Raw genomic sequence first — 55,817 nt, 5'->3', positions numbered from 1 at the left:
CATGCCGCCCATCGCTCGCTCCGGAACAATTGCTACCGCTTCATGCGTGGCGTCATCGACGATGGTCAGGCTCTTGATGACTCGCCCTTCCGCCGTCCGGTCGAACACGAAATCCATCGACCAGACCTGATTGGCGGCCAGCGGGCGTTCCAGAGGATGACGGTCAGCCATCGGAATCTTTTTGCGCTTTCGCCTTCTGACTTGCAGACCGGCCTCGGCGTAGAGTCGATCCACACGCTTGTGATTCACCACCATGCCGGCCTGCCGCAGCTTTAGGTAGATCATCCCGGCCCCGTAGCGCCGATGACGTTGAGCGAGTCCGATGATCTTCTCTTTCAAGACAGCATTGCGATCCGTCGCCGGCCGGTAACGGAATGAACTCGGACTCATGCCGATTAAACGCAGTGACCTCCGCTCGCTGAGCCCCTTGTCGATCAGGTAGCGCACCAGATCACGCCGTGACGGTGCGCTCACCACTTTTTTCTCAGGGCCTCTTTCGCGATCTCATTCTCCAAGAGCGACTCGGCTAACAGTTTCTTCAGCGTAAGCGTCCTTTCATGGCCGTCTGGCGAATAGTTTGAAACAGAGAGAAAGTGGTGCCCGCCAAACAAAGTAGCGGGGATCATTTTGGAGACAGCAGAGGTTGTTAGCGGCGGACGGCGTGGCCGGCCGAATTATCCGCTTGAATTCAAGCGCCGATTGGCCGTGGAAGCTTGCGAGCCCGGGGTGTCGGTGGCGAAGCTAGCGCTGCGGTACGGGCTGAACACGAACATGGTGTTCAAGTGGCGGCGGCAATATCGGGCGGGGCAGTTCGAGATACAGGGCGACTCCAAGGCCGTTGGGATACAGCCTCAGCCCCTGTTCCTGCCCGTAATTGCAGAACCGGCGGGCGACACAAAGGCCACCAAGGCGACGATCACCGCGGCGGCGGGATATATCGAGATCGTCCGGGGCCAGACCAGCGTTCGTGTGTGTGGCGATGTCACGGCCTCGGCACTGCATCTGGTACTGGATTGCCTGGCGTCCAGGGAATGATCGGACTGCCGGTAGGAACGCAGATCTGGCTGGCGGCCGGCGTGACTGATATGCGCCGTGGCTTTGATGGACTGGCTGCCATTGCCCAGGAGCAATTGGCGGCAGACCCATTCAGCGGTCACGTCTTCGTGTTTCGTGGCCGGCGCGGCGACCTCGTCAAACTGCTCTGGTGGGATGGCGATGGTCTGTGCCTGTTTGCCAAGCGGCTCGAACGCGGGCGCTTCATCTGGCCGAATGCCACCGATGGGCGAGTTCATCTGAGCAAAGCCCAACTTGCCATGCTCCTGGAAGGGATCGACTGGCGGCGTCCTGCGCGTACCTGGCAGCCCGAGCGGGCGGCGTAAAGCCGGCCTGCGGGGGCTGTTCACTGCCCCTGAATTCCCGTAGACTTCGGTCATGCCCAAGCCAGACCAATCCTCTACCAGCCAGGCTTCCTGCGAAGTCGATAAGCTGCGCCAGCAGGTTGAAAGGCTGCTTGAGGAGAACGCCCGTCTGAAGCTGCTCGTCGCCAAGTATCGTCGCCTGCACTTTGGCCAGAAATCGGAAACGCTGGCGCAATTGGGGCAACTCGATCTTGGGCTGGCGTTCGAGCCACTGCCGCTCACGCCGGCTTCGCCGATATCGTCCGCGCCGGATAAACCGGCCGACACGCCGCGAATCAGGAACCGCAAGCCCTTCCCGGAAACAGCGCCCCGCGAAACGGTGACGCATATGCCGACGGCAGAGTGCTGTCCGGATTGTGGCGGGCAATTTACGCACCTCGGTGAGGACGTTTCGGAAATGCTCGAGTACGTGCCAGCCAGTTTCAAAGTGATTCGCCATGTGCGGCCGAAACTGGCCTGCACCCGGTGTGATCACATTGCCCAAGCGGCGGCCCCCGCCCGTCCGATTCCCCGCGGCTTTGCCGGTCCTGCCCTGTTGGCTCACGTGCTGGTCGGTAAGTTCTGCGATCACTTGCCGCTGTATCGGCAAAGCGCCATTTATGCACGCAGCGGTCTGGACCTGGACAGGGCACTCCTGGCCGAATGGGTTGGACATTGCCATGACTTGCTCTCGCCGCTGGTGGATGCGATCCGGCGTTATGTCCTGGGCGGCAGCAAGGTACATGCCGATGACACACCGTTACCAGTGCTCGCGCCGGGCAAGGGGCGAACCAAGACCGCAAGGCTGTGGACGTATGTGCGGGATGATCGCCCAGCGGGAAGTGGCGATCCGCCAGCAGTCTGGTTTGCCTACTCGGAAGATCGCAAGGGACAACATCCCCGTGATCATCTGAAATCCTTCCGCGGCATCCTGCAAGCCGATGCTTATAGCGGGTTCGATGCCTTGTACGAGATTGGCAAGATTCAGGAAGCCGCCTGCTGGGCGCACGTCCGGCGCAAATTCGTCGATGTCTATCGGGCCCAGGCTTCGCCCATCGCGGCCGAGGCCATTGCCCAGATTGCCGAGCTGTATGCCGTCGAAAGTCAAATCCGTGGCCGATCGCCCGGTGAGCGGCAGGTCATTCGTCAAGTGCAAGCCTATCCCTTGCTCAAGATCATGCATGCCTGGCTCGACGCTCAGCGCCAGCGGATATCACGCAAATCCGGCCTTGCCGATGCAATCAGCTATGCGCTCAATCACTGGTCTGCGTTGATCCGCTATGCCGCAGATGGCCGAATCGAGATCGATAACAATGCGGCAGAGCGTGCATTACGCGGAGTCGCTTTGGGGCGAAAGAACTACCTGTTCGGCGGCTCGGATGTCGGCGGCGAGCGCGCAGCCAGCATGTATTGCCTGATCGGTAGCGCGAAACTCAATGGGATTGATCCCGAGGCTTACTTGCGGACAGTCCTGACCCGGATTGCCGAGCATCCGATCAATCGGATTCATGAGCTACTCCCGTGGAATCTTTACCCCGATCACGCCACCGTTGAACAGAAAGCTGCCTGAAATGAGTAACGTCATTGCGCTGAAGAAGCCCAGAGCCAAGAAGATTCCCGATCTGCTGCAACTGAAGATTGAGCTGGCCTGGATCAAGCCGACCATCTGGCGGCGCATCCTGGTGCCGGAGTCGATCACGCTGGGCAATCTACATCAGGTCCTGCAAGTCACCTTCGGCTGGTGCGATTACCACTTGCACGAGTTCGACTTTGGTGGCAAGCGCTTCGGCATTCCCGACCCCGAATTCGATTGGGAGCCAGTTCGCCCGGAGACACGAGTCCAGCTCAAAACCGCCTTGGGCGGCATGAGTTCGTTCAAGTACATCTACGACTTCGGCGATCACTGGGAACACCGGGTCAAGGTCGAGAAGAAATTGCCAGGCGATCCCGAATTGAGCCACCGTGCCATGCTCCTGAAAGCCGCGAATGCCACACCTCCGGAAGATGTCGGTGGCGCGCCCGGTTACGCAGACTTCGTGGCAGCCATGACCGACCCCAACCATCCCGAGCACCAGTCGATGTCCGAATGGCACGGCGATGCCTTCGATCCCGCATTCGTGGACGTCGTCGCCATTAGCCTCGCTTTACACGACCTGAAAATCTGATTTCAAGACGGCTTCGGGACGACGCTTACTCTTCAGCCGGGTGTTCTCTGCTTCCAGCTCCTTTAGGCGCTTCGCGTCCGAGACGCTCATCCCGCCAAACTTGCTGCGCCAGAGGTAGTAGCTGGCTTCCGAGAAAGCGTGCTTACGGCACAACTCGGCAACCGGCATCCCCGATTCAGCTTCCCGCAGGAAGCCAATGATCTGTTCTTCAGTGAATCGCTTCTTCATGTCCAATCTCCTTGTCGTGGTGGATTGGACTCTAAAGTCAGGCGCTACTCAATTCCGGGGGGACGTCGCTGGCAATAGAGGAGACTCTATTTGCTGATACAACCATTCCAATCGAATAGACAATTCCTTCGTAAACGTAGCTCTTTGGAATTAGCCCCTCGGTGCCTCTTTCGGTTAAGTGTTTTCGACTTTACCTACCCACTTTTGATGTTAGCTAACCGGCTCATGCGCGGTGCACTGAAACTTTTTCAGGGATTTAGCACTCTTAGTCAGCGAGTGCTAAAATAAGTGTGAACCTTGAAGGAGGACTTAACGCTATGACCCATGCCTTGGCTCTTCCCATCCCATCGACTGTCGGGAATATCGACGCCTACATCCAGGCAGCGAATCGTTACCCGATGCTGTCCGAAGCAGAGGAAGTCCGACTGGCCGAGCGTTTCCACAACGAAGGCGATGTGGAGGCGGCGCGTCAGCTTGTGCTTTCTCACTTGCGCCTCGTCATCTCCATTGCACGCGGCTACCTTGGCTATGGCCTGCCGCACGCCGATCTGATCCAGGAAGGCAATATCGGCCTGATGAAGGCAGTCAAGCGCTACGACCCGACACGTGGCGTGCGCTTGGTGTCCTTCGCCATGCACTGGATCAAGGCCGAGATTCACGAATACATCTTGAAGAACTGGCGCCTAGTCAAGGTCGCCACGACCAAGGCGCAGCGCAAGCTGTTCTTCAACCTGCGCAGCCTGAAGAACGAGTACGAAGGCGTCGATACGCTGTCAGGTTCGCAAGCTGCCGAAGTGGCCACCCGCCTGGGCGTCAAGCGCGAAGAGGTCGTCGAGATGGAAACCCGTCTATCCGGACGCGACCTGGCGTTGGAGGGCAACCCGGACGACAGCGAGGAAGCCTTCGCGCCGATCGACTACCTCGCTGACTCGCGCTACGAGCCGACGCGGGTACTGGAAAACAAGGCGCAGGCCTATCAACAGAACGAAGGCCTCCACGCAGCGCTGGAAGGACTTGATCCTCGCAGCCGCCGCATCGTCGAGGCACGCTGGCTGAACGAAGGCGAGGCGGCGACCTTGCATGAACTGGCCGCCGAATTCGACGTATCGGCCGAGCGCATTCGCCAGATCGAGGCCAAGGCCCTGCAGAAGATGCGCGGCTTGCTGACGGCCGACTGAAGCGGGGGCATAGCCCGATAGCAAAAAGGGAGCCGAGGCTCCCTTTTTTAACGTCCGTCGCTTCAGTTCTTTTTCTTGGCCGCCTTGCCTTTGCTCTCGGCCAGATTGCCCTTGAAGTCGTTGTCGACCAGCGGCGGTGCGTCAACCTGCGGCACGTGGCACTGGACGCAGTTATGACGGGCAGCCGAGGCTTCCGGCAAGACCCTGCCTTCACGGTCGCGGAAGTGGCTGTCACCGACTTTCGGCGCCTTCTTCTTCTGGTAATTCGCCGCGCTATGGCAGGTCATGCACTGGTTTTCCTCCAGCGTGATCTCGTCGAAGTTCTCGACAGCATGCGGGATGACCGGCGGCTGCTCCTTGAAGGTCCGCGCCACCTTTTCCTGTCCGCCCGGTTTGCCCCCCAGGTATTTTTTGGCCTCAGGTGCCTGATCGACGGAAGCGACATCGCTGCCACGCATCGGTTTCGGCGCTTCCTGGGCAAAAGTCGGTGATACGAACGCCCAGCAGGCGACGGACGCCAGAACGGCGCAGGACAGCTTCAGGGTGTGTTTCATGATGGGCGCTCCTCCTCTAAGACTCGATCATCACTTGGCTCCGGACTGCACCCTGATGGAAGCAGTTGAAGCCGGGTTATTGCCGCGTAATCCGAAGTTGAATACATCCTTCGAACAGACATCGATACAACGTCCACAATTGGTGCAATTGGCAGCCAGAATCACCGGGCCGACACCCTTGCCCTCGCCCTTAAGGGCGGGACGGATGACTTGCGGTTCCGGGCAGACTTCGAAACAGTCCATGCAATCATTGCAAGCACTGCGCTTGCTGGCCGAAACCCGTACCGGGCTCCACTTGCCGAGCAGGCCGTAAAAGGCGCCCACCGGGCAAAGCCGTCCGCACCAGCCGCGATTCATCACAAACAGGTCGAACAGGAAAATGGCCAGAACGACCATCCAGGCCGTTCCGATCCCGAATATCAAGCCGCGATGCAGCATGGAAACCGGGTTGATCAGCTCCCACAGCACGATACCGGTCAGAGCCGAACCCAGCAGGGTCATGCCCAGTATCCAGTAGCGCGTCTTGGCCGACAGGCTGCTCGCTCCCTTGATGCCGAGCCGGTCGCGCAGCCAACCGGCGGCATCGGTCACCATGTTGATCGGACATACCCAGCTGCAATAGACGCGGCCACCAACCAGTAAATAGAAGGTGATGGCAATCGCGACGCCGATCACCCCCAGCTTTTCCGGCACGTTGCCGGCCGCCAGCGATTGCAGCGCGACATAGGGATCGGTCAGCGGCAGCACGTTCAGGGTATAACTGTAGTTCAGGTTGCCCTTGACGATCCAGAGTCCAGCCAAGGGCCCGAGCAGGAACAGCGCGAGAATGGAAAGTTGTGACACACGGCGCAGGAGCAGCCATTTGTGGGCACCCAGCCAGCCCTTCTCCTCGATCGCTTCGGCACCGATACGTTTCTTGTGGGCGGCCCGGCTCATGGCTTGCCCCCCAGGCCAGGCGGCAGGCTGGGAATGGTCACCACCTCCTGGCCCGACATACCGCGCATGGCCTCGGTCTGCCCCGATGCCGGATCGTAGTGGCCGGGGAGCCGCGCCCCTTCCGGCAAACGGTCCGGCAGATCGACCATCTTCGATTCGTCGATCAGCGAATGTCCGGCCTTCTTCTGCTCTTCCCAGCCCAGTCGGTAGTGCTTGCCAAGTTCGCCCTTGGCCAGCTTGGGCGGCAGGATGCGGATGGCGGCCTCTTCCAGCACACAGGATTTCTCGCACTTGCCGCAGCCGGTGCAGTGTTCAGAATGCACGGTCGGCAGGAACATGGCATGGCGCCCGGTGCGCGTATTGGGCTGCATGTCGAGCGTGATCGCCTTGTCGATGACCGGGCAGACGCGGTAACAGACATCGCAACGCAGGCCGAGGAAGTTGAGACAGGTTTCGTGGTCGATGAGTACCGCCACGCCCATTTTCGCCTTGTTGATGTCGGTCAGGTCATGATCCAGCGCCTTGGTCGGGCAGGCCTTGACGCAAGGGATGTCCTCGCACATTTCACAAGGAATATTGCGAGCGGTGAAATACGGTGTGCCGGTCGCTACCGGCGCCTCCGGCTTGGCGAGTTCCAGCGTGTTGTAGGGGCAGTCGCGCACGCACAGGCCACAGCGTATGCAGGCACCGAGAAAATCCGCCTCGGCCAAGGCGCCGGGCGGGCGCAGAGCCAGGGCGGGCAGTGCCTTCGACTGTTTGGCATAAAGGCCAAGCCCCAGTCCCAACATGCCGACGCCGCATGCCATCTTGGCGGAATCGAACAGGAACTGGCGGCGGGCCGCGCTATTTTTTGGGGGTATTGCCGTCATCTCTCATCTACTCTGCAGTTCAGCCAGCGCCGGACGGGCCCCTTTTCCCGTCCGGTACCGGCGCTCCCTGATTGCCTTGTTGTTCCCTTACGCCTTCACCACCTTGCAGGCGCACTTCTTGTAGTCCGTCTCTTTCGAGATCGGACAGGTCGCATCCAGCGTCAGTTTGTTGATCAGGCGATGTTCGTCGAAGAAGGGCGCGAAGACCAAGCCGAGCGGCGGCTTGTTGCGCCCCTTGGTTTCGACGCGCAACTGGACCTCGCCGCGCCGGGTAGCCAGCTTGACCACATCGTTGCGGGCCAGCCCTCGCTTCTTGGCGTCTTCGGGATGCATGTAGAGCACCGCATCCGGCATCGCCTTGTACAGCTCCGGCACGCGGCGCGTCATCGATCCGGTATGCCAGTGCTCCAGCACGCGGCCAGTACACAGCCAGAGGTCGAATTCCGCGTCCGGCATTTCGGCCGCCGGCTGGTAGGGCAGCGCGAAGGCGATGGCCTTGCCGTCCGGATAGCCATAGAAACGCACGCCCTCGCCCTTCGGAACATAGGTATCGTAACCCTCGCGGAAGCGCCACAGCGTTTCCTTGCCGTCAACCACCGGCCAGCGTAGGCCGCGCGCCTTGTGATAGACGTCAAACGGGGCCAGATCGTGGGCCTTGCCACGACCAAAGGCGGCGTATTCCTCGAACAGGCCTTTCTGAACGTAGAAGCCGAAGGACTGGGACTCGTCGTTCATGTAGTCCTTGATGCCGTGGGCGTTAACCTTCTTCACCTCGTCGAGACCGAACTTGTTGACCTGACCGTTGGCAAAAAGGACATCGAACATCGTCTTGCCCTTGTATTCCGGATTCTTGTCGAGCAGTTCGGCCGGCCAGACCTCCTCGATCTTGAAGCGCTTCGAGAACTCCATGTACTGCCACAGATCGGACTTGCCCTCACCCGGCGCCTTGACCTGCTGGCGCCACATCTGGCCACGCCGCTCGGCGTTGCCGTACATGCCTTCCTTTTCCATCCACATGGCGCAAGGCAGGATCAGGTCGGACGACATCGCCGAAACCGTCGGGTAGACGTCGGACACCACCACGAACGCCTTGGGATTGCGCCAGCCCGGATAGATTTCATCATTGACGTTCGGGCCGGCCTGCATGTTGTTGGTCGTCGACGTCCAGTAGAAGCCGAGCTTGCCGTCCTTCAGCGCGCGGCTCTGGGCCACGGCGTGCAGGCCGATCCAGTCGGGAATCGTTCCGGCCGGCAACTTCCACAGCTTTTCCGACAACTCGCGGTGCTTGGGATTCATCACCACCATGTCGGCCGGCAGACGGTGGGCAAAGGTGCCTACCTCGCGTGCCGTGCCGCAGGCGGACGGCTGGCCGGTCAGCGAGAACGGCCCGTTGCCCGGCTCGGAAATCTTGCCGACCAGCAGGTGCACGTTGTACATCATGTTGTTCACCCAGGTACCACGGGTGTGCTGGTTGAAGCCCATCGTCCAATAGGAAACGATCTTGACCTTCGGGTCGGCGTAGGCCTTGGCCAGCGCTTCGAGGTTTTCCTTTGGCACGCCGGAAATCTCGTGCGCCTTGTCGAGCGTGTATTCGGACACGAAGGCGGCGAACTCGTCGAAGGTCATCGGCGTCGAGTTGTTCGGATTGCCCTTCGGTTTGCCGTCCTCGCCCGGGTAGCCGTTGTTCATCGCCACCTTTTCCAGCGGGTGATTCGGGCGCAGACCGTAGCCGATATCGGTGACGCCCTTGGCGAACTTCACGTGCTTGGCGACAAAATCCTTGTTCACCGCACCAGTCGTGATGATGTGGTTGGCAATGTAGTTGAGGATGGCCAGGTCGGACTGCGGCTTGAAGATCAGCGTGTTGTCGGCCAGCTCGCAGGAGCGGTGGCTAAAGGTCGACAGCACGTGAATCTTGACGTGCTTGGCGCTCAGCCGACGGTCGGTGATGCGCGCCCAGAGTATCGGGTGCATCTCGGCCATGTTCGAACCCCACAGCGCAAAAACGTCGGCATGCTCGGCGTCGTCGTAACAGCCCATCGGCTCGTCGATGCCGAAAGTACGCATGAAGCCGGCCACGGCCGAGGCCATGCAGTGGCGGGCGTTCGGGTCGATGTTATTGGAGCGGAAACCGGCCTTGAACAGCTTGGCGGCGGCGTAGCCCTCCCACACCGTCCACTGGCCCGAGCCGAACATCGCGATGTTGCGCGGCCCGCCTTCCTTGAGCGCGGCCTTGCACTTCTCTTCCATGATGTCGAAGGCCTGCTTCCAGGAAATTGGCTTGAAGTCGCCGTTCTTGTCGTACTTGCCATCCTTCATCCGCAACATCGGCGTCTGCAGGCGGTCCTTGCCATACATGATCTTGGAAAGGAAATAGCCCTTGATGCAATTCAGGCCGCGATTCACCGGCGCCTCCGGATCGCCCTGGGTCGCAACGACACGGCCGTCCTTGACCCCGACCAGCACGCCGCAACCGGTACCGCAGTAGCGACAAACCCCCTTGTCCCAGCGTACCCCGTCCCCCGCTTTCTGCTGGGCCACAGCCAAGCCGGGAACGGTAATGCCGGCAGTTACGGCAGCCGCCGCCACCGCGTTGCTCTTGATGAAATCACGCCGGGTCAGTTTTACTTGCATCATCTCAGGCCTCCTCGTCTGGATCGGATTCGTACTGGTGGTACACCAACGAAGCCGAGAGCACGCCCGGCATCCGGTGTATCGCTTCAAATGTGGTGACCGTGGCGCCTTCAGATGCGCTTTCGATGGACACGATGATGCGCCCATCTTCATTGACGACATGAACCTCCACGCCTTCGAGTAGCCGGAGTTGTTCGGCCACCTGTGTTGCGTCATCCGGCAAGGCACCGATGATGACGCTGGAAATATTGATGCCTTGGGAGGCTTTCATGTCCATGCTACGCCCAGTCAGTTTGATGTCAGCTCGGGCAGGCTACGCTCCTCAGGGCATGCTTCTTTAGCGCAGATCAAATCCGGCAAAATACCCCTGCAACTTCTAATGAAATGTTGACGGGGATCAAATACGGGGCAATACGCGTCGCGCGTTGGCTGTCGTTGCAGCAACGACAGCGGGGCGGGTGATGCCGCGCAAATCGGCCAGCACATCGGCGATCGTGGGCAATTCGGACGGGGCATTGCGGCCGCCGTTCAGCCAGGCGGGGGGAATATCCGGGGCATCGGTTTCAAGGACGATGGATTCCAGCGGCAACTCGGCAGCCAGTGCCCGGATGCGGGTCGAACCGCTATACGTCATCGCGCCGCCAAAACCGAGGACGAAGCCGAGCTGGATGAAGGCTTCGGCTTGCTGACGGCTGCCGTTGAAAGCGTGGGCGATGCCGCTGCGCACCCGGAAACGGCGCAATTGCTTCAGGACCGGATCGACCGCCCGCCGCACATGCAGGACGACCGGCAAATCGAATTCGCGGGCCAGTTTCAGCTGTTCGACAAAGAAGAACTCCTGGCGCAGGGGATCGCTGTCGGTAACGTAATGATCGAGACCGATCTCGCCGACCGCGACGGGGTTTTCGTCCGCCAGCCAACGGCGCAGCGTCGCCAGATCGCCCTCCGCCGCCTGCATCACGTAAAGGGGATGAATGCCGTAGGCCGCCGCGCAACCGGCGTATTGCGCCACGGTCTGCCGTGTCTTGCCGAAGCCGGCGACCGTCACCGCCGGCACGACCAGCTTCGTCACGCCGGCCGCCAGGGCCGCTGCATGCACCTCGCGCCGGTCGCCGTCGAATTCGGCTGCGTCGAGATGGCAGTGGGTATCGATCATCCGCGCAGGAAGGGAAAATCGGGGTCGGGCAGCGTGCCGCTCATCATCTCGGCCAGCGCCGCCGCCGAGCCGCAAGCCATCGTCCAGCCCAGCGTACCGTGACCGGTATTGAGCCACAGGTTGGCGAAACGCGTCCGCCCGATCAGCGGGACGTTGGAAGGGGTCGCCGGGCGCAGGCCGCACCAGAAAGCCGGCTCGCCCACGGTCCGCAGGTGTGGAAACAGTTGTCTTGTCCGGTCGATCAAAGCCTGGCAACGCACCGGGTTGAGGTCGAGGTTGTAACCGTTGAACTCGGCTGTCCCGGCGACCCGCAAGCGATTCCCCAGCCGCGAGAAGACCAGCTTGCGCTCGTCATCGGTCAGGCTGACCGACGGCGCATGGCTGTCATCGTCCAACGTCAGCGTCGCCGAATAACCCTTGGCCGGATAAACCGGCACGGAAACGCCGATGGGCCGCAGCAGAAGCGGCGAATAGCTGCCCAATGCGACGACGTAGGCATCGGCCGTCAGCAATTCGGGTGCATTGCCGTTGTGCACGACCATGCCAGCCACTTTGCCGGCACGCGTGGCAATCCGCTCGATCGTCGTTTCCATGCGGAATTCAACGCCCGCCGCTTGCGCATGCCCGGCCAGGTCCTGCGTGAAGCGATGGGCATCGCCCGACTCGTCCGAGCGCGTGTAGTCGCCACCGACGAGCAAATGGCGGGCATCGACGAGGGCCGGCTCCAACTGGAGACAACGCTCGACATCGACCGTATCGCGATCGAGTCCCAGCTGACGCATCAACCGGGCGGCTTCGGCCGCCAGGGCAAAATCCCGGCGGTCGGTGTAGATGTGCAGGATGCCGCGCTCGAGGTGGTCGTACTGCAAGTCGAGCTCGGCGCGCAAGGTCTGCAGACAGCGCCGGCTGTACAGTGCGAGACTGACGATGGCGGCGATGTTCTGCTGCGTCCGGCCGGGCAGGCATTCGACGAGAAAACGCAGCCCCCATGCCAGTTGTGCCGGGTCGGCACGCCAGCGCCAGAGCAAGGGGGCGTCCTCGCGCCCCAGCCATTTCAGGACACGCGGCAGGACGTGCGGATTGGCCCACGGCTCGGCATGGGAAACGGAAATCTGGCCGCCGTTGGCAAAGCTGGTTTCATTGCCGGCCACCGGCTGACGATCGACAACTGTCACCTGATGCCCGGCCCGGGCGAGATACCACGCACTCGTTGTGCCGACGACGCCGGCGCCCAGCACGAGTATCCTCAAGCCTCCCCTCCCCGTTCGCGGGCGATACGAATGACCTCGGGAATATGACGGATGCCGCGCATCACGGCGGCGAGGTGATTGCGGTGAGCAACCTGGACGGTGAAGCGCAGGGTGTTGTACAGGCGCTCCGGATCGGTATCCATCGCGACATGTTCAATATTCGACCCGGCCTCGGCAATGGCGGAGGCGACCTGGGCGAGAACGCCGCGTGCGTTCTTGACCTCGACATTGATGCGGATATCGAACAGCTTGCCCTCTTCCGGCTCCCATTCGACGTCGATCCATTTTTGCGGCTCCGCCGAGCGCGACTTACGAATGGTCGGGCAATCGTGCGTATGGATGATCAAGCCGCTCCCCTTGCGGATCGACCCGATGATCGGGTCGCCAGGAATGGGCTGGCAGCAACGCGCCAACTGGATGGCCATGCCTTCGGTGCCGTGGATGGCCAGGGTCATGTTGCTCGGCGAATCGGCCGACAGGTCTTCCCGCGCCAGCAAGCGACGGGCAACAACCGACGGCAGGCGCTTGCCAAGGCCGATTTCGGTATAGACATCCTCCATCGACTTCTGCCCGCCCGCCTTGACCAGCGAATCCCAGGCTTCTGCCGGGATCGAGATGGGCACTACACCGAGCGACAGCAGTTCCTGGCGCAACAGGCGCTCGCCAAGACGTGCCGACTCCTCGTTCTGCATAGTGCGCAGGAAATGACGGATTTTGCTGCGTGCGCGGCCGGTTTTCACATAGGTCAGCCATACAGGGTTGGGGCTGGCCTGCGGCGATGTGATGATTTCGACGAGATCGCCATTGCGCAATTCGCTGCGCAGCGGCGCCAGTTCGTGATTGACCCGCGCCGCCGAACAGTGATGACCGACATCGGTGTGCACGGCATAGGCAAAATCGACCACCGTCGCACCGCGCGGCATGGCCAGTATCTTGCCCTTGGGCGTGAACACATAGACCTCATCCGGGAAAAGGTCGATCTTGACGTTCTCGAAGAACTCCGACGAATCGCTGGTCTGCATCTCAAGCAGCGACTGCAACCACTTGTGCGTCTTGATCTGCAGATCGGCGCTCGACTCGTCCATGTCCTTGTACAACCAGTGCGCCGCCACACCTTCCTGCGCGACGTTGTGCATCTCGCGGGTGCGGATTTGCACCTCGACCGGCGTGCCGTAGGGGCCAATCAACGTCGTGTGCAGCGACTGGTAGCCGTTGGCCTTGGGAATGGCGATGTAATCCTTGAACTTGCCGGGTACCGGTTTGAACAGGCTGTGCAGGGCGCCGAGCGCCAGGTAGCAGGTCGGCACGTTGTCGACGACGACACGGAAACCGTAGATGTCGAGCACCTGCGAGAAGGACAGGTGCTTGTCCTTCATCTTGCGGAAGATCGAATACAGGCTCTTTTCGCGCCCGAAGACCTCGGCCCTCAGGCCGGCATGCATCAGCTTGTCGCGAATCCCGTCGAGGATGCGGGTGAGCAGTTCCTTGCGATTACCCCGCGCGGCGTTGAGCGCCTTGGACAAGACCTGGGCGCGATGCGGGTGAATCAGCGAGAACGACAGATCCTGCAGTTCGCGGTACAGCTTGTTCAGGCCCAGGCGCAAGGCGATCGGAGCGTAGATTTCCAGCGTTTCGCGGGCGATGCGGGCACGCTTGTCGGCACGCATCGCCGACATCGTCTGTAGGTTGTGCTGGCGGTCGGCCAGCTTGATGAGCACGACGCGCAAATCGCGCGCCATGGCCATCAGCATCTTGCGGAAATTCTCGGCCTGCGCCTCCTGATAGGAAGCGAACTCCATCTTATCGAGCTTGGAGAGGCCATCGACCAGCTCGGCGACTTCCTTGCCGAATTTCTCGGCCAGTTCGTGCTTGGTAGTGCCGGTATCCTCCAGCACATCGTGCATCAGCGCCGCGCAGATCGCGTCGGCGTCCATGCGCCACTCCACCACGGCGCCGGCAACGGCCAGCGGATGGGTGATGTAGGGCTCGCCCGACATGCGCTTCTGATGCGCGTGGGCCTTGGCCGCGAAAGCGTACGCGGCCTGGATTCTCGTTACATCGGCGGTAGGGAGATAGTCGAGACTATCGAGGAAAACCCGGTAGGCGGGTTCCACACAGGATGGCGGCGCAGGATCCATAGGTCTTCACCGCCCCATGACTCAGGCCTGACCGCGGTTCAGCACTTCCAGACCAACCTTGCCAGAACCCATTTCCTTCAGCGCGACAACCGTCGGCTTGTGCTTTTCCGGGTCCACCAGCGGCGTGGCGCCATTGGCCAATTGACGGGCGCGGTGTGCGGCGGCAAGGGTCATCTGGAAACGGTTCGGAATTCTCTTCAGGCAGTCATCAACGGTAACGCGGGCCATGCTAAACCTCTAATTTCAAATCAATCTTTCGAACAGGGCGGCGTGACGGACACGCTGAACCCCGACGCTCAGGCGGGAGGCGCGCACGACGGCACGCAAATCTTCCAGCGCCTGCGCTAACTGGTCGTTAATAATAACATAGTCGAATTCGCCGACATGGCGCATCTCGGCCTGCGCCGCAGCCAGACGGCGGGCGATGACGTCGGCGCTGTCGGTGCCTCGGCCGGTCAGGCGGCTGGTCAACTCTTCCATCGACGGCGGCAGGATGAAAATCCCGATCGCCTCGGGGAACTGCTTGCGTACCTGTTGCGCCCCCTGCCAGTCGATTTCCAGCAATACATCGTGGCCTGCCGCCAACTGGTCGGCGATCCATTTTTTCGACGTGCCGTAAAAATTTCCGTGCACCTCGGCCCACTCCAGAAACTCCTGGCGAGCGATCATGGCCTGGAACTCGACCGTGTCTACGAAATGATACGCGCGCCCGTTCTCCTCACCTGGACGCGGGCCACGCGTCGTGAAGGAGATCGACAGATGCACGCTGCTTTCCTGTTCCAGCAGCATGCGCACCAAGGTGGTCTTGCCCGCCCCCGACGGAGCGGCAACGACAAAGAGATTTCCGGCCATGCGTTTGTTTCCCGTGCGGACTGGCGCCGTGCGCCAAAGCCGTCATTGTAGCGGCGGCTTCGGCAACCAGCGTTGCAGGATCTGATTCAAGCGTTCCGGATCGACCGGTTTGGCGATATGGTCGTTCATCCCGGCAGCCAGGCAGCGCTGACGATCCTCGGCAAAGGCATTGGCCGTCATGGCAATGATCGGGGTCGTTACGTAATCCGCCATCCCCCTGATACGGCGCGTCACCTCGAGACCATCAATGCCCGGCATCTGCAGGTCCATCAGGATCAGGTCATAACGAACAGTCCGCACCATGGCAATAGCCTGCTCGCCATCCTCGGCCATATCCAGCGGCAGCCCGGAAATTTCGCGAATCAGTTCGCTCGCCACTTCGCGATTCAAGGGCTCGTCCTCGACGAGCAGCAGGCGTGCGGCCGGATTGTGCTGGATCGATGCCTCCTGCTCGGGTACCGGCGCTTCCACAGTGCAGGGTGCCGCCTTCCCGAAACGGGCCGTCATCCAGAAAGTACTCCCCTCTCCCGGCACGCTGTCGACCCCGGTCTGGCCGCCCATTAGCTCGGCCAGACGCTGGGTAATGACCAGCCCCAGGCCGGTTCCGCCATACTTCCGGGTTGTCGAGTTGTCGGCTTGCTCGAAGGGACGGAACAGGCGCTGCCGGACGTCCTCAGGAATGCCGATTCCGCTATCCTGAACCTCAAAACGTACCCACAGACTGCCTTCGTCCTCGCCCACCACCGCCCCGCGCAGAATGATGCTGCCGGCGTCAGTAAACTTGATCGCATTGCCAACATAGTTCAGCAAGGCTTGACTGGTCCGCGTGTAGTCGCCAACCATGCAGGTTGGCAGCCCATCCATTGCGACCTGGAAAGACACCCCCTTGGCCGCGGCCTTGTCGATATTCAACCCGACAACCCGCTGAACGACATCGGCAACTCGGAAGGTAGCCTGTTCGAGCACCAGCTTCCCAGATTCGATCTTGGAAATATCGAGCACGTCATTGATGATCGACAACAGGTGATCTGCCGACGCCATCAGTTTGTCGAGCCGGTCAGCCTGCCGCGGCGCCAGCTCGTCACGCTTGAGCAGATGCGCCAGACCAACGATGGCATTCATCGGCGTCCGGATTTCATGGCTCATGTTGGCCAGGAACGCGCTCTTGGCCAGGTTCGCCGACTCGGCGACATCCTTGGCCTGCTCGAGCTCCGCCGTCCGTTCCCGCACCAGCACCTCGAGATGCTGGCGATAAATCTCCAGCTCCTGCGCATTGCGTTTCGGTTCGTCGATATCCGTGACAAGCCCGACCAGGCCGACCAAATCGCCTTGCTCGTCAACCAGGCGCCGCCCGCACAGGAAACCCCAGAACATCGACCCGTCGCGCCGCACATATTCCCGCTCCAGCCTGACGAAGGGAATTTCGGATGCCATCAGCTTGCGCATTTTTTCGCGCCCCACCTCCCTCTCGTTGGGATGGACCAGCGAAACATACTCATCGCCGATCAGCTCGGCCATGGGAATCCCCCACATGGCCGACATCCGTTCGTTGGCCATCACGATGCGCCCATCCGGATCGACCAGAAAAATCGCGCCATCGGAGGTATCGAAGAGTGTCCGCAATATCTGCTCGCGCTCGCCGAGACGGCTGGCATAGCGATGCATCATGAAGAGCGCGCCACCGCTCAGGGCGATGAACAAGATCAGCATGGCCAGGATGACCCGACGCTGCCCCTGCCAGGGCTGCAGGTAGTGCGCCTCGGGAATGCCGACATCAATGTAGAAGCGGTAGTCCGGATTGAAGCGATAAGCATGCAGCCGACTGACGCCATTGGCGTTGGCACCGGCTACGTAAGTGCCTTCACGCGGATTGCTCGACAACGCTGCGTCAAATTCGTCGGATACCGTCGAGGAGCCGCGTTCATCAGCTGCATCGCTGGCCGGAACCTGAACCAGCAAGACCATCTCCTGGTCGCGCCAGGAAATCGAACCGGCATCGCCGATACGCAGCCCGGAAAATCCTTGCTGAAAATAGTCCAGATCAATGCCGGCGTAGGCGATCCCGGAAAATTTGCCATCCTCGTCGGGTAAGCGCCGCGCGATGACGACCAGCGATTTGCCGGTGAGCCGACCCACCAGCGGCTTGGACATGACCCATTCGAGCCTCGGGTCATCCCGCAAGCGCCGGAAGTAATCCCGGTCGTCGACCTTCAGGCCGCCCCTGGCTCCGCCGCCAAATCCGACAAGGGATACGCCTTCGGCATCGGCAATACGCAGCACCCCCAGTTGCGGCAAACGCTCTCTCTGGCGACGGAGGAAGCCTTCCATGGCCTCGGGGGAACCATGAGCGTTAACGACACGCTCCACGTAGAGATCGATAGCATCCTGCAGCAACAGGTCGACCATTTCCAGCGACGCAGCCACATCGCGCTCGACCAGCATGGCGAGGTTTTCGGTCGTCTGCTGTGTCTGGCTGCGATGCTGGCGGAGGCTCGTCGTCAGCAGGTAGGCGCCCAAGGCTATGGCCAACAGGATCACCACCAGCCAGCCCAGGATGAAGCGTTGCGTCAGCGCCGTCGGAGACAGTGGAGGAGCGGCGCCGACGGTCTGCATGGTGGCTGGCTTTTATTCCAGATTCTGAATTTGCTCGCGCATCTGCTCGATGAGCAGTTTGAGATCCATCGAGGCCTGGGACACCTCGGTAATCGCCGACTTGGAGCCTAGCGTATTGGCCTCACGATTCAACTCCTGCATCAGGAAATCCAGCCGCTTACCACAGGCGCCACCCTGCTTGAGCACGCGTTCGACTTCGTCGAGATGCGTCGTCAGGCGGCTCAGTTCCTCCGCCACGTCAATGCGCGTGGCGAACACCGCAACCTCCTGAAGGATGCGATCGTCGCTGGCATTGCCCAAGGCCTCGGTCAGGCGCTGACGCAACTTTTCCGTAAACAGGGCCTGCGCCTCGGGAATGCGGGGGGCGACACGACGCACAATATCGCGCATGCCGTTGACCCGTTCGACAATCATGGCCGCCAGTTTGGCGCCTTCGCGCCCCCGGCTGGCCGTGAAGTCGTCGAGCGCCTCGCGGGCGAGCGCCATGACCTCGGGCCCAAGCGCTGCAAAATCTACGCTCTGGTCGCCGAACATGCCGGGCCAACGCAGGGTTTCATTCACGCTCAGGGGCGCCGCCTCGGGCAACTGCGCACGCACCTGGGCGCTCAGCGCCTGCAGGTTGGCGAGCAACTCAACGTTGAGCTGAAGCTGCTCGGCGCGGGCCGCCGCCGCATTGAAGGACAGGCGGCATTCGACCTTGCCGCGCGACAGGCGGGCCGAAAGCAGTTCGCGCAGCGGCATTTCCAGCGCCCGCAAATCCTCGGTAACCCGGAAGTGGAAATCGAGATAGCGGGAATTGACGCTTTTCAGCTCTATTTGCAGTGAACCGCGATCTACATCACGGGTTTTCACTGCATAACCAGTCATACTACAAATCATTGTCGGGGGCTCTCCAGCTTTACAGGCCGGACGACACGCCCGAAAATGCCTGAAATTGCATCATAACCGCGAGCTCCATGGCGCAACAAGCCAATCAACCGTTACCCAACGGTCACCAACTTGAGGAATACACGATAGACCGCCAGCTTTCGCTCGGCGGTTTTTCCATCGTGTATCTCGCGACCGACCCCGAGGGGCGACAGGTTGCCATCAAGGAGTATCTGCCCAACAGTCTGGCGTTGCGCAGCCGCGGCGAGATCAACCCGGTCATCACGGCGGAACACCTGGGCGCCTTCCGCTACGGCATGAAGTGCTTCTTCGAGGAAGGCCGCGCACTGGCCCGCCTGTCACACCCGAACGTGATCCGCGTGTTGAACTTCTTTCGCGCCAACGACACGGTGTACATGGTCATGGAGTACGAGCATGGCCGGACGCTGCAGGAATTCATCCAGAAACACCAGGGACACATTTCGGAGCGCTTCATCCGCGGCGTCTTCACCCGCATGCTGAACGGCCTGCGCGAGGTGCACTCCAACAAGCTGCTGCACCTCGACCTGAAGCCATCGAACATCTATCTGCGTGGCGACAACACGCCGGTGCTGATCGACTTCGGCGCTGCCCGCCAAACGCTGATCACCGACCAGCCCGTCCTCAAGCCGATGTACACCCCGGGTTTTGCGTCGCCCGAGCACTACGGCACACGCAAGGATCTCGGCCCGTGGAGCGACATTTACAGCGTCGGCGCCTCAATGTACGCCTGCCTGGCCGGCGTCGCCCCGCAAGCGGCCGACAGCCGCATGAAAAAGGACTCGCTGGCCCCGGCCATGGTGCGCTGGGATGGCCAGTACTCCGACCGCCTGCTCGAGATTATCGACTGGTGTCTGAACCTCAATCATCTGTACCGGCCGCAAAGCGTTTTCGCCTTGCAGAAGGCGCTTGTCGAAGCCATCACACCGCCCCGCCCGAAGCCCAACCCGACCTGGCTTGGTCGCTTCGTGGATAAATTCAGGAATCCGACGCGATGAGATTCACCATCTACCAGGAAAGCCGCGTTGGCGGCCGCGCCAACAACGAAGACCGGACAACCTACTGCTACTCTCGCGATGCCCTGCTGATGGTCGTCGCCGATGGCATGGGTGGCCACCATTACGGTGAGATCGCGGCACAAATCGCCGTCCAGACGCTGGCCGACGCCTTCCAGCGCGAGGCCCGCCCGCTACTGGCCGACCCCTTCCGCTTCCTGCTCAAGGGCATGACCAACGCCCATCACGCCATCCTTGACTACACCGCGCGCCACAAACTGAGCGACACCCCGCGCACCACCTGCGTTGCCTGCGTGGTACAGGACAATGTCGCCTACTGGGCGCACGCCGGCGATTCGCGCCTCTTCCTGATGCGCGACGGCCGGGTCATCGCCCAGACCAAGGACCACTCGCGCATTCGCCTGCTCGTCGAGGAAGGCATGATCACCGAAGCGCAGGCCGTCTTTCACCCGGACCGCAACAAGATCTACAGTTGCCTGGGCAGCCCGACGCCGCCGGAAATCGAGTTTTCGCGCAAGACGCCACTCGACCACGGCGACATCCTGTTGCTGTGCACCGATGGCCTGTGGGGCGAAATTTCCGGCGAAATGATGGCCGTCGCCCTAAAGGGCACCAATCTACTGCAGACGATCCCGATGGTGCTCAATCAGGCAGATGCCAAGGGAGGCCCGCATCGCGACAACCTGTCGGTGGTTGCCGTGCGCTGGGAGGATGCCTATGTCGAAGAAGCAAGCAGTTCCATCTCGACACAGACCATGACCCAGGACGAAGTCACCACCCGGCTCGAGGAATTCGGCCGTAATCCGGCCTACAAGAGCGAGCTGAGCGAGGTCGAGATCGAGGATGCGATCGAGGAAATCCGCGCCGCCATCGAAAAATACAACCCGAAGAAATAAGGAAAGCCATGCGCCCCAGCCAACGCCAGCCGGACCAGCTCCGTAGCGTCCGCATCACCCGTAATTTCACCCGCCACGCCGAAGGCTCGGTGCTCATCGAAATGGGCGATACCCGCGTGCTATGCACCGCCTCGGTCGAGGAAAACGTGCCGCCCTTCCTGCGCGGTAAAGGCCAGGGCTGGGTGACCGCCGAATACGGCATGCTGCCCCGCTCGACGCACACCCGCAGCGCCCGCGAGGCAGCGAAGGGAAAACAGACTGGCCGCACCCAGGAAATCCAGCGCCTGATCGGCCGCAGCCTGCGCGCCGTCACCGACCTCAAGGCGCTTGGCGAACGCCAGATCACGCTCGATTGCGATGTATTGCAAGCCGATGGCGGCACCCGCTGCGCCTCGATCACCGGCGCCTGGATCGCGCTTTATGAAGCCTGCGACAAGCTGGTCCAGGCCGGCAAACTGCCGGCCACCCCGGTGCGCGACCATGTCGCCGCCATTTCGGTCGGCATCTTTGAAGGCAGCCCCGTGCTCGACCTCGACTACCCGGAAGACTCGAACTGCGACACCGACATGAACGTCATCATGACCGGCCAGGGCGGCATCGTCGAGGTTCAGGGGACAGCCGAAGGCGAACCCTTCACCCGCCAGCAGATGAATGTGCTGATGGACCTCGCCGAGATGGGCATCCGGCAGCTCGTCGCCGCCCAGGAAAGCGCCCTCGCCTCATGAAAAAACTCGTCCTCGCGTCGAACAACGCCAAGAAGATGAAGGAACTGAATGCGCTGCTGGCGCCGCTCGGCTTCGAAGTCATCCCGCAGGGCCAGCTTGGCATCCCGGAGGCCGAAGAGCCGCACGGTACCTTTGTCGAGAACGCGCTGGCCAAGGCCCGCCACGCCGCCCGACTCTCCGGCCTGCCGGCGCTGGCCGACGACTCCGGGCTATGCGTCAAGTCACTGGGCGGCGCCCCCGGCGTCATCTCCGCGCGCTACGCCGGTGAGCCGAAATCGGATGCCCGCAACAACGAGAAGCTCCTCGCCGACCTGTCCACGCAATCCGACCGGCGGGCCCACTTCGTCAGTTGCCTGGTGCTCTGCCGCAGCGCCGACGATCCCCAACCGATCATCGCCGAAGGCGAATGGCACGGCGAGATCGTCGACCAGTATCGCGGTGATGGCGGCTTCGGCTACGACCCGCTGTTCTTCGTCCCGGAATTCGGCAAGACCGCCGCCGAGCTCGATGCCGATACCAAGAACGCCGTCTCGCACCGCGGGCGTGCCATGCAGAAATTGATCGAACGCCTGCCGTCGCTGTAGGTCGAATTCGGCGCCCCGCCCGAGCGCTTCGCCGCCGGGCTTGGGCGCTCCACCCTACAGCCGGAAACACCCATGGCCCGCACCATTCCAATCTTCGCCGCCGGCAAGGCACCCTCCGCCAAGGCTCCCCTCGAATTCCGCGTCTCGCCGCCGCTCGCCCTCTACGTCCATGTGCCGTGGTGCGTGCAGAAATGCCCGTACTGCGACTTCAATTCGCACGAGGCCGGGGAGACCATTCCCGAACGCGAATACGTCGACGCGCTCATTGCCGATCTGCAATCGGCGCTCCCGCTCATCTGGGGCCGGCCGGTGGTCAGCGTCTTCTTCGGCGGCGGCACGCCCAGCCTCCTCTCGCCAACCGCCATCGACGAATTGCTCGCCGCCTTCCGCGCCCTGGCCATGCTGGCGCCGGATGCCGAAATCACGCTGGAAGCCAACCCGGGCACGGTCGAAGCCGAGAAATTCGCCGGTTTCCGCGCGGCCGGCGTGAATCGCCTGTCGCTCGGCATCCAGAGTTTCAACGACGACCACCTGAAGGCCCTCGGGCGCATCCATGGCGCAGCCGAAGCCAAGCGTGCGGCGCAGCTCGCCGGCCAGCATTTCGAGACCTTCAACCTCGACCTGATGTACGGCCTGCCCGGCCAGACGCACGAGCAAGCACTCACGGATGTCGAAACGGCACTGAGTTTCTCGCCGACCCACCTCTCCTGCTACCAACTGACCCTGGAGCCGAACACCCGCTTTGCGGCCTTTCCGCCAGAACTGCCAGAGGGCGACGTTTGTGCCGACATGCAGGAAGCCATCGAGGCACGACTGGCAACGGCCGGCTTCACCAACTACGAAACCTCGGCCTTTGCCCTGCCCGGCCGCCAGTGCAAGCACAACCTGAATTACTGGTACTTTGGCGACTACCTTGGCATCGGTGCCGGCGCCCATTCGAAACTGACCCTGCACGACCGGGTGCTGCGCCAGATGCGCCAAAAACACCCCAAGGCCTATCTGGACAACATCCGCAGTGGCAACGCGGTTCAGGAACACAACGAAGTCGAGGCAACCAGCCTACCCTTCGAGTTCATGATGAATGCCCTGCGCCTGGCTGACGGCTTTCATCCGTCGCTGTTCGAGGCGCGCACGGCCCGCTCGCTCAACGGCATCCTGCCGCAACTGAAGGCTGCCGAAGCCGAGGGGCTGCTCGAAGTCGGTCCCGAAAAAATTGCGCCGACCGCGAAGGGCCGGCGCTTCCTGAACGTCCTGCTCGAACGTTTTCTATAAAAATCAGTGCGTCGCTTCGGCAACGAAGATTTCGACGCGCCGATTCTTTGCCCGGCCGGCCGCCGTGGCATTGTCGGCGATCGGCTCCTGCTCGCCACGACCGTCGATGCTGATCCGCTTGCTCGCCACGCCGCGCGACACCAGGTAATCCCGGGTCGCGGCCGCCCGATTGACCGACAGCGGATTGTTTGTCGCGTCACTGCCAACGTTGTCGGTATGCCCGACGATGCGCAGGGTCGTCACCGGGTTCTGGTTCAACGTTGTGGCAAAACGGTCGAGCACGGCATGCAGCCCCGGCTTGATGTGGTATTGCCCCGAATCGAAGGACAGATCGCTGGGGATATCGAGCTTGAGCTGGTTGTCGGCCGTCTGGCTGACTGCGATGCCGGTCCCCTGCGTCGCCTGCTCCATCGCCGCCTTCTGTTCCTGCATATGCCGCGACCACAAATAACCGCCGCCGGCGCCCAGCGCAGCGCCAATCGCGGCACCTGTCGCTGCGCTCTTGGTCTTGTTGCCACCGGCAGTCACACCGCCCAACACGGCGCCGGCAACGGCGCCGATGGTCGCTCCGGTCGCTGTCGTGCGCTGGGTTTCATCCAGATTGGCACATCCACCCAGGGCGGTCGACAAGACGGCAAGGGCAAGAAAACCGTTCACGCTGTTTTTCATGGTTCGCACTCCTCGATCAAGCGAAAAAAGCCGGGCGCGCATCAACCGAAAAGCCCGCCCTTCCTGAGCATGTCCAACCCTTGCGACAGCAGGTCGCCCCCTTGCGGCAACTGGCCGTTCGGCGTCAGCTGGTCGACTACCTTCGGCAGCAGGTCAGCCAGGTTGCCGGAAGCCTGTTCCGGCGACACGCCAAGCTGGGCGGCAATTTGCTGCAGTTGACCGGAACCGAGGACGGATTGCAGCTGCTCCGCTGAAATCGGCAGGTTCTGCCCGGTCGACACCCAGGAATTGACGATCTCGCCCAACCCACCCTGTTGAAAGGACTGGACGAGCCCGGCCAACCCACCCGGTTGGTTGTTGAGCAACTGCATGACGATGCCGAGCAGCGGATTGTCGCCGCCGGACTGCCCGCCGGCCAAGGCACCGACGACGGAATCGAGAAGACCCATGATGACTGCTCCGATGAAGTTGGGCCTTTCATCCTACGCCATCGCCATGGCGCTTATGTGAAGATTTGCGAACCCTTCGGTGGCCGGCGCTCAGGCCAGCATCTCCCCGTCGACGTAGTACCACCGGCCATCTTCGCGGACGAAACGGCTCAATTCGTGGAGCCGATGTCCGCGGCCGGCAATGCGATAGCGGGCAACGAACTCGACCGTGGAGTGGTGTTCGTCCAGTTGCTGGTGAGACCTGACGGTGAGGCCGAGCCACTTGCTCGAATCGGCATCAAGATCGAGTTCGCTCGGCCGGGTCGAGGCATGCCAGGTCGCCAGCAGATAGTCGCCCAGCTTCAGCACATAAGCGCTATAGCGCGAACGCATCAGCGCCTCTGCGCTGGCGGCTGGGTTTTCACCGGCATGCAGGGGATGGCAGCAGGCGGCGTAGCGCCGGCCGCTGCCACACGGACAGACATCCGGCTGTTTCATGCCTCCCAGGGCGGCACCGCGGCACCGCCCGATTGCGCCGGACTGGCAGGCACCTCGGCCGCCTCGACTTTCTCGCCACCCAATGCCTCGATCAGCTGCGGCAGGAAGCGGGTCAGCTCCCCCGTCATCAGGGCGAAATCGGCATCGAATTGCTCGTCGGCATGCTCGGCGCTCTTTTCCGCCTCTTCCTTGAGCAAGTCGAGGAAGGCGAGGCGCTTGACCTCCATTTTCTCGCCCAGCACGAAGGAAATCCGGTCGTCCCACGTCAAGGCCAGCTTGGTCGGCAGCTTGCCGGCCGCCAGATGCGCCTTGATTTCCCCGCTCACCTCGTCGCCCAGCGGATGGCGCACATAGCGGACCGCCGATTTTTCTTCGCCGACCGCCTTCAGCTCGCAATCGCGGTCGATGGTGAACCCGTGTGGCGCATCGCCGCCGGCCAGCCAGTCGGCCATCGCCGACTGCGGCGACAACTGGGTATGCACCGGGGTCAGCGGGAATTCGTCGAGACAATGCCGCAGGTGCTCGATTGCCTCCTCGGCCTTGCCGGGGCTGCCGGCGTCAACAACGAACCAGCCGTTCTGCGGGTCGATCCAGATGAAAGTCGAGCGCTTCTTGGTGAAGGCGCGCGGCATCAACTCCTCGGTAACGCGCTCCTTCAACTCGCGCAAGGCCTTGCGGCCCGGCGCATAGCCCTGTTCCTCGGTGAGTTTCTCGGCGCGCTCGCGGACTTCGTCATTGACGACCGACGACGGCAGCAGACGCTGCTCGACGGCCAGGGCGATCAGCCACTGGCGATTGTTCGCATAAATCAGGCCGCCATCCTTGCGCGGCGGCACCCAGCCGCGCGACATCGGCTCATGGCTGGCGCAGCGGGCGAAGGTGCCGCGAGCGAGTTGCTCCTCGAGTTTGACGAGATCGATATTCCACGGCGTTTCCAGCCGATAGATTTGCAGATTCTTGAACCACATGTTTCTGTTTTCCTGAAAACGGTGCGGAGCACAATCGGGGCTCCGGTCGAGGAGCGGATTTTATCAGCCCACTCGTCGTAGGCTGACGCAAGTTCTGCCGCGTCATAACAAAGGGCAACAAAAAACCCCGCCGATCAAGGCGGGGTCTGCTTGGCGATGCCTAGCCGTCCCAGGGGCCGGCGACACGTACTATTTGCTGGGAGCGGAACCGGCCCGGCTCAGCATGTATTCGACGGCTGCCTTCATTTCGGCATGGCTCAGATTCGCCAGGCCACCACGGGCCGGCATGGCGTTGTGGCCGCTGATCGCCGACTTGACCAGCGGATCGACACCGTTCTTGAGGCGGGGCTTCCAGTCGGCCATTTCGCCGAGCTTGGGCGCGCCATTCTTGCCGGTAGCGTGGCATTCCTGGCAGCGCTCCTGAACCACCTGATCGCCGCTGCGCGTCTTCGGGGAGCTGTAGGCCTTGTTGGTATCGGCAGCATGACCCGAACTCACCATATAGCCGACGGCACGGCTCATTTCAAGATCGGAGAGCGCCGCCTGGCCACCGTGGGCCGGCATGTTGCGCACGCCGGTAATGGCGTTCTGGGTCAGCTTGTCCAGACCTTTCGAGGCGCGCTGCGCCCAGGCTGCCTTGTCATCGAATTTTGGTGCGCCGTCCTTGCCGGAGGCATGGCAGCCGGCACATACCGCCTCGACGACTTCCTTGCCGGAGCGTTCGGCCGCCAGGGCCGACCCGGATGACACAACGAGCACGCTCAGCGGAAACAGTACAGCGCCGCAAAATGTTTTAACATTTTTCATGACAACCCCTATTTTTATGATTAATTACAAATCACATTTTACGCAGGAGTCGTCCGCGTGCCAGCTATTTTTTCTCGAAGATGATGTCCCAAACGCCGTGCCCAAGGCGCAAACCACGATTTTCGAACTTGGTCAGCGGTCGATAATCGGGACGCGGCGCAAAGCCGGCAAGGCCGGCACTGCTGTCTGCCTCAAGCGCCGCAGCCAGCGCGGCATCGGTCGGGCCAGCAACACTATTACGCAAGCTGGGTTCCCGACCCAACACATCCAGCATCTGCAAGGCGTAATTTTCCCAGTCGGTGGCGCAATGGAAGTAGCCCCCCGGCTTGAGGCGCGAGGCCAGCAGTTCGACAAAAGGCGACTGGATCAGACGGCGCTTCTTGTGTCGTGTCTTGTGCCAGGGATCCGGGAAAAAAACATGGATGCCAGCCAGCGAACTTTCCGGCAGCATGTCGCGCACCACCTCCACGGCATCGTGGTTGCCGATGCGCAGGTTGGCGAGGCCTTTCTCGGCAATCAGCTTGCACAGCGCGCCGACGCCCGGCATATGCACCTCCAGGCCGAAGTAGTCATTGTCCGGATTGGCTTCGGCGATGCGCGCCGTTGTCTCGCCCATGCCGCAGCCGATTTCGAGGATCTTCGGATTATTGCGGCCGAACACGGCATTCAGGTCGATGTTTGCCGGCTGATAGGCGATGCCGATCTTCGGCATCATCTCATCGAAATAGCGGTGCTGGGCATCGGACATGCGGCCGGCACGACGCACGAAGCTCTTGATGTGGCCGTGCCCGTCGTGGCCTTCGCGGCCCTCCGTATAAACGCCGTCATCGTGCGCGGCGCCGGATTGGATCAACGGTGCGCCGCTCATGATCCGATCAGCCCCGTAGTCGGCGACGACGGATCGGCCGAATAGTATTTGCGGGCCATACGGCCGGCCAGGAAGGCCTCGCGCCCGGCCTCGATGCCCTTCTTCATGGCGCTGGCCATGAGCACCGGGTCTTTCGCATGGGCAATGGCGGTGTTCATCAATACACCGTCGCAACCGAGTTCCATGGCGACGGTCGCATCCGACGCGGTGCCGACGCCGGCATCGACAATGATCGGCACCTTGGCGTTGTCGATGATCAGGCGCAGGTTCCACGGGTTGACAATGCCCATGCCTGAGCCGATCAGCGAGGCGAGCGGCATGACCGCGATGCAGCCGATCTCTTCAAGCATCTTGCACTGGATGGGGTCGTCGGCGCAGTAGACCATGACCTGGAAGCCTTCCTTGACCAAGGTTTCAGCGGCCTTCAGCGTTTCCGGCATGTTTGGAAAGAGGTTGGTCGGATCGCCCAGCACTTCCAGCTTGCACAGCGGATGGCCATCAAGCAGTTCCCGCGCCAGGCGCAGGGTACGCACGGCATCGTCGGCGGTGTAACAGCCGGCGGTATTGGGTAGGATAGTGAATTGTGACGGCGGAATGGCGTCGAGCAGGCTGGGCTGGGTAGCATCCTGGCCGATATTGACGCGGCGCACGGCGACAGTAACGATCTCGGCCCCCGAGGCGTCGATGGCCGCACGTGTCTCGGCGAAGTCCTTGTACTTGCCGGTGCCGACCAGCAAGCGGGAACGGTAGGCCTTGCCGGCGAGAGTCAGTTGATGCATGGTTTTTGGGTCGCTAGTCATTGGTCGTTAGTCTATTAGCCATGGAGCACCGGTTGTTTTTTTGCTTATGACGAACAACCAGCAACGAACAGGCACCTTTAGCCGCCGCCGACAGCGACGACGATTTCAAGCTGATCACCGGCAACCAATGGCGTACTGGCATGCTGGCTTTTCGGGACGATCTCGCCGTTTTTCTCGACGGCGATGCGCTTGCCCGTGTAGCCAAGCTGATCGATCAGGCCGGCAACGGTCAACGCTTCAGGAAACTGGCGATTTTCGCCATTGATCTTGAGGGTAAGCATCGCGCTATTTTAGCCGAAGCCGACGCCCGAAATTCCTCATCGATGACGTAGCGCGTACTCTGCAAAGTCGTCCGGCAACAAGGGCCTGCTGAAATAGTAGCCCTGAATCTCATTGCAACCAGCCTCCTGCAGGAAAGCCAGCTGATCCGCCGTCTCGACGCCTTCGGCGATGGCCCGCATGTTGAGCGAACGGGCAATGCCGATCACAGCCCGAGACAGGGCCGCTCCCTCCTCGTTGCTGGCCGCATCGGCAATGAAGCTGCGGTCGATTTTCAGCTTGTCGACCCGGAAGCGCTTCAGGTAGGCCAGACTGGAATAACCTGTCCCGAAATCGTCGATGGCCACACTGGCGCCGATCGCCTTCAGGCCGCCGATCACATCCTGGATCAGGGCACTGTCGTCGATCAGCGTAGACTCGGTCAGTTCGACCTGAATCAGCGCCGGCGAAATACCGGCCTGGCAGGCGGCATGCTGCAAGATGGCGACCACGTCCGAACGGTAGATCTGTACACCGGAGACGTTGACCGCGACCCGGCAGTCGAGACCGGCATCCTGCCAGCGGCGCGCCTGTTCACAGGCCTGCTGCATGACCCATTCGCCAAGCGGGAGAATGAGGCCGATTTCCTCGGCCACCGGGATGAATTCGCTCGGCGAAATCGCCGCTTCATCCTTCGGCTGCCAGCGCAGGAGCGCCTCGGCGCCGAATACCCGGCCACTGTCGGCATAAACCTGCGGCTGATAGACGAGGTGAAATTCGTTGCGCGGCAAGGCCTGGCGGAGGCTATTAGCGAGATCGAGACGACGTCGCGCCTGCTCGTCCATACTCGGATGGAAAAAGCGCCAAGTGCCGCGGGCCTTTTCCTTCGAGGCATACATGGCGGTATCGGCTTTCTGCATCAGCGTGTCGAAATCGCTGCCATCCTCCGGTGCAACGACGATCCCGATCGATACTGAAGTCGTCAACTGGTGTGCGCCGATCTGGAACGGATCGACCAGCGCGGTGATGATCTTGTCAGCGATATGTGCCGCCGCGTCGCGCCCGCCAACATCGTCGAGCAACAGGATGAATTCGTCGCCCCCTTGGCGACTGAGCGTATCCGACTCGCGCAGACAAGCCCGCAGGCGGCGCACCACGGCAATGAGCAGGCGATCGCCGACACGATGCCCCAACGAATCGTTGATGCGCTTGAAGTGATCGAGATCGAGGAACATCAGCGCGACGCAACGCTGCTTGCGACGGCTCTGCTCCATGACATGACTGAAGCGGTCGCGCAGCAACAGGCGGTTGGGCAGGCTGGTCAGCGGATCGTGGTGGGCAAGATACTGGATTTTTTCCTGCGCCGCCTTGCGCTCCGTGATGTCGTCGAAGGAGCTGATGTAATTGACGATCCCGCCGTCGGTATCCCGCACAGTCGTGATCGACAGCCATTTCGGATACACCGAACCGTCCTTGCGGCGATCCCAGACTTCGCCTTCCCAGCGCCCTTGTTTAATGACCTTGCGCCACATCTCGACATAGAAGACTTCGTCGTGGCGACCGGACTTCAGGATACGGGGCGTCTGCCCCACGACCTCCTCCCGCACGTATCCGGTGATATCGGTAAAGGCCTGATTGACATTGACGATGATGCCATCGCTGTCGGTCACCATCAGGGCCTCAGAGGTATGGGCGAAGACACGCTCAGCGAGGCGCAACTCCGCCTCCTGGCGATAGCGAGTGGTCACATCGGTATAGACCCAGATGGAACCTTGATCAACCTGGTTTTGATCGAGTGGCCGGCCGGTCAGCATGACGCGAATGCTCGAACCGTCGAGACGCTTCATGCTGTACTCCGACTGAGACGATCCCTGCTGCGCCAGCTCGGCATACATACGAGTGCCAATATCATCCCACTGCGCGTCGGACTGGTACAAAGCCCGGGTCGGCAACCCGACCAGATCGGCCGGATCCTTGAACAGGAATATTTCGGCCAGACGCTGGTTGCAGCGGATGATCGTCCGCTGCCTGACCCAGGCGATGCCGACATGGGCATTATCGAAGATCAGCTGCTGCTCCGCGAGCAGCCGCAGGATTTCCGCCTCGGCTCGTTTGCGGTCGGTGATATCGGTATAGGAGGTCACGAACCCTCCGTCCGGCAGCGGCGAGCCTTTGACCTCCAGAACGCTACCGTCGGGCCGCATACGCTCGAAGCAATGCGCCTCGCCAAGCCGCGCCCGGGCCATGCCGTCCCGCACGGTCGCCTCGACGTCCACCACCCCGTACTCGCCACGTTCGGCGTTAAAGCGGATAAATTTCTGCAGCGGATTCGGCGGCACCACCAGCGAATCGGGAAAATCCAGCATGCTCTTGAAACGCCGGTTGAACTTGATTATCTCCAGGCTCGCATCCATCACCGTAATGCCGCTCGGAAAATGCTCGATCATGGTATTCATGATCTGGTGCTCGCGTCGCAATGCCTCGTCGGCCCGCCTTTGTCCGGAAATATCCTGCAGTGTTTCGATGGCGCCGATCAATTCCCCAGCCTGGTTGTACAAGGGGGCAGCCGTGAAATAAAGCCAGGTTCCCAACGGCCCCATCTGCGGGAAAAAATCCTCAGCCTCGAACGAACCGGGCAACAGTTCCGAGCGCCGGAATTTGTTGGCGTAGTAGGTTTCGACGCCGGCATTGAGGTCGCCCGAGACCACCAAATCGGCCATGACCGGCCGCGCGCTCGGATAGAAGGGCTTCCACTGATCCCGGGTACCGACGATCTGCGCGGCCGAATACCCCATGACCACCTCGCACGCACGGTTCCAATGGCTGACGCGATGATCGCAGTCGATCACAAAAATGGGGACGGGCGTGCTGGCTAGAATCTTATCCAGGTGCTCCGGATCATCGGGCAGAACCACTTCGGCGGTACCCTTAGTCAAGTTCATGATGTCTCCGCCGAAGATCGGCGATACCACACGCCCCCACCACACACCCCTAACTTTGGTTATAGGCGGATTCTACCTCTGGAGCAACAGGGCGTGTTATTTCAACAGCCCGCGCGGCTTACGCGGAGCATGGGCGAAAAGGCGGTCGTACAGCCAGTTGGGCAGCAGGCGCAGACATTTGGCGACCAGCCCCATGGGCCAAGGGATAACGGTATAGCTGACGCCCCGTTCAATCGCCGCGGCAAAGCGGGAAGCTGCCTGGTCAACCGGGATCAGGAAAGGCATCCGGTACGGATTGACTGCCGTCATCGGTGTTTCGATGTAGCCCGGGGCAATCGTCACCACTTTGATGTTGGCGGGCCGCATCTCGAGACGCAAGCTTTCCAGATAGGCGATGGCCGCTGCCTTCGAGGCCGAGTAGGCCTCCGCCCCCGGCAAGCCGCGAATGCCCGCCACCGAGGCGATGCCAACCAGTCGCCTCTCGCCGCCGCCGGCGGCCTTCATGGCAGGAATGAAAGGCGCAAAGGTCGCTGCCATACCGAAGACGTTGATATCCATCACCCGCCGGAAGACCAGCAGATCCTCCTCGTATTCGGTGAGCGTCCCGGCCGATACACCGGCATTGGCGATGACGATGTCCGGGGCGCCGAAGCGCCGCATGAAATCCCCGGCCGCGTTATGCAGGGCGGGCGCATCGGTGACGTCGAGCGGGTAGCAGGCATGGTGGCCGCCCAAACGTTCGTTCAGGCCGCGCAGGAAGTCGGCCCGCCGGGCGACCAGGCCCAGCGTCGCCCCCTGTGCGGCGTAGTAAACGGCAAGCGCCTCGCCGATACCCGACGAGGCGCCCGTGATGAAGACCTTCAAGGACAACTACTTTTTGGCCGGTCCCTTACCCGATTTCTCGCCGCGCACCTTGGCGATCAGGCTGTCGGTGATAGCCAGCGTATCGTTGAAATCCTTGCCGCCAACCAGGTATTTGCCATCCACCGCCAGGGCCGGTACCCCCTGAATCTTGTAGGCTTGCGCCATCTGGTCGCCACGCTTGACTTTGCTCATGACACCGAAGGAATTGAAGGTTTCGGTGAATTTTTTGGCATCGACACCTTTTTTGACCGCCCACTCGGTGAGCGCCTTTTCCTCGAACAAGTTCTGCCGCTCGACGTGGATGGCCTTGAAGACGTCGCTTTCGAGGCGATGCAGGTCACCCGTGATTTCCAGCGTGTAGTACAGCTTGGCAATATTGGCCCAGGCTGCGCGTCCAAAGGTGATCGGCACCTTCTTGACCACGACGTCGCCCTGTTGTTTGGCGACCCAAGAAGTCAGCAAGGGATTGAAATCGGCACAATGCGGGCAGCCGTAGCTGAAGAACTCAACGACCTCGACCTTGGCGGCATCCTCGGTCGGCTGGACCGGAACAATCGCAGTGTACGGTGCATTCTGCGCAAAGGATGGCAGGGAAACCGCTGCCCCGAAGGCAACGGCGGCAGCGACAAAAGCACGGCGGGAAAATTTCATTCGTGACTCCTATTTGGCAAGTTGGGCTTCGATGCCGGATTTGGCAAGCTCGGCACGCACTTTGTTCAATTCATCGATCTTCATGTAAGGGCCCACGCGCACACGGTAGAAGGTCTTGTCCTGAACCATGACCTGCTGGACGACGGCCTCCATCCCCATGAATGCAAGCTTGGCCTTTTGGTTGTCAGCATCCTGAGCTGTACTGAAGGAACCGGCCTGCAGGAAGAGCGGCGTCTTCGATTCCTTGGCCTCTTCCTTCTTGTCCTCTTTTTTCTCTTCCTTTTTCTCGTCCTTCTTCGTCTCGACCGGCTTGGCATCCGGTTTCGGTGCCTTGTCCGGAACGGCATCGGCCTTGCCCGGCAGGATGTCGTAGAACTGGAAGCGCTTCTCGGGGAGCGGATCGCCCGGCTTGCCCGGCAAGGCGAGCGGCTGCGACGGCTGGCCGTTCCTGGCAGCGGGCTCGGTACGGACCGGCGGCTGGGCGCGTTCGACGAAGGGCAGTGGCGACTTGTTCAGATACCAGACCACCCCGGCAGCGATGCCGACACCGAGGACCAGCCCGATAAACATGCCGACCAAGGTGCCGCCGCCGGACTTCTTTTTTGCCAGCTGGCTCTTGCGGGGCTTCATATCGCGACTCATGAGGATTCCTTACATCGATTCCGGACAGCCGACACCGAGAATGGCCATGCCATTGCGGATGGTCTGGCGCACAGCGGCCGCCAATGCGACGCGGGCGTCGCGCAGCTTCTCGTCGTCCACCAGCATGCGTTCGGCGTTGTACCAGCCGTGGAATTCGCCGGCCAGGTCCTTGAGATAGAAGGCGACCATGTGTGGCGCCAAGTCGCGCGCTGCTGTTTCGATCACTTCGCGGAACTGGGCCAGCTGGTTGGCGATGGCCAATTCACGCGGATTGCTCAGCAACGTCAGGTCTGCTTCGGCCAGGTCGGCCAGATCGCCCGACCACTGGTTGATCACCGAGCAGACACGGGCATAGGCGTACTGGATGTAATACACCGGGTTTTCGTTGGTCTGGCTCTTGGCCAGATCAAGATCGAAATCGAGATGCTGGTCCGATTTGCGCAGGGCGTAGAAGAAGCGGCAGGCATCGTTGCCGACCTCCTTACGCAACTCACGCAGCGTGACGAACTCGCCGGAACGGGTCGACATCGAGGCTTTCTGTCCGTTGCGGTAGAGTACGGCGAACTGGACCAGCGCGACGTGCAGCTTGTCGCTGTTCAGGTCGAGCGCCTTGATGGCGCCGGTGACGCGCGGGATGTAGCCGTGGTGGTCGGCGCCCCAGATGTTGATGACCTTGTCGAAACCACGTTCGAACTTGTTCAGGTGGTAGGCGATGTCGGACGCAAAGTACGTATACAGGCCGTTTTCGCGCTGGACGACGCGGTCCTTCTCATCGCCAAAGGCCGTGGATTTGAACCACTTGGCGCCATTCTGCACATAGATATGCCCCTTCTCTTCGAGCAGTGCGACGCAGCGGGCAACCAGGCCAGTGTCGTAGAGCGACTTCTCGGAATACCAGACCTCGAATTCGACGCCGAATTCCTTGAGGTCGTCGCGGCAGTCCTCGAGTTGCTCGTTCAGCGCATGCTGGTGCACGTAATGCCAATCGCCACCGAGCAGTTCCTTGGCCTTGGCAATCAGGGCATCGAGATGCAGTTCGCGCTGCTGCTTGGCTTCGTCGTCGGCGCGACCGGCATCCGGCAGGCCCGGCGTGCCGGCGACGACATCGGCCGCGAAGCGGACGAACTTGTCGGCGTGGGCAACCGTCATCTGCCTGGCCATTTCGCGCACGTAGTCGCCCTGGTAGGCGTTGGGCGGGAACTGAACTGCCTGACCATGCTGATCGAGATAACGCAACCAGGTCGACAGGCCGAGGATATCCATCTGGCGGCCGGCGTCATTGACGTAGTACTCGCGGGTCACATCCCAGCCGGCGAAGGACAGCAGGCTGGACAGCGAGGCGCCATAGGCGGCGCCGCGACCGTGGCCGACATGCAAGGGGCCGGTCGGGTTGGCCGAAACGAACTCGACCTGCACCTTTTGCCGCCCGCCCGCCATGGAGCGACCAAAATCGGCACCTTCGGTCAGTACCGCGCGGACCACGTTGATCTTGGCACGTGCATCGAGCGTAAAGTTGATGAAACCGGCGCCGGCCACCTCGGCCTTGGCAACCAGAATCGACGGCGGCAGTTCGTTCAGCAGTTGGTTGGCGATTTCGCGCGGATTCTTCTTCAGCGCCTTGGCCAACTGCATGGCCAGATTGGTCGACCAATCGCCATGCGTCGGATCACGCGGACGTTCGAGCTGGATCGTGCTATCGGTTGCGCTGGGGGCAACGCTGGCCAGCGCCTGTTGCAACAGGGCGGTCAGCTGGGATTTGACATCGTGGGCCATTGATTCGCGGCTAAAAAGCAAAAGATCGATTATACGCTGTCGCTAGTGCTCTGCTTGGCAATTGGCACAAGCCGACGCGGTACAAGATTGCATGCCGGAACAGGTGTCGGCCAGGCCCATGACGACGGTACCGCTCGTAATTCAGCCGGCAACAATCGACGACCACGCGGCAAGTTTCTCGCTATAGCCTTTCGCTGCATGGGCCGGACTGGTCGACGGCAGGCGGACGAGCCTGATATTCAGCCCTGACAGCTTTGGCAGAACATGACGACGGAAGTGGGTTTCCGCTGCAGCCCCATTGAAGTAGACCCGCCGAACCCCCGGATATGCCGCGAAAAACCAGGCGAAATCGTTGACATGCACCGAAGCGCCGACAATATCGGCATCCAGGCTGCCATTGCGCTCGCAATCGGCGATGACATCCCACAAGGCGATTCCGGCAGCGGAAATCCGATCAAGGCGTTCCCGATACGACAGGGACGGCCCCGCCCCCAGCAGATCGCCCATGATGCGCCAGAAGGCATTGCGTTCATGGGCATAGTACTGCCCTGCGCGCAACGAAGCCTCGCCCGGCATACTGCCGAGAATGAGCACGCTCGCACCCTCCGAAACCACGGGGGCAAAACTCCGAACCGCCGCCATCACACTTCAGCCGCCAAATACCCGGTTCTTGCCCGCCCGCTTGGCCAGGTACATCGCCTGATCCGCCCGTCGGATGGCATCGCCGCCGGCCTCGTCGGGACCAACCTGCGCCACGCCGGCGCTGAAGGTGATCAACACCCGCTGACTGCCCGACATGTAGATGGCCTTGGTCAACTCGCGCTGCAGGCGGGTAATCACCTCGACCCCCTCATCCAGCGCCGTATCCGGCATCAGGATGACGAACTCCTCGCCACCGTAGCGTGCCAGGGTATCGCTGGGCCGGATGTTGCCGCGCGTCACGTTGGCCAGATGAATCAACGCACCGTCACCCGCATCGTGGCCCAGGCTGTCGTTGAGCTTCTTGAAATTGTCGATATCGAGCAAGCTGACCGACAGCGGCGTCTCCTTGCGCCGCATGCTGGCCATCTCGCGCAACAACGCCTCATCCAGTCCCTTGCGGTTCAAGGCATCGGTCAGCGGATCGTGACGAGCCAGGGCGCTGGCGTTATCGAGTTCGTGATGCAACTGGAGGAGTTCGGCTTCGGTCACTTCGACCTTTTCCTGCAAGTTCCTGAGTTGCTCGCGAGAATGCGCCGACTCCTCCGCCATGGCATGCGTCGCCGAAATCACGCCGGCCAGCAAAGGCTTTAGCTCATCCGGTGTAGTGACCTTCTCCACCTGGCGCGCCGTCTCCTCGATGCGCACCTCGAATTCGCTGCTCGAGCGATTCATCTGGGCGAGACTCTTGATGAACTCCGAGAGCATCTCGCGCATTTCCTGCTGTGCCGCCACGGAACGAATTCGGGCACGCCCCTGCTTCTCCAGAACGTCGCGCATGCGGCGCTCCATCTCGTCGAGATGGCGCAAGGTCAGCGGCGGCGCGATACTGGCCAGCAGGCCATCGATCTGGCCCTTCAGCCAACGGTCATCGACACCCAGTTCGCCGATGTTCCGTATGATGAGCTGGAGCAGCTTGAGCAGCGAATCCCGAATCTCCAACTGCTCCTCAACACCGGAGCGCACATGGCAGGCCATCACGTCCAATGCATTCCGTACAGCCCCCATCTCGACTTTCGGCTGTTTGAGCAGGCGTACCAGTTCATCGGCGGCAGCCACCGAACGCGGGCTGTCGCCCCCGAAGAACGGCGAAAAACTCTCGACGACACGGGCCAAGCTAATCGCCAGATCAGCCGGCAGCAAATCCGGCAGCATGCCAACTGGAACCGCCGGTTGGCGGGCCAAACCAGCCTGAGAGAAGCCGGTAACGGCATCGATCACCCCCTGCCAGCTTCGCTTCACAATCGCCTGTCCCAGAGCATCGAGATGCGCCTCCTGCTGCGAATCATGCGGAACCAGAGCGGCGGCCAACTGGCGCAAGGGCCTTTCGGGAAAGGGCGAAATATCCGGCAAGCCGGCGATCTCGTTGTAACAAACCTGAAAGTTGGCCGGAGTCGGCTCCAAATGTTTTGCCGCCAGACGCTTGAGGGCTTCCCGAGCGATATCGGTCGGATTTTTCAACTCGTTCATGGACGCGTTTTTCGGTCGTGGAATATGGGCGGCGGGCGACAACAATACTGAAACAATGAAATAGCAGTTTATCGCATCCACCCTTCGGATAAGCAACGATGCACCTCAAATAGCGGGCGGCCCAGTCCGAATTTGTAGGACAGCAACCCGCGTAGGCGTGTTAGCATGCTCGTTTGACTTCGCCGGTCGTTCACCGCCCCATGCGCCTTTTTCGCCTGCTCAAGATCGCCTCCGTCGCCAGCCGTTTCGGCCTCGACGAAATGGTGCTCGAACACGAGCCGAGCGGCCGCTTGGTACGCATCGCCAACGCCCTGCAGTTCTGGCGTGACCTGAGCACGCCACGCGCCGTCCGCCTGCGCCTCGCCCTCGAAGCGCTTGGCCCCATCTTCGTCAAGTTCGGCCAGGTGCTGTCCACCCGCCGCGACCTGATGCCGCCGGACATCGCGGACGAATTGGCCCGCCTGCAGGATCGCGTCCCACCTTTCGACTCCGGCCTCGCCCTGGCCGAAATCAAAAAAGCCTACGGTCGCCCCGCCCACGAGGTTTTCGCCGAATTCGACCCGACGCCGATCGCCTCGGCCTCGATCGCACAGGTGCACTTCGCGCGTCTGCGCGAGGAAGATGGCGGCCATGACGTCGCCGTGAAGGTCCTGCGCCCCAACATGCTGTCGGTCATCGAGCACGACCTGGCGCTGATGGACAACCTGGCCATGTTGCTCGAAAAGCTGTGGTCGGACGGCAAGCGCCTGAAGCCGCGCGAGGTGGTCGCCGAATTCGCCAAATACCTGCGCGACGAACTCGACCTGATGCGCGAAGCGGCCAATGCCTCGCAACTGCGCCGCAATTTCACCGACTCGAAACTGCTGATCGTCCCGGAAGTGCATTGGGATTTCTGCACCTCGACGGTCATGGTCATGGAACGCATGAAGGGGGTTCCGATTTCGCAGATCGACTGCCTGCGCAGTGAGGGCATCGACCTCAAGAAGCTCTCCGCCGCCGGTGTTGAAATCTTCTTCACGCAGGTCTTCCGCGACGGCTTCTTCCATGCCGACATGCACCCCGGCAACATCTTCGTCGCCCCGGACGGCCGCTACATCGCGCTCGACTTCGGCATCGTCGGCACGCTGACCGATACCGACAAAAACTATCTGGCGCAGAATTTCCTGGCCTTCTTCCGCCGCGATTACAAGCGTGTCGCCGAAGCCCACATCGAATCGGGCTGGGCACCGAAAGATACGCGCGTCGACGAGTTCGAAGCCGCTATCCGCGCGGTCTGCGAGCCGATCTTCGACCGCCCGCTGAAGGACATCTCCTTCGGCAAGGTCCTGCTGCGCCTGTTCCAGACCTCACGCCGCTTCAATGTCGAGATCCAGCCCCAACTCGTGATGCTGCAGAAGACCCTGCTCAACATCGAGGGCCTCGGCCGTCAGCTCGATCCCGAACTCGACTTGTGGAAGACCGCCAAGCCTTTCCTCGAGCGCTGGATGAGCGAACAGATCGGCTGGCGCGGTCTGCTCAAGACCTTCAAACAGGAAGCCCCCTATCTGGCACGCAGCATCCCTCAGCTGCCGCGTCTCGTCCATCAGGCGCTCGCGCAACCGGCCAAGGCCGATTTGCAGCCGCAGATCGAGCAGCTGATTGCCGCCCAGCGCCAGCAGAACCGCTGGCTGGCCGTCATCGCCCTGCTGCTCGCCCTGCTCGTCGGCGCCCTCTTCGCCTGACCGTCGATGGCCGTCATCACGCTATCCACGTTTACCGAAGAGCATGTCGCCGAATGGTTCGCCACGCGCGACATCAACAAGGCCAAACCTTACGTCGACCTGGTCCGCGACCTGAACATCGACGGCAACATGTTGAGCGCGCTGGTCCCCGGCTCGGCGCCGCAGCCCTACAAGGTTCAGGCCTACCTGAGCCAGGACCAGAGCGGCGAAATGGGCGTCGTCAGTCGTTGCACCTGCCAAGTCGGCCGCCACTGCAAGCACGTTGCCGCCACGCTGCTCAGGGCCATCGAGGCGCGCACCCCGGCCGCACAGCCGAGCGGCAGTGCCCTGTCGTGGATTGAAGACCTGCGCCGCACTTCCATTGCCGTTGCCAAGAAAAAGGCCCGGCCGAGCAGCGCGCGCCAGCAACTCTTCTACATCCTGAAATGGACGACCGACAAACGCCAGTTCGGCATCGAGATTCGCAAGGGGAAGTATCCGGAAAGCGCCGAAGAGTGGTGGAAGGTAGACCGCGCCCTGGTCACGCCACCGCAATTCGTCAGTGAGGAAGATGTCGGCATCCTGCGCCTGATCTGGGCCGACCGCGGCCACGAAAACGGCCTGCGCGCCTTTGGGCTCGGTCCGGAGCGGGGCGGCGAAATCCTGCAGCGCATGGCCGCCAGCCATCGCCTCTACCCCGAGGATGATCTCGGCCTGCCGCTCAATGCCGGCGCCCCCCGCCCCGCCACCATCGGCTGGAACATCGATGGCATGGGGTTTCAGCGCCCCTACCTGAAGCCCCAACCGTCGGCCGAAATGATCATCGCCGTCGATCCGCCCTGGTATGTCGACCTTGCCGAAGGGGAAATCGGTCCGCTGGAGGTTTCCGGCAATCCGGACGTGGTCAGTCGCCTCTTTTCGCTGCCCCCACTATCGGCCGAAGAAGCCGCCCTGGTCGCCGAAGCGCTCTCCGAGCAGGCACCCGACCTGCCGCTTCCGGGCAACGATGCCGGCGCCCGCCTGCGCCTCGTCGACGCGCCGCTGATTCCCATCCTGCAGCTGGAGACGCTGCATACGCATGGTCATCGGGCATGGCGGAGCTATCCGCAGAATTTCGCCGGCGGCGAGTTCGATGTCGCCAAGGTCATTTTCCGCTACGGTGATGCCGATATCCGGCCCGAAGAGAAAAGCGAGTTCATTACGCTTCCGGAAGGCGAGACAATTCGTCTGAAACGCCGCCCCGAGGCCGAAGCGAAGGCGCTGGAAGCATTGGCCGGCAGCGGCCTGCAGAAAATTCCGAGCCATACCCTGCATACCTTCGGCAGCCCGCCGGAAGGCATCTACGGCCTGGCCGATGAAACGCTGTGGGTGCCTTTCATGCAGGACGGCTCGCTGCGCCTGAAGGATGCCGGTTGGCAGATCGAGTTTCCCGAGGATTTCCGCCACCACGTCATCGAGGTGGACGGCTGGGATGCCGAGCTCTATGAATCCGACAACGGCTGGTTCAACCTCGACATGGGGATCATCGTCGAAGGCGAACGCCTGCCGCTGGCACCGCTGCTCGCCAACTTGTTCCGCAGCGACCCGCGTTGGCTGGAGGTTGCCGAGCTGGAACGCGTCCCCGACGACGAAGGCATCGATCTCTACACCGCCCGCGGCAAACGCCTGCGCGTGCCGGCCGGCCGTATCAAGCCACTGGCAGCGACGCTGATCGACCTGTTCGATGGCTTTTCCGGCGGTGACGTGCTGCGTCTGTCGCGCTTCGACGCACCACGCCTCGCCGAGTTGTCCGACCTCAGCCGCTGGCAGTTCCGCGGCCAGAACGACATCATGGCGCTGGCTGAACGGCTGCTCGCCGCCCAGGGCATTTCCGACGTCGAGCCGCCTGCTGGCTTCCATCTCGACCTGCGTCCCTACCAGCGCGAAGGCCTCGCCTGGCTGCAGTTCCTGCGCGCCAACGCCCTGTCGGGCATCCTGGCCGACGACATGGGCCTCGGCAAGACCGCCCAGACGCTGGCCCACCTGTTGTTGGAAAAGGAAAGCGGCCGCCTCGACAAGCCGGCGCTGGTCATCCTGCCCACCTCGCTGATATTCAACTGGAAAAACGAAGCCGCCCGCTTCGCCCCGGATCTCAAGGTGCTGTCGCTGCACGGCCCGGAACGCAAGAGCCGCTTCGCCGACATTGCGACCCATGACGTGGTGCTGACCACCTATCCGCTACTCTGGCGCGACGCCGACGACCTGATGCAGCACAGCTATCACCTGCTCATCCTCGACGAGGCGCAGACGGTCAAGAATGCGCAGAGCCAGAGCGCCGAGGCCGTGCGCAAGGTCGACGCACGACACCGGCTGTGCCTGACCGGTACTCCACTGGAAAACCACCTCGGCGAACTGTGGAGCCAGTTCGACTTCCTGCTCCCCGGCTTCCTCGGCACGAGCAAGCAGTTCACCCGTCATTGGCGAACGCCGATCGAAAAGCAGGGCGATATCGCCCGCCGCAGCCTGCTCGCCCGCCGCATCCGCCCCTTCATCCTGCGCCGCAAAAAGGAGGACGTGGCCCAGGAACTGCCGCCCAAGACCATCATCGTGCGCAGCGTCGAACTCGAAGGCGCCCAGCGTGACCTCTACGAAACGGTACGCGCAGCGATGGATGCCAAGGTCCGCGACGAGATCGCCCGCATGGGTTTCGCGCGCAGCCAGATCGTCATCCTCGATGCCCTGCTCAAGCTACGCCAAGTCTGCTGCGACCCGCGCCTGGTCAAGGCCAGTGCCGCCCGCAAGGTAACCGAGCGGGCCAAGCTCGACCTGCTGATGGCCATGCTGCCTGAACTGGTCGACGAAGGCCGCCGCGTACTGGTCTTCTCGCAATTCACCAGCATGCTGGCGCTGATCGAGCATGAACTCGACAAGGCCAACATCGCCTACGTCACGCTGACTGGCGATACCAACGACCGCGAAACACCGATCCGCCGCTTCCAGGAGGGCCAGGTGCCGGTCTTCCTGATCAGCCTGAAAGCCGGCGGTGTCGGCCTGAACCTGACGACGGCCGACACCGTCATCCACTACGACCCGTGGTGGAACCCAGCCGTCGAAAACCAGGCCACCGACCGCGCCCACCGCCTCGGCCAGAACAAGCCGGTTTTCGTCTACAAGCTGATCGTCAGCGGCAGCATCGAGGAAAAAATCCTCGCCCTGCAGGAGCGCAAGGCCGAACTCGCCGCCGGTATTCTCTCCGAGGATCATCAGGTCGACATCAAGTTCGGCACCGACGATCTCGCCGCCCTGTTCGAGCCGCTGCCCGACTGATAGCGCGACGACATCCATCCATTACAATCCGCAATCAGACTTTTCCGATATGAGGCCGTTCATGCATCGCTTCCTGCTCCTGGCGATCCTGATGCTGTTAGCCGTCGGTGTCCGTGCCGAGCCCTGGCTGGAAAAGAAAAAAACAGCCGCCAGCTTCGAGGACACCCGCGACGCGGTCGTCATGGCTATCGAGAATCGCGGGCTGGTCATCAGTTACATATCCCACATCGGCGACATGCTGGAACGGACCGGTGTCGACGTGGGTGCGTCACGCCAGGTATATGGCCAGGCACAGATCGTCGAATTCTGCTCGGCCCGCCTTTCGCGCCAGATGGTCGAGCGCGACCCGCACAATATCGTGTTCTGCCCCTTCGCCATTTCGGTCTACACTCTGCCCGGTGAGCCGGGCACCTGGGTTTCCTATCGCCGCCCCAGCGGCGCAGCGGCCGAACTGGCCGAGCCGCTGCTCAAGGCAATCGCCAACGAAGCCACGCAATGACGGGGTGCGGCACAGCCGCCCCCGCCCAGAGACCGTTCAGGCCACTACCGTCGACGCGGCGATCCTCGACAATAGCCCGTCCAGGGCGTGATGCACCGACTGCTCGCGCACCGCAGCACGGTCCCCGACGAAATGCCGGGTCTGCGCCTCGCAGCCCCCATCGCGCGCCGCCCAGGCAAAGCAGACCGTACCCACCGGCTTTTCCGGAGAACCACCGGTTGGTCCGGCAATACCGGTAATGGCCAGCACCCAATCGGCAAGACTGTGGTCGAGCGCGCCTTGTGCCATCGCTCTCGCCGTCGCTTCAGAAACTGCACCATGCCGAGCCAGGGTCGTGTCCGGTACGCCGAGCATGTCGATCTTGGCGGCATTCGAATAGGTGACAAAACCCCGGTCGAACCACGCTGAACTGCCGGCAATCGCCGTCAGCACCTGGGCAACCCAACCACCGGTACAGGATTCCGCGGCCGCCACCAATTCGCCCCGTTCAAGGAGCTTTTTCCCAAGACATTCAGCCAATTTATCAAGTTCACGCATGATGTTCATCCTAGCATGGCGAAGCTACGATCGCGTCCGCCAAATCGACAGTCACCCGCGCATAGCCTCCCAAGGGTCACGCAAATCCCCAAGGCATATTCCAAAAGAATTAATCGGAAGCCCAACCAAAGAACAACCCCTTCCGCAACATTCTGTTACAGAAGGCTACGAAAGGACGACAGACGGCGCGGGGCTGCGACCTTAGAATGCAATCGTGCATTGAACCCCTCCTCTCGAAATTCCCCCTTTCGAGAAATTTACACCCCGCCGCTGGCGGGGTTTTTTTTGCTCAGTTTCTCCGGGCCGTTATAATCGAGGTTTTATATCTAACGCACTGGGGTCTTCGGCATGGCTGAACAATATTCTTCCAAGAGCATGATGTGGAAAACGATCGGCGTAGCGGTTGTTCTGATCGCCATCATCTACCCGCTCACCAACAGAACCTTCAACTCGGCCGCCGACGCCGCCAAGGGCACCGACGAATCCGACGTTCGCATCCAGCCGGTTGCCAAGTTCGAGCTGGCCAAGGCCGAAGCAGCAGCAGCCAGCGGTCCACGCGACGGCGCGACCATCTACAACTCGGTTTGCGGTGCCTGCCACAACTCCGGTGCCGCCGGCGCACCGAAGATCGACGACAAGGGCGCTTGGGCGCCGCGTCTGGCCCAAGGCAAGGATGGTCTGATCAAAAGTGTGACCAACGGCAAGGGTGCCATGCCGCCGAAGGGTGGTGCCACGCTGTCCGACGTCGAGATCAAGAATGTTGTCGAATACGTGATGAGCAAGGCCAAGTAAGGCCTTTCCATGTCATACCAAGGGAGGCTGCGGCCTCCCTTTTTCGTGGACGAAAAAAGAGCGCCCGACTGGGCGCCCCGTCCGGCGCGGTTTTTGGAGGACCGCGCCCGGCTTGGAGAAGCAATCCTTACTTCTTGGCCGGCTCGGCCGCGGCAGCAGCCGTGGCCGGCTGGGCGGCGGCCTTCTTGGCATGCTTCTTCGCCTTCTTGGCCGGTGTGGCAGCCGGCTTCACTTCTTCCTTCTTCATTTCCGGCGCAGCAGCAGCCGACTTGGTTTCCGCAGCCTTCACGGCTTCGGCGACTTTCGGCGGTTCCGTCTTGACGACTGCTGCAGTCGGTGCGGCAGCGGCCTTCACTTCGGTGGCGGCCGGTTTGACGTCGGCTGCATGGGCGATGCCGAAGGAAGCGGCGATAGCGATGGCGACGAGTTGCTTGATCATGTTGATTCTCCTGATGTTGTTTGTTCGGTTGTTGATCCGGCTTTGCAAGATTGCGCTGCCTTGTGCCGAATAACGCGAGCCAGTGCAGCCCGGATGTCAGAAGGAAAGTAACCCGTTGTAACGCCCTGTTACCGGGCGGTTAGCGCTTGTTTCCAGCCAGCATGGCCTTCATGGCGTCGAGCCGGGCGCTGCCGGTTACCTTGTCCACCGGCTTGGCATCCTTGCCACCGGCGAAGCGCACGTCATCACGACCCATTTCGTCGATGAAGCGTGACGGTTCGCAGGGAATAAATTCACGAGCCTGCTTGCGCCGCTCGCAATAGGAAATATTCAGGGTGCGCTGGGCGCGGGTGATGCCAACGTACATCAGGCGGCGCTCTTCCTCGATTTTGGATGGCTCGGTCGACTCACGATGCGGCAGGATGCCTTCCTCGACACCGACCAGGAAGACATGCGGATATTCCAGCCCCTTGGAGGCATGCAGAGTTGATAGCTGCACGGCGTCGACCTCCTCTTCGTTCTGCTTGTCGAGCATGTTGATCAGGGCGATGCTCTGGGTCAGCTCGATCAGCGTCTTGCCATCGAGTTCGCCCTTTTTGTTGATCCAGTTAGCGAATTCGCAGACATTGGCCCACCGTGTTTGCGCCGCGCGTTCTTCCTCGTGGTCGTAGAGGTAGGTCTCGTAGTCGATGGCCTTGATCAGATCGGGCAGCACGAGGTTGGCTGACTCGCGCCCAGCCCGCTCCTGCATGCGGTTGATGAAGTGGCCGAATTCGAGCAGTGGTTCGAGTTGGCGCGTCGCAACACGGTGCGCGAAGCCTTCCTCGAACGCTGCCGCGAACAGCGAGATGTGCCGCTCACCGGCGTAGGTACCGAGCACCTGCAGCGTCGCCGCCCCGATACCGCGCTTGGGCGTGGTGGCGGCGCGAATGAAGGCCGGGTCGTCGTCCTCGTTAGCCAGCAAGCGCAAGTAGGCGATGATGTCCTTGATCTCGGCCTTGTCGAAGAAGGACTTGCCGCCGGACAGCAGGTAGGGGATACGGTGGTCGCGCAGGTATTCCTCGAAAATCCGTGCCTGGTGGTTGGAGCGGTAGAGGATGGCGTAGTCCTTGAACTGGCTGCGCTGCTCGAAGCGATGCGCCTGCAGCTTCATGACCACGCCTTCAGCCTCGGCATCGTTGTCGCGGTAAGCCGTGACGGCGATCTGCTCGCCGTGGCCGTGCTCGGACCACAGCTTCTTGTCGAACAGCTTCTCGTTGTTGGCGATGACGTTGTTGGCCGCCTTCAGGATACGCACCGTCGACCGGTAATTCTGTTCGAGCTTGATGACCTTCAGTGCGGGGAATTCAGCCGGCAGTTTGCGCAGATTGTCGATGTCGGCACCGCGCCAACCGTAAATAGCCTGGTCATCGTCACCCACAGCCGTGAACTGGGCACGGACACCAGTCAACAGCTTCAAAAGCTGGTATTGGCAGGCGTTGGTATCCTGGTATTCGTCGACCAGCAGGTAGCGCAGGCGATTCTGCCACTTGTCGGCGATTTCCGGATGCTCGCTGAACAGCTTGACCGGCAGGCCGATCAGGTCGTCGAAATCGACCGCCTGGTAGGCCTTCAGCGTCGCCTCGTAGCTCAGATAGGCGTGCGCCGCGAGCTTTTGATGCTCGTCGGTAGCCAGATGGCGGGCTGCCTCCGGAGCGACCAGCGCGTTCTTCCAGTTGGAAATCAGCGACTGCAGGATGCGCACCGTCGCCTTGTCCACCGTCCCCGCCGCCTCGCTCAGGATGCCCGCGCAGTCGGCCGAGTCGAAGATGGAAAAGCGCGGCTTGTAACCCAGCGCCTTGGCTTCCTCGCGCAGGATGCGCACACCGAGCGAGTGGAAGGTGGAAATCTGCAAGTCGTTGGCCTGTGCCGGCGACAAAATCTTGCCAATGCGCTCCTGCATTTCCTTCGCCGCCTTGTTGGTGAAGGTAATGGCCGCAATGTTGCGCGGCTGGAAGCCACAATCCTGAACCAGGTAGGCGATTTTCTGCGTGATCACCCGCGTCTTGCCCGAGCCAGCCCCGGCCAGGACCAGCAAGGGACCGTCGAGGTAGTGGATCGCTTCGCGCTGCTGGGGATTGAGGCCGGACATGGTTCCTGGAAAAACAGAGCCCCGCCGGAGCGGGGCAGACAGTAGGCAATGCCGGATTTTACCCTAGCCGGAAAGGCGAGGTGATTTCACCCTGTCGGCTGATGGCGGCAAGCATCTACTCAGGCCTTGTCATCCACACCACACAGCTTCCGGGGTACGACATCGGATTTGACCAGATCTTCGAACGATTCCCCGAGCTCCGCCAGTTGGGAAGCGACCTCGCGGGCCTCCTGCATGAGTTGCTCGCCACCATTGAATTCGCCGATGGCATTCGGGTCGATTTCAGCCAACTCCTGACGCAGGCTGCGCTGCCGGTCCCCTTCGATGCCTTCGAGCATCTCGACGCGACGCACACCCTCGCCCGCAGCCTGACGGACACGATCAACCGACTCCTGCGAAATGCGCTGCGTGGTAGAGGACAGACGATGCAGTTTCATGGGACCTCCTAGCCCCATTTACGACACCGTCAAGCAAAGCTTTAGCCCGGGCCGTCTCCCGAAAACTCAGAGCGCGCCGAAAACCTTTTTCAGCAAATCACTACCAGCTCCGACCGGGTTTGCGCGCAGCTTCTTCTCTTCCTCGGCGATCATCAGGAACAGACCATCCATTGCCTTCTGCGTCACATAGCTGTCGATGTCGGCGTCCTTCTTGTCGACCAGGCCGGCATTGGCTACCTTGCCTGCAAATTGATTGTACTGCTCGGCCAGTTGCAGCTTACCGGTTTCCTTCTTGACGATAGGCATGAACTTCGCCGTCAACTGCTCGGTCGAAGTCCGCTTGAAGTACTGCGTCACACTGTCATCGCCACCCGTCAGGATACCCTTGGCGTCCTGCACGCTCATTTTCTTGATCGCATCGACCAGTACCGGCTTGGCCACCGCCACCGCATTCTCGGCAGCATGATTCATGGTTTCGACCAACTGGTCGGCTTGCTTGCCCATGCCGAACATGCGCAGTGCCGAGTCAGCCTTTTGCAGGTAACCGGGCAAGTGGATTTTCACCTTGTCGTTGCCGAGAAAGCCGCCGCTCTTGCCGAGAGAAGCCACTGCATAGTCGGCTCCCTTGCTCAGCGCCTCCTTGACGCCCGCCGAAGCGTCACCGGCCGAAATGGCATCCAGCGCCCCCGCCTGCGCCAGCATGGCGGTCGCACTCACGAACAGGGTGAATAGAATTTTGATCAGACAACGCACGACACGCTCCCCAATGACATCAGACGATATCGAGATGACCGATGCCGGTGCTCAGGTCACGATCCTTGGACTCCTTGCCGTGCAGCTTGATCTGCAGACGCAGGTCATTCAGGGAATCGGCATTGCGCAGCGCATCCTCGTAAGTGACCTTGCCGGCCTCGTAGAGATCGAACAGCGCCTGGTCGAAAGTCTGCATGCCGAGCTCGCGGGATTTCTTCATGATTTCCTTGATCTCGTGGATGTCACCCTTGAAGATCAGGTCGGAAATCAGCGGCGAGTTGAGCATAACCTCGATAGCGGCGACACGGCCTTTACCGTCCTTCTTGGGAATCAAGCGCTGCGAGACCATGGCGCGCAGGTTCAGCGACAAGTCCATCAGCAATTGCTGGCGACGCTCTTCCGGGAAGAAGTTGATGATACGGTCGATGGCCTGGTTGGCGCTGTTGGCATGCAAGGTGGCCAGGGCCAGGTGGCCGGTTTCGGCGAAGGCGATGGCGTAATCCATGGTATCCCGGTCGCGGATTTCCCCCATTAGGATGACGTCCGGTGCCTGACGCAACGTATTCTTCAATGCCGGCCCCCAGTCGTCGGTATCGACGCCGACTTCGCGCTGGGTGACGATGCAGTTCTTGTGTTCGTGCACGTACTCGATCGGATCCTCGATGGTGATGATATGACCGTACGAGTTCTCGTTGCGGTAATCGACCAATGCGGCCAGCGATGTCGTCTTACCGGTGCCGGTACCGCCGACAAAGATGATCAGGCCGCGCTTGGTCATCGCCAAGTCTTTCAACACCGGCGGCAACTGCAGCTCGTCAAGGCTCGGGATAGTCATGTTGATCGTCCGGCAGACGACCCCGACACGTCCCTGCTGAACCAGGGCGTTGACCCGGAAGCGCCCGATGCCTTGTGGCGAGATGGCGAAGTTGCACTCCTTGGTCGCTTCGAACTCCGCCGCCTGGCGGTCGTTCATGATCGAGCGGGCGAGCTCGGCTGTGTGCTGCGAGGTCAATACCTGATTGGAAACCGGCGTGATCTTGCCGTCGATCTTGATCGCCGGCGGAAAACCGGCGGTGATAAAGAGGTCGGAGCCCTTCTTCTGCGCCATCAGGCGCAGAAGATCGTGCATGAATTTCATTGCCTGGTCGCGTTCCATACTTCCTACTTCCCCTCGTTTGTTCTTTCAAGCCCCCGGATCAAGCCGGGAATGAATCCTTGTTGGCGGCCCGGAAACGCGCCTCGGCACTCGACACGATATTGCGCCGTACCAGATCGATCAGGTTCTGGTCCAGCGTCTGCATGCCGAAATTCTGGCCGGTCTGGATCGCCGAGTACATCTGCGCGATCTTGTTTTCGCGGATCAGGTTGCGGATCGCCGGCGTGCCGATCAGGATTTCGTGCGCCGCGACCCGGCCGGTGCCATCCTTGGTCTTGAGCAGGGTCTGCGAAATGACCGCACGCAGCGATTCCGACAACATGGCACGGACCATTTCCTTTTCAGCTGCCGGGAAAACGTCGACCACGCGGTCGACCGTCTTGGCGGCGGACGATGTATGCAGCGTGCCGAACACCAAGTGGCCGGTCTCGGCCGCGGTCAGTGCCAGGCGGATGGTTTCCAGGTCGCGCATTTCGCCGACCAGAATCACGTCAGGGTCTTCGCGCAGTGCCGAACGCAGCGCGTTGGCGAAGGACAGTGTATGCGGACCGACTTCGCGCTGGTTGATCAGGCACTTCTTGGCCTCATGCACGAACTCGATCGGATCCTCGACAGTCAGGATATGGCCGTAGTCGTTCTCATTGATGTGGTTGACCATGCCGGCCAGTGTCGTCGACTTGCCCGAGCCGGTCGGCCCGGTGACCAGCACGATACCGCGCGGATACTCGCAGATTTCCCTGAAGATCTTCGGTGCGTTCAGTTCCTCCAGCGTCAGAACCTTCGAGGGGATGGTCCGAAACACTGCGCCAGCGCCGCGATGCTGGTTGAAGGCATTGACGCGGAAGCGCGCCAGGTTGGGAATTTCGAAGGAGAAGTCGCACTCCAGCGTTTCCTCATACACCTTGCGCTGGCCGTCGTTCATGATGTCGTACACCATGCCGTGCACGTCCTTGTGCTCCATCGCCGGCAGGTTGATGCGGCGGACGTCGCCGTGCACGCGAATCATCGGCGGCAAGCCGGAAGACAGGTGAAGGTCGGAAGCCTTGTTCTTGACACTGAAGGCCAGCAGTTCGGTGATGTCCATGCGGATCGTCCTCGGCGCGCGTGTATACTTTGAATTGTTGTTAATTCCTAATGGATTATGAGCGCAATCGCCGACAACCTGCAAGCCGTCCAGGCCCGTATTTCCAACGCTGCAGCGGCTGTCGGCCGTTCGCCGGAGTCGGTTCGCCTGCTTGCGGTAAGCAAGACCTGGCCGCTTTCCTGCGTGGTCGATGCCGCCGAGGCCGGGCAACGCGCCTTTGGTGAGAACTACGTTCAGGAAGGCATCGACAAGATCGCCTCGATCTCCGGACGCAACCTGGAATGGCACTTCATCGGCCCGCTGCAAAGCAACAAGACCAAGCCGGTCGCCGAGCATTTCGACTGGGTGCATTCGATCGACCGACTGAGGGTTGCCGAACGCCTGTCCGCGCAGCGCCCCACCTACCTTCCCCCGCTACAGGTCTGTGTACAGGTCAATGTCTCCGGCGAAGCAACCAAGAGCGGTTGCCCCCCCGACGCGACCCTCGAACTCTGCCGCGCTGTAGCTGCCTTGCCCGGCCTGCAGTTGCGCGGCCTGATGGCCATTCCCGAGCCAGTCGACGACGTGCAGGCGCAGCGCCTGCCGTTTCGCCACTTGCGCCAGCTCAGCGAACGGATTCAGGCAGCCGGCCTGCCGCTCGACACCCTGTCCATGGGCATGTCCCACGATCTTGAAGCCGCCGTGGCCGAAGGGGCGACCATCGTCCGCATCGGCACGGCCATTTTTGGTGAAAGAAACTACGCATGAAAATCATTTTCCTCGGCGGTGGCAACATGGCCAACGCCCTGATCGGCGGCATGCTCAAACAGGGCTTCGCTGCCCCCGACATCGACGTCATCGACCTTGGAGCAGAAGCCCGCACCAAGCTGGCCGCCAGCTATGGCGTCACCTGCCACGCCAGCGCCGACAGCGCGCCGGATAGCCCCGATATCCTGGTGCTGGCCGTCAAGCCGCAGCAGATGAAGGAAGCCGTCGCTCCGCTCGTCGCCAAGCTCGGCAACGCACTGGTCATCAGCATCGCCGCCGGCCTCGACATGTCCGCACTATCGCGCTGGCTGGGCGGCCATCGGCAGATCGTCCGCTGCATGCCCAACACCCCTGCCCTGATCGGCGCCGGCATCACCGGCCTGTGCGCCCTGCCCGAAGTGAGCGCTGGCCAACGCGCTGCCGCCGACCGCGTTTTGAAAGCCGTCGGCACCACCGTGTGGATCGATGACGAAGCAAAAATTGATGGGGTGACCGCCATTTCCGGCAGCGGCCCGGCCTACGTCTTCCTGTTCATCGAAGCGCTGCAGCAGGCTGCGGCCGACCTTGGTTTCACGCCTGAGCAGGGGCGCCAACTAGCCATCGAAACTGTTCAGGGTGCTGCCGCCCTCGCCGCTCAATCGAGCGAGGCCGCCTCGACCCTGCGCGAGCGTGTCACCTCCAAGGGCGGCACCACCGAGGCCGCACTCAAGGTCATGGCCGAAAAGGGCGTCAAGGAAGGCATCGTCGCAGGTTGTAAAGCCGCCGAGGCCCGCGGCCAGGAGCTCGGCAAGATGCTTGGAGCCAGCTGATGCAAGCCATCGCCTTCCTGCTTGATGCTATCGCCAGCTTCTTCTGTACCCTCTTTCTGCTGCGCTTCATGATGCAGGCGATGCGCGTGTCGTTTGCCGGGCAGATCGGCGATTTCGTCGTCAAACTGACCAACTGGGCGGTCAAACCGCTGCGCAACATCGTTCCGGGCTTTGCCGGTTTCGACTGGGCCAGCCTGATCGCTGCGCTGGCCGTGCAACTGCTGCTTTCGGGCATTCTGATCGGCCTCGCCGGGCCATCGATCGGCAACGATGCTGGGACGCTAGCTCTGATGGTCCTGTGGTTCGCCGTCAAGGCCATACTCCGCCTTGCGGTCTATATCCTGATCGGTGCCCTGATTCTGCAAGCCGTGCTGTCGTGGATCAACCCGTATTCACCGCTAGCGGCGCCAGCCTATCAGTTGACCCGCCCCATCCTCGACCCGATCCGCCGCATCGTACCCACCATTTCGGGGATCGATCTGTCGCCGCTGATCGCCATCCTGTTGCTCCAGGTGGTGTTGATGTTCCTGTGAGCGAGTGGTATCGAGTCACCGCCGATGGCTGCGTCACCCTGACCCTGCACATCCAACCCGGCGCGAAAAAGACTGAGTTGGCCGGGCTGCACGGCGATGCGCTCAAAATCCGCCTCGCCGCGCCTCCAGTTGACGGCAAGGCCAATGAGGCCTTGTTGAAGTTCATCGCCGAAACGTTGGGCATGGCCAAAACGGCAATCACCCTGAAAAGCGGCCACACATCGCGCCGCAAGGTGCTGGAAATCAAAGGGGCAGACCGCATCGCCATCGCGGCGCTCGCAGCGCAAGGCTGAAACCGGCTACGACGCTACCCCAGTTCCAAGCAATTTGCCCGCCCCCATCGCCCCGCCCGTCAGCTTCATGGCAGGTTCATATGGATAATCAGGCGGTGCAAGCTTGTAATTGAGTTTGTCTCTTCCAGAACTTTTTTGCCCCACAGGATTAACCTCTTGTGGGGTTTTCTTTTTGCAACATCCGGCCTTCCCACAAACGAACGGCTGCATCGAATGCAAAACGGCGGGAAATCCCGCCGTTTTGCATTCGAAAGCTCTGCTGCGATCAGGCGCGATAAACCACGCGCCCGCCAACCAGCGTGGCCTCGACCTTACCGGTCATCATGTAACCCAACCAAGGCGAGTTTTTCCCGCGACTCTTCAAGGATTCGGGTATCAGCTGCCACGTGGCCTCCGGATCGAAAACGCAGACGTCGGCCGTTGCCCCAATGGCCAGATGGCCGGCGCTCAACCCCAGAACCTCGGCCGGTGCGGAGGTAATACGCGCCAGCGCGGCGGGCAGATCGACCTTGGCGGCCTCAGCCCATCGCAAAGTCAGCGGCAGCAGGAGTTCAAGGCCAGTGGCACCGGGCTTGGCCTCGCCAAAGGGCAAAAGTTTGTCGTCGGCACCGACCGGCGTGTGGTCAGAGCAGATGGATGCCCAGCCTGCCACGACGGCGTCGGACAGTGCCTGCCGATCGTTCTGGGTGCGCAGCGGCGGGGAAAATCGGGCGTGCGTATTGAAGTAGCCGATGTCGTTTTCGGTGAGCAGCAGGTGGTGCACGCCGACATCGCAGGTAATCGGCAGATTGTCGTGCTGGGCGCGATGCACCAGCTGCATGCCGGCCGCCGACGAGATACGGGTGAGATGCACGCGGCAACCGGTGATCCGCACCAGCTGGATGATGGTGCCGATGGCGATGGTTTCGGCAGCGACCGGGATGCCCGCCAGGCCAAGACGACTGGCAACCTCGCCTTCGTGCGCGATGCCGTTGCGCGACAGCCAGTAGTCCTGGGGCTGCAGCCAGACGGCAAAGCCGAAGGTTGCCGCATACTCCATGGCACGGAGCAGGGCTTCGGTATCGACCACTGTCCTGTTCGCCTGCGAGAAGGCAATACAACCAGCCTTCTTGAGGCCAGCCAGTTCGGCCAGGCGCTCGCCATTGAGCCCCAAGGTCAGCGCACCGAGCGGCAGGACGCGGGCCTTGCCAATCTCTTCGCCGCGATGGACGAGGCGATCGGCCAGTTCCGGTTCGTCGAGCGGCGGATCGGCATCGGGCGGCACGACGACGCTGGTCACCCCACCGGCAACGGCAGCGGCCAGCTCCGCCTCGATCGAATTGAGACGAGCACCGAGGTCGATCAGACCGGGGCAGACGACGCAACCAGCCGCATCGATGGTCTGATCGGCAACGAAACCAGCCGGCGTTTCACCCAAGCCGATGACAGTCCCCTCGGCAACGAACAGCGAAGTATTGCCGCGGTCGACACCGTTTTTCGGATCGATGACGCGGCCGTTTTCAATAACGATGTTCATGTTCAGTTCCCTGCAACGATGCTCATGACGGCCATACGAACCGCGATGCCGAAGGTGACCTGGGGCAGGATGACGGCCTGCGCGCCGTCGGCCACGGCGGAGTGGATTTCGACGCCTCGGTTCATCGGACCCGGATGCATCACGATGGCGTCCGGCTTGGCCAGCGCCAGCTTCTGCGGCGTCAGGCCGTAGTGGCGGAAATATTCGCCGGCAGAAGGCAACAGCGCACCGTTCATCCGTTCGTTCTGCAGGCGCAGCATGATGATCACGTCGCAGTCCTTGAGGCCTTCGTTCATGTCGTGGAAGACATGCACGCCGAGCTTGTCGAGATGCTTGGGCAGCAGGGTTTCCGGGCCGATGGCGCGAACTTCCGGCACCCCCAGCGTGGTCAGCGCATGGATGTCTGAACGGGCGACGCGCGAGTGCAGGATGTCGCCGACAATGGCGACGCGCAGTTGCGTGAAGTCCTTCTTGTAATGACGGATGGTGTACATGTCGAGCAGGCCCTGCGTCGGATGGGCATGGCGGCCGTCGCCGGCATTGACGACATGCACGTCGTCGCGGCCGATACGGCGCAGGTGCTCGGTGATCAGGAAGGGGGCGCCGCTCGAGGCATGGCGCACGACGAACAGGTTGGCGTGCATGGCCACCAGATTGTCGATGGTGTCGAGCAGGGTTTCGCCCTTGGCCGTCGACGACTTGTTGATGTCGAGATTGATTACGTCGGCCGACAGGCGCTTGGCGGCGATCTCGAAGGTGGTTCGCGTGCGCGTCGAGTTCTCGAAGAACAGGTTGAAGACGCTCTTGCCACGCAGCAGAGGCACCTTCTTCACGTCGCGGGCCGACACCTCCATGAAGGAAGCGGCGGTGTCGAGGATCTGGGTCAGGATACGTTGCGGCAGGCCTTCGATCGACAGCAGGTGCGTCAGCTCGCCATCCTTATTCAACTGCGGGTTATACATGTTCCAGCCTCCAGGCGAGTTGTGCGCCATCGTTACGCTCGAGCACCAGATTCTGGCCATCGCCGAGCGGAACATCCCAGATTCCGTAGGTCGCCGCCACCGGCAGTTCGCGGCCCCCACGGTCGGCCAGCACGGCCAGCTCAACGACGGCTGGACGCCCATAGTCGAACAGTTCGTTGATGGCGGCGCGCGTCGTACGGCCGGTGTACAGCACGTCATCGACCAGGATGATGTGGCGACCTTCGACGTCGAATGGAATTACCGTCGGGCGGCACTGCGGATGCAGGCCCTTTTCGGAAAAATCGTCGCGATAGAAGGAAACGTCGATCAAGCCGATATCTTCCGACAGGCCGAGCAACTCCTTCAGGCGCTCGGCGACCCATGCGCCACCGCTGTAGATGCCGACCAGCGCCGGGT

The 55,817-nt window shown here is 61.6% G+C and carries 55 protein-coding genes and 2 pseudogenes (2 of these 57 cut by a window edge); 18 read left to right on the top strand and 39 right to left on the bottom strand.

Features of this window, described 5'->3' with window-relative positions; translation table 11 throughout:
• Positions 1-542 (bottom strand): annotated as a pseudogene (locus AB6Q56_RS20865) (IS3 family transposase); its annotated part reaches 387 nt to the left of the window's first position; the annotation flags it as partial.
• A 163-nt stretch (positions 543-705) separates the two neighbouring features.
• Here AB6Q56_RS20865 and AB6Q56_RS20860 point away from each other — a divergent pair.
• The 4 genes from AB6Q56_RS20860 to AB6Q56_RS20845 are packed head-to-tail and all read left to right on the top strand — an operon-like array spanning position 706 to position 3,562.
• Positions 706-1,035 (top strand): transposase, encoded by a 330-nt coding sequence (locus AB6Q56_RS20860; protein ID WP_434517123.1) that lies wholly within the window; start codon positions 706-708, stop codon positions 1,033-1,035.
• Positions 1,032-1,379 (top strand): IS66 family insertion sequence element accessory protein TnpB, encoded by a 348-nt coding sequence (gene tnpB, locus AB6Q56_RS20855; protein ID WP_434513754.1) that lies wholly within the window; start codon positions 1,032-1,034, stop codon positions 1,377-1,379. The genes AB6Q56_RS20860 and tnpB overlap by 4 nt, the downstream gene beginning before the upstream one ends.
• Before the next feature lie 52 nt (positions 1,380-1,431).
• Positions 1,432-2,967 (top strand): IS66 family transposase, encoded by a 1,536-nt coding sequence (gene tnpC, locus AB6Q56_RS20850; protein WP_434513753.1) that lies wholly within the window; start codon positions 1,432-1,434, stop codon positions 2,965-2,967.
• Positions 2,906-3,562, top strand: a complete 657-nt coding sequence (locus tag AB6Q56_RS20845; RefSeq protein ID WP_434514937.1) for a plasmid pRiA4b ORF-3 family protein — start codon at positions 2,906-2,908, stop codon at positions 3,560-3,562. Before tnpC ends, AB6Q56_RS20845 begins: the two co-directional genes overlap by 62 nt.
• Here the strand turns inward: AB6Q56_RS20845 and AB6Q56_RS20840 are convergent.
• A pseudogene (locus AB6Q56_RS20840) lies at positions 3,557-3,790 on the bottom strand (transposase); the annotation flags it as partial. The gene AB6Q56_RS20845 and the pseudogene AB6Q56_RS20840 overlap by 6 nt on opposite strands.
• Before the next feature lie 317 nt (positions 3,791-4,107).
• Here AB6Q56_RS20840 and rpoH point away from each other — a divergent pair.
• Positions 4,108-4,968 (top strand): RNA polymerase sigma factor RpoH, encoded by an 861-nt coding sequence (gene rpoH, locus AB6Q56_RS20835; RefSeq protein ID WP_434514936.1) that lies wholly within the window; start codon positions 4,108-4,110, stop codon positions 4,966-4,968.
• 62 nt (positions 4,969-5,030) lie between these two features.
• Here the strand turns inward: rpoH and AB6Q56_RS20830 are convergent, their stop codons facing one another.
• From AB6Q56_RS20830 to AB6Q56_RS20775, 12 genes are all read right to left on the bottom strand, one after another.
• Positions 5,031-5,522, bottom strand: a complete 492-nt coding sequence (locus AB6Q56_RS20830; RefSeq protein ID WP_434514935.1) for a nitrate reductase cytochrome c-type subunit — start codon at positions 5,520-5,522, stop codon at positions 5,031-5,033.
• Between the two features lie 30 nt (positions 5,523-5,552).
• Complete coding sequence (gene napH / locus AB6Q56_RS20825; protein WP_434514934.1) at positions 5,553-6,458, bottom strand: quinol dehydrogenase ferredoxin subunit NapH; 906 nt, start codon at positions 6,456-6,458, stop codon at positions 5,553-5,555.
• Positions 6,455-7,327 (bottom strand): ferredoxin-type protein NapG, encoded by an 873-nt coding sequence (napG, locus tag AB6Q56_RS20820; protein ID WP_434514933.1) that lies wholly within the window; start codon positions 7,325-7,327, stop codon positions 6,455-6,457. Before napG ends, napH begins: the two co-directional genes overlap by 4 nt.
• 87 nt (positions 7,328-7,414) lie before the next feature.
• The gene (gene napA / locus AB6Q56_RS20815; protein WP_434514932.1) at positions 7,415-9,964 is read right to left on the bottom strand and encodes a nitrate reductase catalytic subunit NapA; all 2,550 of its coding nucleotides are present in this window, start codon (positions 9,962-9,964) and stop codon (positions 7,415-7,417) included.
• 1 nt (position 9,965) lies between these two features.
• Positions 9,966-10,232, bottom strand: a complete 267-nt coding sequence (locus AB6Q56_RS20810) for a chaperone NapD (RefSeq protein WP_434514931.1) — start codon at positions 10,230-10,232, stop codon at positions 9,966-9,968.
• Positions 10,233-10,358: 126 nt separating this feature from the next.
• A complete protein-coding gene (locus AB6Q56_RS20805; RefSeq protein ID WP_434514930.1) occupies positions 10,359-11,117 on the bottom strand; it encodes a TatD family hydrolase in 759 nt (252 codons plus the stop codon).
• The gene (locus tag AB6Q56_RS20800) at positions 11,114-12,367 is read right to left on the bottom strand and encodes a D-amino acid dehydrogenase (protein ID WP_434514929.1); all 1,254 of its coding nucleotides are present in this window, start codon (positions 12,365-12,367) and stop codon (positions 11,114-11,116) included. Before AB6Q56_RS20800 ends, AB6Q56_RS20805 begins: the two co-directional genes overlap by 4 nt.
• Entirely contained in the window at positions 12,364-14,505 is a 2,142-nt protein-coding gene (locus AB6Q56_RS20795) for a RelA/SpoT family protein (protein WP_434514928.1), read from the bottom strand. The genes AB6Q56_RS20800 and AB6Q56_RS20795 overlap by 4 nt, the downstream gene beginning before the upstream one ends.
• Positions 14,506-14,526: 21 nt before the next feature.
• A complete protein-coding gene (gene rpoZ / locus AB6Q56_RS20790; RefSeq protein WP_150428094.1) occupies positions 14,527-14,733 on the bottom strand; it encodes a DNA-directed RNA polymerase subunit omega in 207 nt (68 codons plus the stop codon).
• Between the two features lie 15 nt (positions 14,734-14,748).
• Complete coding sequence (gmk, locus tag AB6Q56_RS20785) at positions 14,749-15,357, bottom strand: guanylate kinase (protein ID WP_434514927.1); 609 nt, start codon at positions 15,355-15,357, stop codon at positions 14,749-14,751.
• A 42-nt stretch (positions 15,358-15,399) separates the two neighbouring features.
• Positions 15,400-17,970: a response regulator gene (locus tag AB6Q56_RS20780; protein WP_434514926.1), complete on the bottom strand. Its 2,571-nt coding sequence runs from the start codon at positions 17,968-17,970 to the stop codon at positions 15,400-15,402.
• A gap of 12 nt (positions 17,971-17,982) precedes the next feature.
• A complete protein-coding gene (locus AB6Q56_RS20775) occupies positions 17,983-18,849 on the bottom strand; it encodes a YicC/YloC family endoribonuclease (protein WP_434514925.1) in 867 nt (288 codons plus the stop codon).
• A gap of 77 nt (positions 18,850-18,926) precedes the next feature.
• On the opposite strand from AB6Q56_RS20775, the gene AB6Q56_RS20770 reads away from it, so the two are divergent.
• The 5 genes from AB6Q56_RS20770 (at position 18,927) to hemW (ending at position 23,369) form a co-directional block, all read left to right on the top strand.
• Positions 18,927-19,874: a serine/threonine protein kinase gene (locus AB6Q56_RS20770; protein WP_434514924.1), complete on the top strand. Its 948-nt coding sequence runs from the start codon at positions 18,927-18,929 to the stop codon at positions 19,872-19,874.
• Entirely contained in the window at positions 19,871-20,788 is a 918-nt protein-coding gene (locus AB6Q56_RS20765) for a PP2C family protein-serine/threonine phosphatase (RefSeq protein WP_434514923.1), read from the top strand. The genes AB6Q56_RS20770 and AB6Q56_RS20765 overlap by 4 nt, the downstream gene beginning before the upstream one ends.
• A gap of 8 nt (positions 20,789-20,796) precedes the next feature.
• On the top strand, positions 20,797-21,513 hold the full coding sequence (rph, locus tag AB6Q56_RS20760; RefSeq protein WP_434514922.1) for a ribonuclease PH: 717 nt from the start codon (positions 20,797-20,799) through the stop codon (positions 21,511-21,513).
• A complete protein-coding gene (rdgB, locus tag AB6Q56_RS20755; RefSeq protein WP_434514921.1) occupies positions 21,510-22,097 on the top strand; it encodes an RdgB/HAM1 family non-canonical purine NTP pyrophosphatase in 588 nt (195 codons plus the stop codon). Before rph ends, rdgB begins: the two co-directional genes overlap by 4 nt.
• Before the next feature lie 72 nt (positions 22,098-22,169).
• Complete coding sequence (gene hemW, locus AB6Q56_RS20750; RefSeq protein ID WP_434514920.1) at positions 22,170-23,369, top strand: radical SAM family heme chaperone HemW; 1,200 nt, start codon at positions 22,170-22,172, stop codon at positions 23,367-23,369.
• Between the two features lie 3 nt (positions 23,370-23,372).
• On the opposite strand, the gene AB6Q56_RS20745 is transcribed toward hemW, so the two are convergent.
• The 15 genes from AB6Q56_RS20745 to AB6Q56_RS20675 all read right to left on the bottom strand — a co-directional run bounded on the left by AB6Q56_RS20745 (position 23,373) and on the right by AB6Q56_RS20675 (position 37,706).
• Entirely contained in the window at positions 23,373-24,038 is a 666-nt protein-coding gene (locus AB6Q56_RS20745; protein WP_434514919.1) for an OmpA family protein, read from the bottom strand.
• 41 nt (positions 24,039-24,079) lie between these two features.
• Entirely contained in the window at positions 24,080-24,487 is a 408-nt protein-coding gene (locus AB6Q56_RS20740) for a YidB family protein (protein WP_434514918.1), read from the bottom strand.
• Positions 24,488-24,577: 90 nt separating this feature from the next.
• Positions 24,578-24,964 carry a YchJ family protein gene (locus AB6Q56_RS20735; protein WP_434514917.1) on the bottom strand — a complete coding sequence of 129 codons (387 nt, stop codon included), beginning with the start codon at positions 24,962-24,964 and terminating at the stop codon, positions 24,578-24,580.
• Positions 24,961-25,932: a recombination-associated protein RdgC gene (locus AB6Q56_RS20730; RefSeq protein ID WP_434514916.1), complete on the bottom strand. Its 972-nt coding sequence runs from the start codon at positions 25,930-25,932 to the stop codon at positions 24,961-24,963. Before AB6Q56_RS20730 ends, AB6Q56_RS20735 begins: the two co-directional genes overlap by 4 nt.
• 189 nt (positions 25,933-26,121) lie before the next feature.
• Complete coding sequence (locus tag AB6Q56_RS20725) at positions 26,122-26,739, bottom strand: c-type cytochrome (RefSeq protein WP_434514915.1); 618 nt, start codon at positions 26,737-26,739, stop codon at positions 26,122-26,124.
• A gap of 64 nt (positions 26,740-26,803) precedes the next feature.
• On the bottom strand, positions 26,804-27,607 hold the full coding sequence (gene trmB / locus AB6Q56_RS20720; protein ID WP_434514914.1) for a tRNA (guanosine(46)-N7)-methyltransferase TrmB: 804 nt from the start codon (positions 27,605-27,607) through the stop codon (positions 26,804-26,806).
• Entirely contained in the window at positions 27,604-28,386 is a 783-nt protein-coding gene (locus tag AB6Q56_RS20715) for a thiazole synthase (protein ID WP_434514913.1), read from the bottom strand. The genes trmB and AB6Q56_RS20715 overlap by 4 nt, the downstream gene beginning before the upstream one ends.
• 98 nt (positions 28,387-28,484) lie before the next feature.
• Positions 28,485-28,688 carry a sulfur carrier protein ThiS gene (thiS, locus tag AB6Q56_RS20710; protein WP_150428133.1) on the bottom strand — a complete coding sequence of 68 codons (204 nt, stop codon included), beginning with the start codon at positions 28,686-28,688 and terminating at the stop codon, positions 28,485-28,487.
• Positions 28,689-28,724: 36 nt separating this feature from the next.
• Complete coding sequence (locus AB6Q56_RS20705; RefSeq protein ID WP_434514912.1) at positions 28,725-31,607, bottom strand: EAL domain-containing protein; 2,883 nt, start codon at positions 31,605-31,607, stop codon at positions 28,725-28,727.
• Positions 31,608-31,703: 96 nt separating this feature from the next.
• On the bottom strand, positions 31,704-32,471 hold the full coding sequence (locus AB6Q56_RS20700; protein ID WP_434514911.1) for an SDR family oxidoreductase: 768 nt from the start codon (positions 32,469-32,471) through the stop codon (positions 31,704-31,706).
• A gap of 6 nt (positions 32,472-32,477) precedes the next feature.
• Complete coding sequence (locus AB6Q56_RS20695) at positions 32,478-33,122, bottom strand: thiol:disulfide interchange protein DsbA/DsbL (RefSeq protein WP_434514910.1); 645 nt, start codon at positions 33,120-33,122, stop codon at positions 32,478-32,480.
• Between the two features lie 9 nt (positions 33,123-33,131).
• Positions 33,132-33,764 carry an SPOR domain-containing protein gene (locus tag AB6Q56_RS20690; protein ID WP_434514909.1) on the bottom strand — a complete coding sequence of 211 codons (633 nt, stop codon included), beginning with the start codon at positions 33,762-33,764 and terminating at the stop codon, positions 33,132-33,134.
• Positions 33,765-33,773: 9 nt separating this feature from the next.
• On the bottom strand, positions 33,774-35,537 hold the full coding sequence (argS, locus tag AB6Q56_RS20685) for an arginine--tRNA ligase (RefSeq protein WP_434514908.1): 1,764 nt from the start codon (positions 35,535-35,537) through the stop codon (positions 33,774-33,776).
• Between the two features lie 141 nt (positions 35,538-35,678).
• Positions 35,679-36,179, bottom strand: coding sequence for a DNA-deoxyinosine glycosylase (locus tag AB6Q56_RS20680; protein WP_434514907.1), 501 nt, complete (start codon positions 36,177-36,179; stop codon positions 35,679-35,681).
• 6 nt (positions 36,180-36,185) lie between these two features.
• Positions 36,186-37,706, bottom strand: coding sequence for a GGDEF domain-containing protein (locus AB6Q56_RS20675; RefSeq protein WP_434514906.1), 1,521 nt, complete (start codon positions 37,704-37,706; stop codon positions 36,186-36,188).
• A gap of 200 nt (positions 37,707-37,906) precedes the next feature.
• On the opposite strand from AB6Q56_RS20675, the gene ubiB reads away from it, so the two are divergent.
• From ubiB to AB6Q56_RS20660, 3 genes are all read left to right on the top strand, one after another.
• Positions 37,907-39,427, top strand: coding sequence for a ubiquinone biosynthesis regulatory protein kinase UbiB (gene ubiB, locus AB6Q56_RS20670; RefSeq protein WP_434514905.1), 1,521 nt, complete (start codon positions 37,907-37,909; stop codon positions 39,425-39,427).
• A 6-nt stretch (positions 39,428-39,433) separates the two neighbouring features.
• Positions 39,434-42,712 (top strand): SNF2-related protein, encoded by a 3,279-nt coding sequence (locus AB6Q56_RS20665; protein WP_434514904.1) that lies wholly within the window; start codon positions 39,434-39,436, stop codon positions 42,710-42,712.
• A 61-nt stretch (positions 42,713-42,773) separates the two neighbouring features.
• Complete coding sequence (locus tag AB6Q56_RS20660) at positions 42,774-43,211, top strand: DUF302 domain-containing protein (protein WP_434514903.1); 438 nt, start codon at positions 42,774-42,776, stop codon at positions 43,209-43,211.
• 36 nt (positions 43,212-43,247) lie between these two features.
• Here the strand turns inward: AB6Q56_RS20660 and pncC are convergent, their stop codons facing one another.
• Entirely contained in the window at positions 43,248-43,748 is a 501-nt protein-coding gene (gene pncC / locus AB6Q56_RS20655) for a nicotinamide-nucleotide amidase (protein ID WP_434514902.1), read from the bottom strand.
• Between the two features lie 348 nt (positions 43,749-44,096).
• Here pncC and AB6Q56_RS20650 point away from each other — a divergent pair, with 348 nt between their 5' ends.
• Entirely contained in the window at positions 44,097-44,540 is a 444-nt protein-coding gene (locus AB6Q56_RS20650; protein ID WP_434514901.1) for a c-type cytochrome, read from the top strand.
• A 127-nt stretch (positions 44,541-44,667) separates the two neighbouring features.
• Here AB6Q56_RS20650 and AB6Q56_RS20645 read toward each other — a convergent pair whose 3' ends face one another.
• The 6 genes from AB6Q56_RS20645 to AB6Q56_RS20620 all read right to left on the bottom strand — a co-directional run bounded on the left by AB6Q56_RS20645 (position 44,668) and on the right by AB6Q56_RS20620 (position 50,540).
• The gene (locus tag AB6Q56_RS20645) at positions 44,668-44,979 is read right to left on the bottom strand and encodes a hypothetical protein (RefSeq protein WP_434514900.1); all 312 of its coding nucleotides are present in this window, start codon (positions 44,977-44,979) and stop codon (positions 44,668-44,670) included.
• A 139-nt stretch (positions 44,980-45,118) separates the two neighbouring features.
• On the bottom strand, positions 45,119-47,110 hold the full coding sequence (locus tag AB6Q56_RS20640; RefSeq protein ID WP_434514899.1) for a UvrD-helicase domain-containing protein: 1,992 nt from the start codon (positions 47,108-47,110) through the stop codon (positions 45,119-45,121).
• A 119-nt stretch (positions 47,111-47,229) separates the two neighbouring features.
• A complete protein-coding gene (locus AB6Q56_RS20635; protein WP_434514898.1) occupies positions 47,230-47,547 on the bottom strand; it encodes a hypothetical protein in 318 nt (105 codons plus the stop codon).
• Positions 47,548-47,613: 66 nt separating this feature from the next.
• Positions 47,614-48,300 (bottom strand): DUF4197 domain-containing protein, encoded by a 687-nt coding sequence (locus tag AB6Q56_RS20630; RefSeq protein WP_434514897.1) that lies wholly within the window; start codon positions 48,298-48,300, stop codon positions 47,614-47,616.
• Between the two features lie 19 nt (positions 48,301-48,319).
• A complete protein-coding gene (locus tag AB6Q56_RS20625; RefSeq protein WP_434514896.1) occupies positions 48,320-49,456 on the bottom strand; it encodes a PilT/PilU family type 4a pilus ATPase in 1,137 nt (378 codons plus the stop codon).
• A 40-nt stretch (positions 49,457-49,496) separates the two neighbouring features.
• The gene (locus AB6Q56_RS20620; protein WP_434514895.1) at positions 49,497-50,540 is read right to left on the bottom strand and encodes a type IV pilus twitching motility protein PilT; all 1,044 of its coding nucleotides are present in this window, start codon (positions 50,538-50,540) and stop codon (positions 49,497-49,499) included.
• 57 nt (positions 50,541-50,597) lie between these two features.
• Here AB6Q56_RS20620 and AB6Q56_RS20615 point away from each other — a divergent pair, with 57 nt between their 5' ends.
• From AB6Q56_RS20615 to AB6Q56_RS20600, 4 genes are read left to right on the top strand one after another with little or no spacing between them, the layout of a single operon-like run.
• On the top strand, positions 50,598-51,287 hold the full coding sequence (locus tag AB6Q56_RS20615; protein ID WP_434514894.1) for a YggS family pyridoxal phosphate-dependent enzyme: 690 nt from the start codon (positions 50,598-50,600) through the stop codon (positions 51,285-51,287).
• Positions 51,284-52,096, top strand: coding sequence for a pyrroline-5-carboxylate reductase (gene proC, locus AB6Q56_RS20610; RefSeq protein WP_434514893.1), 813 nt, complete (start codon positions 51,284-51,286; stop codon positions 52,094-52,096). The genes AB6Q56_RS20615 and proC overlap by 4 nt, the downstream gene beginning before the upstream one ends.
• A complete protein-coding gene (locus AB6Q56_RS20605) occupies positions 52,096-52,629 on the top strand; it encodes a YggT family protein (RefSeq protein WP_434514892.1) in 534 nt (177 codons plus the stop codon). Before proC ends, AB6Q56_RS20605 begins: the two co-directional genes overlap by 1 nt.
• Positions 52,626-52,922: a DUF167 domain-containing protein gene (locus tag AB6Q56_RS20600; RefSeq protein WP_434514891.1), complete on the top strand. Its 297-nt coding sequence runs from the start codon at positions 52,626-52,628 to the stop codon at positions 52,920-52,922. The genes AB6Q56_RS20605 and AB6Q56_RS20600 overlap by 4 nt, the downstream gene beginning before the upstream one ends.
• Before the next feature lie 265 nt (positions 52,923-53,187).
• Here the strand turns inward: AB6Q56_RS20600 and AB6Q56_RS20595 are convergent, their stop codons facing one another.
• The 3 genes in view from AB6Q56_RS20595 to pyrR are tightly spaced (at most 2 nt apart) and all read right to left on the bottom strand, a layout consistent with a single transcriptional unit that may run on beyond the window.
• Entirely contained in the window at positions 53,188-54,438 is a 1,251-nt protein-coding gene (locus AB6Q56_RS20595) for a dihydroorotase (protein ID WP_434514890.1), read from the bottom strand.
• Between the two features lie 2 nt (positions 54,439-54,440).
• Positions 54,441-55,400, bottom strand: coding sequence for an aspartate carbamoyltransferase catalytic subunit (locus AB6Q56_RS20590; RefSeq protein WP_434514889.1), 960 nt, complete (start codon positions 55,398-55,400; stop codon positions 54,441-54,443).
• A protein-coding gene (gene pyrR, locus AB6Q56_RS20585; protein WP_434514888.1) for a bifunctional pyr operon transcriptional regulator/uracil phosphoribosyltransferase PyrR crosses the window boundary here: on the bottom strand, positions 55,393-55,817 show its 3' portion. Its footprint extends 85 nt past the window's final position; only the last 425 of its 510 coding nucleotides appear in the window; the start codon falls outside the window, past its right edge; the stop codon is at positions 55,393-55,395. The genes AB6Q56_RS20590 and pyrR overlap by 8 nt, the downstream gene beginning before the upstream one ends.

Source organism: Dechloromonas sp. ARDL1 (assembly GCF_051122455.1).
Taxonomy (GTDB): Bacteria; Pseudomonadota; Gammaproteobacteria; order Burkholderiales; family Rhodocyclaceae; genus Azonexus.
Note: the sequence above shows the minus strand (reverse complement) of the source record. Positions and strands in the feature narration are given on the sequence as shown.

Excerpts from the sequence above, each read along its gene's own strand:
- AB6Q56_RS20680 (WP_434514907.1), bottom strand. The coding sequence starts at position 36,179 with ATGGCGGCGGTTCGGAGTTTTGCCCCCGTGGTTTCGGAGGGTGCGAGC.
- rph (WP_434514922.1), top strand. The coding sequence starts at position 20,797 with ATGCGCCCCAGCCAACGCCAGCCGGACCAGCTCCGTAGCGTCCGCATC.
- AB6Q56_RS20695 (WP_434514910.1), bottom strand. The coding sequence starts at position 33,122 with ATGAAATTTTCCCGCCGTGCTTTTGTCGCTGCCGCCGTTGCCTTCGGG.
- AB6Q56_RS20615 (WP_434514894.1), top strand. The coding sequence starts at position 50,598 with ATGAGCGCAATCGCCGACAACCTGCAAGCCGTCCAGGCCCGTATTTCC.
- AB6Q56_RS20665 (WP_434514904.1), top strand. The coding sequence starts at position 39,434 with ATGGCCGTCATCACGCTATCCACGTTTACCGAAGAGCATGTCGCCGAA.
- tnpB (WP_434513754.1), top strand. The coding sequence starts at position 1,032 with ATGATCGGACTGCCGGTAGGAACGCAGATCTGGCTGGCGGCCGGCGTG.
- AB6Q56_RS20765 (WP_434514923.1), top strand. The coding sequence starts at position 19,871 with ATGAGATTCACCATCTACCAGGAAAGCCGCGTTGGCGGCCGCGCCAAC.
- AB6Q56_RS20645 (WP_434514900.1), bottom strand. The coding sequence starts at position 44,979 with ATGATCAAGCAACTCGTCGCCATCGCTATCGCCGCTTCCTTCGGCATC.
- AB6Q56_RS20705 (WP_434514912.1), bottom strand. The coding sequence starts at position 31,607 with ATGAACTTGACTAAGGGTACCGCCGAAGTGGTTCTGCCCGATGATCCG.
- rpoH (WP_434514936.1), top strand. The coding sequence starts at position 4,108 with ATGACCCATGCCTTGGCTCTTCCCATCCCATCGACTGTCGGGAATATC.
- hemW (WP_434514920.1), top strand. The coding sequence starts at position 22,170 with ATGGCCCGCACCATTCCAATCTTCGCCGCCGGCAAGGCACCCTCCGCC.
- AB6Q56_RS20795 (WP_434514928.1), bottom strand. The coding sequence starts at position 14,505 with ATGGATCCTGCGCCGCCATCCTGTGTGGAACCCGCCTACCGGGTTTTC.
- AB6Q56_RS20810 (WP_434514931.1), bottom strand. The coding sequence starts at position 10,232 with ATGAAAGCCTCCCAAGGCATCAATATTTCCAGCGTCATCATCGGTGCC.
- AB6Q56_RS20650 (WP_434514901.1), top strand. The coding sequence starts at position 44,097 with ATGGCTGAACAATATTCTTCCAAGAGCATGATGTGGAAAACGATCGGC.
- AB6Q56_RS20725 (WP_434514915.1), bottom strand. The coding sequence starts at position 26,739 with ATGAAAAATGTTAAAACATTTTGCGGCGCTGTACTGTTTCCGCTGAGC.
- AB6Q56_RS20690 (WP_434514909.1), bottom strand. The coding sequence starts at position 33,764 with ATGAGTCGCGATATGAAGCCCCGCAAGAGCCAGCTGGCAAAAAAGAAG.
- argS (WP_434514908.1), bottom strand. The coding sequence starts at position 35,537 with ATGGCCCACGATGTCAAATCCCAGCTGACCGCCCTGTTGCAACAGGCG.
- trmB (WP_434514914.1), bottom strand. The coding sequence starts at position 27,607 with ATGAGCGGCGCACCGTTGATCCAATCCGGCGCCGCGCACGATGACGGC.
- proC (WP_434514893.1), top strand. The coding sequence starts at position 51,284 with ATGAAAATCATTTTCCTCGGCGGTGGCAACATGGCCAACGCCCTGATC.
- rpoZ (WP_150428094.1), bottom strand. The coding sequence starts at position 14,733 with ATGGCCCGCGTTACCGTTGATGACTGCCTGAAGAGAATTCCGAACCGT.
- AB6Q56_RS20660 (WP_434514903.1), top strand. The coding sequence starts at position 42,774 with ATGCATCGCTTCCTGCTCCTGGCGATCCTGATGCTGTTAGCCGTCGGT.
- AB6Q56_RS20625 (WP_434514896.1), bottom strand. The coding sequence starts at position 49,456 with ATGGAACGCGACCAGGCAATGAAATTCATGCACGATCTTCTGCGCCTG.
- AB6Q56_RS20805 (WP_434514930.1), bottom strand. The coding sequence starts at position 11,117 with ATGATCGATACCCACTGCCATCTCGACGCAGCCGAATTCGACGGCGAC.
- AB6Q56_RS20730 (WP_434514916.1), bottom strand. The coding sequence starts at position 25,932 with ATGTGGTTCAAGAATCTGCAAATCTATCGGCTGGAAACGCCGTGGAAT.
- AB6Q56_RS20735 (WP_434514917.1), bottom strand. The coding sequence starts at position 24,964 with ATGAAACAGCCGGATGTCTGTCCGTGTGGCAGCGGCCGGCGCTACGCC.
- AB6Q56_RS20845 (WP_434514937.1), top strand. The coding sequence starts at position 2,906 with ATGAGCTACTCCCGTGGAATCTTTACCCCGATCACGCCACCGTTGAAC.
- rdgB (WP_434514921.1), top strand. The coding sequence starts at position 21,510 with ATGAAAAAACTCGTCCTCGCGTCGAACAACGCCAAGAAGATGAAGGAA.
- AB6Q56_RS20715 (WP_434514913.1), bottom strand. The coding sequence starts at position 28,386 with ATGCATCAACTGACTCTCGCCGGCAAGGCCTACCGTTCCCGCTTGCTG.
- AB6Q56_RS20830 (WP_434514935.1), bottom strand. The coding sequence starts at position 5,522 with ATGAAACACACCCTGAAGCTGTCCTGCGCCGTTCTGGCGTCCGTCGCC.
- gmk (WP_434514927.1), bottom strand. The coding sequence starts at position 15,357 with ATGGCCGGAAATCTCTTTGTCGTTGCCGCTCCGTCGGGGGCGGGCAAG.
- pncC (WP_434514902.1), bottom strand. The coding sequence starts at position 43,748 with ATGCGTGAACTTGATAAATTGGCTGAATGTCTTGGGAAAAAGCTCCTT.
- ubiB (WP_434514905.1), top strand. The coding sequence starts at position 37,907 with ATGCGCCTTTTTCGCCTGCTCAAGATCGCCTCCGTCGCCAGCCGTTTC.
- AB6Q56_RS20740 (WP_434514918.1), bottom strand. The coding sequence starts at position 24,487 with ATGGGTCTTCTCGATTCCGTCGTCGGTGCCTTGGCCGGCGGGCAGTCC.
- AB6Q56_RS20770 (WP_434514924.1), top strand. The coding sequence starts at position 18,927 with ATGGCGCAACAAGCCAATCAACCGTTACCCAACGGTCACCAACTTGAG.
- AB6Q56_RS20640 (WP_434514899.1), bottom strand. The coding sequence starts at position 47,110 with ATGTCCGGCCTCAATCCCCAGCAGCGCGAAGCGATCCACTACCTCGAC.
- napH (WP_434514934.1), bottom strand. The coding sequence starts at position 6,458 with ATGAGCCGGGCCGCCCACAAGAAACGTATCGGTGCCGAAGCGATCGAG.
- thiS (WP_150428133.1), bottom strand. The coding sequence starts at position 28,688 with ATGCTTACCCTCAAGATCAATGGCGAAAATCGCCAGTTTCCTGAAGCG.
- AB6Q56_RS20605 (WP_434514892.1), top strand. The coding sequence starts at position 52,096 with ATGCAAGCCATCGCCTTCCTGCTTGATGCTATCGCCAGCTTCTTCTGT.
- AB6Q56_RS20635 (WP_434514898.1), bottom strand. The coding sequence starts at position 47,547 with ATGAAACTGCATCGTCTGTCCTCTACCACGCAGCGCATTTCGCAGGAG.
- tnpC (WP_434513753.1), top strand. The coding sequence starts at position 1,432 with ATGCCCAAGCCAGACCAATCCTCTACCAGCCAGGCTTCCTGCGAAGTC.
- AB6Q56_RS20590 (WP_434514889.1), bottom strand. The coding sequence starts at position 55,400 with ATGTATAACCCGCAGTTGAATAAGGATGGCGAGCTGACGCACCTGCTG.
- AB6Q56_RS20780 (WP_434514926.1), bottom strand. The coding sequence starts at position 17,970 with ATGCAGACCGTCGGCGCCGCTCCTCCACTGTCTCCGACGGCGCTGACG.
- AB6Q56_RS20595 (WP_434514890.1), bottom strand. The coding sequence starts at position 54,438 with ATGAACATCGTTATTGAAAACGGCCGCGTCATCGATCCGAAAAACGGT.
- AB6Q56_RS20745 (WP_434514919.1), bottom strand. The coding sequence starts at position 24,038 with ATGAAAAACAGCGTGAACGGTTTTCTTGCCCTTGCCGTCTTGTCGACC.
- AB6Q56_RS20675 (WP_434514906.1), bottom strand. The coding sequence starts at position 37,706 with ATGAACGAGTTGAAAAATCCGACCGATATCGCTCGGGAAGCCCTCAAG.
- napA (WP_434514932.1), bottom strand. The coding sequence starts at position 9,964 with ATGATGCAAGTAAAACTGACCCGGCGTGATTTCATCAAGAGCAACGCG.
- AB6Q56_RS20620 (WP_434514895.1), bottom strand. The coding sequence starts at position 50,540 with ATGGACATCACCGAACTGCTGGCCTTCAGTGTCAAGAACAAGGCTTCC.
- AB6Q56_RS20775 (WP_434514925.1), bottom strand. The coding sequence starts at position 18,849 with ATGATTTGTAGTATGACTGGTTATGCAGTGAAAACCCGTGATGTAGAT.
- napG (WP_434514933.1), bottom strand. The coding sequence starts at position 7,327 with ATGACGGCAATACCCCCAAAAAATAGCGCGGCCCGCCGCCAGTTCCTG.